Consider the following 47,987-nt stretch of genomic DNA (forward strand, 5'->3'; position numbering starts at 1 on the left):
GGAAGATCTGGAAGGTGTCGGGACTCTGGGCTTTCGTGGTGAAGCCCTTGCTTCGGTCAGCTCGGTTTCACGCTTAACATTAACGTCACATGTTGATGGTCAGGAGTCTGGCTGGCAGGTTCGTACCGAAGGGCGTGACATGGAGGCTATTGTTAATCCGGCACCCCACCCCGTGGGTACAACGATTGAAGTCAAGGATCTGTTTTTTAATACCCCTGCAAGGCGTAAATTCCTGCGGACGGAAAAAACCGAGTTTTCCCATCTTGAAGAAGTCGTGAAGCGTCTGGCACTGTCCCGGTTTGATGTTGGGTTTGGTCTCAGACATAACCAGCGCAGTATTCATCAGCTAAGACCCTGTAACACTCAGGCTGAGAAAGATCGCCGGGTGGCTTCCCTTTGTGGTCCGAAGTTTATTGAAAACTCGGTGATTGTTGATGTTAATGTTTCCGGGCTCAAGCTTTGGGGCTGGGTAGGATTGCCAACGTTTTCCCGTTCCAGTGCTGATCTTCAATACTTCTTCGTCAATGGCCGCGTGATCAGGGATAAACTGGTCGCACACGCTGTTCGTCAGGCCTATCGCGATGTTCTCTATGGCGGCAGGCATCCAACCTTTGTCTTGTATCTTGAGCTTGATCCGGCGCTGGTGGATGTCAACGTTCACCCCACCAAGCATGAGGTTCGATTCAGGGATGGTCGAACCGTCCATAATTTTCTGTTCAGTACCCTGCATCGTGCTCTGGGAGAGGTGTCTCCAGAAGATCAGTTGCCACCAGCCGCTCTCTCTTCACAACCCCAGGCCCGGGCTTCAGGTGTTGAAGGTGGCGAGTTCAAAAGTCAGGAAAGTATGCCGCTGTCGCCAGCTCCAGCAACCGCTTCCCATTCTTATGGTGCGTCTTCCGGGCAGCCATCAGCATCGGCAGGTGCAAGACAGGCAAGAGAAACACCTCAGCCAGATCAGATTCAGAAGCAGATTCAGGTCTACAGTGAACTCTATGCTTCTGGTGCCACTGAGCGAAGCTCTGTCCAGGAAAGTCAGCCACTGGCCGTCAATGATGCGCCAGCTGCTCAGCCTGCATCTGTTAATCTGCCAGAGCAGACAGCAGATATACCCCCCTTGGGTTTTGCCATAGCGCAGTTGAAAGGTATTTATATTCTCTCTGAGAACGAGCAGGGGATGATTCTGGTGGACATGCACGCTGCTCACGAGCGCATTACTTACGAGCGGATGAAAGTTTCCTGGCATGCCGATGGTATTAAAGCCCAGCCCCTGCTGGTGCCAAAATCAATAGCTGTCAGCGATCGTGAGGCGACCTGTGCAGAAGAGAATTATGAGTACTTCAAAAAGCTTGGATTAACACTTGAGCGAATGGGGCCGGAAACGCTACTGGTTCGACAAGTGCCGGTCATGCTTCACAATGCTGATGTTGAAAAGCTGGTTCGTGATGTTTTGTCAGATCTGATGCAGCACGGTGACAGTGATCGTGTGGAAAGTCAGATGAATGAAGTGCTGGCCACCATGGCCTGCCATGGTTCGGTAAGAGCTAACCGTCGTCTTTCCATCGAAGAAATGAACGCTCTGCTCAGGGATATGGAGCAGACGGAACGCAGTGGACAGTGTAATCACGGAAGACCTACCTGGACGTTATTGACACTGGATCAGTTGGACAAACTGTTTTTACGAGGGCGTTAGGAGCCGATACTCACACAGCCGTCATTCCCGAATAAGAGCGTGTCGCAAAACGCTAACAATTCGTTCCCACGCTGGGACCCACAGGGCCTGAAAGCATGGGAACCAGAGGTCTTGCGACAGCCTCAGAAGCGGGAATCCAACATTCGTTGTACTCCTGCTTTCGTGGGGGTGGCGGAATGTGAGTAAGTTAACGATATAAGGCTCAGACGCACTAGATCGACCAGGAAATACCCAGTTGCAAGGCCTGATAATCGGTCTGATGGTCATCAGCCTTGCTGAACTGGTAGCTGCCGTAAACTTCCACGTCGTTTGTCAGGCTGTGCCCTACTCTTAACTTCATTCGCCAGGCATCTTTGCTACTGATATCAGCGGGTAAATAGGCCATCCGGGGAGTTAATTTCTGTCGCAGTTGAATGGTTCTCAAGTCGTCATCATTGAGATCCTTGTTGTAGTCAATCTGAATACCAAGACGTGTTTTGTCGTTTATCGCATCCAGAAAAACACCTGCTGCGGCATTTTTGAAATCCAGCTCCTGATCACCGAATACCATAGAGGACAAGTTATTTTCGGACTCGGTAAAACCGTCGACCGATGATTTATGATAGCTGGCGGAAACAATAGGGCCTGCCTTTAGCTGTCCATTGTCGTAGAGTGCATAGCCTGCGTCCATGCTTAAACCATAGAGTTTGCCCGAGCTGGAGCTGCTTTCTTTGCGTGTCAAGGCACCCAGATGGAAACCACGCTTGTTGTCGTAATCGAGGTCAAGATAGTTCAATGCCGCATTGGAAAAAAACCTTTCCCCCTGATAACTGGTAAAAAGGCTGCCACCAATACTGTTGGTTTTATAGTCGGACTGCTCAGGTTTGTAGTGTGTTTCAGCGCCCTGTAAGGCGACACCCAGCTTGAATTCTTCTGTCAGTTGATAGTGTAGGCCTGCATGGATTACGAAACCCTTATTGTCATTGGCTTTCCTGGCAACAGCGTCATAAATCTGGCTTTCTGCGCCGGCTCCGCCACCAAAGAATGACAGGGTACCCGGCTCTGCGTCTTTCCAGCGATGCAGTGCCAGCTCATTAAAAATACTGCTGTCCAATGTGGTTGAATGAGAGTCTGCGATTCTTGGCAGGCTGCCGACTTCGGTAGCCGCCCTGATGGCTGACAAAATGTAATCGCTCCCTATTTTGTGCATAGCGCTGCTGGGGTGCAGGCCATCCCAGAATATGGACTTCTGTGCAACCCCGGTGATGATGCGATCTCTATCGTCTCCGCCCATAACTGTAGCGGGATCGGGCTTTTCGCAGGGTACGCCTGTGGGAACGCCCGCAACCATACAGGTGATGTCTGCGTTTTCAGGGGAAAGATCAACAAAACCAAAGGCTGCCGGGTTATCGGATACCTCTTTCACCAGACCATACAAATTCAGATAGAAGATATTGGCAGTGGACTTCTGGAGTTCTGTGAGGACGGCATCATCAATCGCTTTGCTGACCATTCTGAGTTGATCACGCGTACCAGCCAGCAAATGTTCTCCTCCCGGCGTTTCTCCAAGGTTGGGAACATTAAGCATAATGATATAACGAGCGCCATAGCTATGGAGTGCATTGGCAGTGCCTACCAGGTCCTGAGCGGCTTTCAGGGGAGTTCGTAAGTTGTTTGTCACGAATTCAACATCATTGCTACCGCCCAGAATCATGTACATGGCTTTTTTATCTGCCTGTCCATGGCTTCTCATGAAGAAACTGTCTTGCGTCTGATTCTTGAAAAAATCCAGATTTAAAGGCACATAAGGGGTATCTGACGTGACGGATAAAAGGATTTCCTCACTGGAGTTGCCACTCACGGAAAAATTATTGCCGCCATCCATAGAGGGGCGAAAATCAAACCCCATTGTGCCGGCAATATTCTGGTTGTATAAAGTTTTGTCTGAGAACTTTAATGGAACCAACCGTCCGGCATAAGGGACTTTCAGATTGCCGGTATCTGAGATACTGTCTCCAAAACTATAAAACTGACTATAAAGTTCATTAGCTTTTACAGGGGATAGCATTAAGGAAAAGGCTGCTACTGAGAGTACTTTTCGGTAAGAGGGTGATAAAAAGGGGACTGCTTTCATGATAAACCCGTGTTTTTGATCAGTTTGTGTCAGTCATTCCATTGTTTGTGTGTTCCAAAAAAATTGAGAAGCCTGTCCGAGAATAGACTGCCCTGGTGTGGCAGCAACAAATTGGTAAAAAAATTTTTAACATCTTCGCTTAGACTTGCGGAACTCTTTGGTAAGTTTTCAGTCCAAAGCTTTTGATCATGGGAAGGCTTCGGGTACACTCAGCTCCCCGTTTTTTCTGATAACGCATTATTTTTCTGTTTATGGCATCCGAACCGCTTTCTTTTGAAGAAAAACAGCCACAGACTCTTTCTTCTGAAGAAATACAGCCACCGGCTATTTTTCTGATGGGGCCCACTGCATCGGGCAAAACGGATCTGGCTATCCAGCTGGCGGAGAGACTGCCCTGTGAGTTGATCAGTGTTGATTCGGCACTGGTCTACAGAGGCATGGATATAGGAACGGCCAAGCCCTCTGCACAGGAACTGGCAAGGGCTCCTCATCGGTTGATTGATATCCGCGACCCTTCCGAGCCATATTCTGCAGCTGACTTCCGTGAGGATGCTCTCAGGGAAATGACGGAAATTACTAATAAGGGAAACATACCTCTCCTTGTGGGAGGTACCATGCTCTATTTCAAGGCGCTTCGAGACGGTCTGGCAACTTTGCCAGCGGCAGATGCCGGGATCAGGGAAGCGTTGATGAGAAGGGCTGAGTCTGAGGGCTGGCAGGCGCTCCATGACGAGCTTCAGACAGTTGATCCTGTAGCCGCTCTTCGTATTAGACCGACGGATACTCAGCGTCTGCAAAGAGCTCTGGAGGTCTATTATGCCACAGGCAAGGTGATTTCCCGTTGGCATCAGGAGCAGGCAACCAGTCGACTGCCTTATAATCTGGTGAATCTGGCCATTGCTCCCGGGGATCGATCAGTGCTCCATCAGCGCATTGAAACCCGCTTCAAACTTATGCTGGAGCACCATTTTGTGGATGAAGTCAGGGCTTTATACGAGCGGGGAGACCTGGATATTTCCCTGCCTTCTATCAGGGCGGTTGGTTATCGTCAGGTTTGGGGGTATCTTCAAGGAGAGATGGACTATTCCACCATGCTGGAAAAAGGGATAATCGCTACCCGACAACTGGCCAAGCGACAGTTGACCTGGCTCAGAAGCTGGCCTGATATTCATTGGCTGGACAGTTTGTCGAAAAACCGGTTGGAAGATGCCTTGAAATGGCTGAAGCCCGTCCTTAAATAAGGAATAATAAGAAAGTGATTTCTGTACAAGTCTCCTGACCTCAGCTTTGTATTGGTTAAAGCATTAACAAAGTGCATTGGAAAAGGCTGGTACGTGAGCACCTGCAATAGTTTCTGCAGGTCCGGTATGAGTAGCTAGTATTACCTATTGATGGCAGTGTGGGGCATCGCTTACTGTTGCCCAGCTAAATTTCTGGGCTGTACACAGATTGAACAATCAGGTACTGGCACTGCCGGTCGAGCGAATAGCCCAACTAGAAGTGAACAATGGCTATTCAAAACCCGAGAATTAATAAGGAGTACAGAAATGTCAAAAGGGCATTCTCTACAAGACCCTTACCTTAATGTGCTGCGTAAAGAGCGCGTGCCGGTTTCTATTTATTTGGTAAACGGCATTAAACTCCAGGGACAGATCGAGTCTTTCGATCAGTTTGTAATCCTTCTGAAAAACACCGTTAGCCAGATGGTTTACAAGCACGCAGTATCAACTGTAGTGCCAAGCCGCCCGGTTCGACTGCCAATGCAGGGTCAGGAAGGTATGGGCGAGCACGACGAGCAAGAATAAGTTTTGCTGATTGATTAAAAGGCGCTTTATAGCGCCTTTTGACGTTTATGAGTTTCATAAACAGGTCGTGTACGATTGAAACATTTTAAGCATGAAAATTGTTTTATGGAAAAAACAGCTGTGTAGAAAAATAACCGGGCAGTATACTATTGGGGCTGGCAGTCTGTTTTAATGGTCAATTCAGACCGTCTCAATATTTCCTGTTCTGTTAATGAATGGTTAATAACCCCTATCGAAAGAAAATAATTTCAGGAGTTTTGTTTGTTTTTTGAGCGCCATGAAGGTGGTGAAAGTGCAATCCTTGTTCATCCGGATATGAGTGAAGACAAGGAACGGGAAGATCCGCAGGAATTCATGGAGCTGGTTCGTTCTGCAGGTGTTGAAACCCTTGCTTTTATCACGGTGAATGTCCGGTCTCCTTCTCCCCGCTATTTTGTCGGTCCCGGTAAAGTTGAAGAAATCCGTCAATCTGTGCTTCAGCACAAAGCCGAAGTCGTTCTGTTTAACCATGCCCTGTCACCCAGTCAGGCCAGAAACCTTGAAAAAGAACTGGAATGCCGTGTCATTGACCGCACCGGACTGATACTGGATATTTTTGCCCAGCGTGCCAGAACCTTTGAGGGTAAGCTGCAGGTTGAATTGGCTCAGCTTGAATATATGAGTACCCGCTTAATCCGCGGCTGGACTCACCTTGAAAGACAGAAAGGGGGGATTGGTCTGCGGGGGCCGGGTGAGACCCAGCTGGAGACCGACCGCAGATTGCTCAGGGCAAGAATCAAAAGCATCACCCGTCGTTTGGAAAAAGTTCGTAAACAGCGTGACCAGGGACGGCGTTCCCGAAAGAGGGCAGAAGTGCCGCAGGTCTCTCTGGTAGGTTATACCAATGCGGGCAAGTCGACATTATTTAATAGCATGACTCAGTCAGACGTTTATGCACAGGATCAGTTGTTCGCAACACTGGAGCCAACGTTGAGAAGGCTGGATCTTGCTGATCTGGGGCCGGTGATCCTGGCAGATACGGTTGGATTTATTCGACACCTGCCTCATAAACTGGTGGAAGCCTTTCGGGCGACACTGGAGGAAACCCGTCAGGCAGATTTGCTGTTGCACGTGATCGATGCCCATGATCCGGAGCGTCTGGAAAATATCAGGGAAGTGCATGAAGTTCTGAAAGAAATTGATGCCAATGAACTACCCATTCTTCAGATTTATAACAAGATTGATCTGCTGGCTGAGGTGGCGCCAAAAATCCAGCGTGATGATAATGGACAACCTGAAAGAGTCTGGGTCTGTGCAAAAGACGGTGCAGGTCTGGAGTTAATCGGTCAGGCCATCACCGAATTGCTGGGCAATGATATGATTCAGGGGCGTCTGATGCTTCAGGCCAATCAGGGAAAAGTGAGGGCACGCTTGTACCAAATGGGTGCTATCCAGACAGAAGAGTATTCTGACAAAGGTGAACTGTTGCTGGATATCCGCATGCCAAGAAGTGACTTCGAACGGGTGGCAAAACAGGAAGGTTTACAGACAGGTTGTCTGATTGAAGGGTAGGATTATTGTTAATGAATAGTCAGCAAGGTGTCAGGAAGTTGCGGCGATTACTAATATGAGCTTGCACTTCCTGCTCTCCAAACTCTACAATCTGGCCTAGGAGCCTGATGGACTTAAGACTGTCCTACTGGGGTTGCTTAAGTCGGACAGGCTCCTGGAGGACTTTGTGACTCAGGGCGGTTTCGTACTCAAAAGTTTTGGTCCGATGGGCTCCCGGAGCGACACAATCAGCCTTGGTCTGTCGCCGAAAGTTGTGGTATCCGGATTTGCTGAATGTACACTGTTTCAGTCAAGCCTTTGGTTCACACGACCGGAAAGACGCCATGCCTGTCCGGGCAAGGTCAGGTTCACATATCTGTCAGGCCGATCGCCTTATGGATTTTACGCACTGCTGTAAAGAGAGTTACCCTGTCGTTGCGACAAAGGTCAGCTTTACAGCGAAATAGTTTGCTCACAGAGCCAGTTTGGACGATGCAAGTCCTGACGCACCAGCTGGGCAAAGAATTCGTTACTGACTCTACGGAGACATATATGGCCTGGAACGAGCCGGGTGGAAACAGCCAGGATCCATGGGGTAGTGGAAATAATAAGGGTGGTGGCAAAAATCAGGGACCACCTGATCTGGATGAAGCATTCCGCAAACTGCAGGACAAACTGAACTCAATGTTTGGTGGTGGCAAGAGTGGGGGTGGTTCAGGTAAAGGGAGCAGTAATTCCGGTTCCTCCTCAGGAATGTTTATCGGAATCATTGTTCTGGCAATTGTTGCCTACCTCTGGAACGCAATTTACACCGTCGATGAAAAAGAGCGCGCCGTTATTCTGCGCTTTGGGGTATATACCGAGACCGTTGGTCCGGGTCTTCACATATACTTCCCGCCCTTTGAAAGCAAGTTTCTGGAAAAGGTGACCGAACTCCGTACCTATAACCTGAGACAGCAGATGCTGACTGAAGACGAAAACATTGTTGAAGTCTCCATGTCTGTCCAATACAACATTGAAGACGTTAAAAATTATGTTCTGAATGTTGCCAAGCCTCTGATGAGTCTTGAGCAGGCCACCCAGAGTGCGCTGCGTCATGTGGTCGGCAGCTCCGAGATGTACCAGGTACTGACCCAGGGACGTGAAGTTCTGGGGCAGGAAGTTCGTGCCCGTTTGCAGGAATACCAGGAAAACTATGGGACGGGTCTGCGCATCGGTAAGGTCAACATTGAAAGTGCCCAGCCTCCAAAAGAAGTTCAGGCTGCTTTTGATGACGTAATTCGTGCACGGGAAGACGAGCAACGTGCCAAGAACAAGGCGGAAGCTTACGCGAACAAGATTATCCCTGAAGCGCGTGGTAAGGCTCAGCGGACCATTGAGGAAGCTAATGCTTACCGTGATGAAGTCATTGCCAGGGCTGAAGGTGAATCAGATCGTTTCTCCAAGCTCTTGACAGAGTACAAGCGTGCACCTGAAGTGACACGTGAGCGTCTCTACATCGAAACCGTTGAAGAAGTCCTGAAGGGCACCAGCAAGGTACTGGTGGACGTCAAGGGTGGCAACAATATGATCTACCTGCCACTGGATAAATTGACCCAGGGCAAGTCATCCATGCCAGCCCAGCCAGCTGAGCTGAGCAGTCAGGATTTGACTGACATCAGTAATCGCGTTGCAGAGGAGTTGAGCAAGCGAGTGAACAGTGCACGAAGCAGTGGGAGGGTTGGTCGATGAGTCAGAAAGGTTTTACAGCTCTGATCGCTGGTCTGGTCATCCTGGTTCTGGCCTGGAGTTGTCTCTTTGTCATCAGCGAGCGTGAGCGTGCAGTGCAACTGCGTTTTGGTCAGCTGGTGAACCCTAACCTGAAACCGGGTCTGCATTTGAAATTCCCGTTTGTAGACAACGTGCGTATTTTCGATGCCCGTCTGCAACATCTCGAAGTGCCATCAGAACGTTTTCTGACACTGGAACAGAAAGCGGTTATTGTGGACTCTTACATCAAGTGGCGAATAGCAGATGTCGCCAAGTTCTACAAGGCGACAGCCGGCGACATTTATCGTGCCAACACGCTGCTTTCCCAGCGTGCTGAATCCAGAATGCGTAACAAGTTTGGTGGTTTGACACTGAATGAAGTGGTATCCGGTCAGCGTGACAAGCTGATGAATGATATCACCAGCAACCTGGATAAAGTGGCCAGAGAAGAGCTGGGTGTGACTGTTGTGGATGTCCGGGTTAAAAAAGTAGACCTGCCACCTCAGGTCAGTGACTCGGTCTTCGAACGTATGTCTTCCGAGCGTGAGAAAGAGGCTCAGGAATACCGCTCCAAAGGTCAGGAAATGGCTGAAGGTATCCGTGCTAATGCGGACCGGGAACAGCGCGTTATTCAGGCAGACGCCTACAAGGACGCAGAGATTGTTCGAGGTGATGGCGATGCCAAGGCGGCAGAAGTTTATGCCGGGGCTTACCGTCAGGACCCTGAATTTTACGCATTCTATCGTAGCCTTCAGGCTTATAAAGAGTCCTTTGACAGTAAAGGCGACATCCTGTTGCTGGAACCGGATAATGATTTCTTCAACTATCTGAACAGTCACTCAGGTAGCAAAAAGTAAGCGGACAGTTTGCCGGGCAGGGCATTGCGGAAGTTCGGATGAACTGAAGCAGTGCCTCTGCCCTTGATGGCTGACCAGAGACCTGTGAGTATGTTGCAACCTCGGCCATAGCCTGCCTATTGCCTTCGGCTTCTTCACGGGGTGAGGGCTCCCCTCTTATCCTGCACAGCGAAACAGGCTACGAATAGAAGCTCTGTAGGGGGCAGTTTCGTAAGGAATCCTGATATAAAAGGGTGAGTGGCTACTCTCCAGCAGATATAGCTGCAAGCTTATTAACTCAAGCTGAATGATTCCCGGCTTCACTCCCGTCATTCCCGCGAAGGGGGCTGTCGCAAAACTCTAACAACTCGTTCCCAAGCTCTGAGGCTGTCGCAAAAGCCCAACAAGCTCTGCGTGGGAACGCATACCTCCCCTGAAAAGCTGACTCTGCAGTGCGAGATGGGTATCGCTTCCCACGCTGCAGCATGCGAACCAGAGTTTTGCAACAGCCTCCCTCGCGGGAATGACGACTTCCTTCGCGAGAATGTCGAACTCCTACTTAGCGACCATCATGATGTTGATTTTGAACTGACCAAAGTCTCAGTTGGTGTGATCCAGACAGACAACCCAGTTTCCTTTGGTCACCATCTTTGCCAGTCAATGGGTGCGTTGCACGAAAGCTGACTGCTTGAGGTAATAGGCTTGCAGAATACTTGCTATCGGTCACCTATTCACCCTTTCATACCAAGCTTTGTCTCGAAATCGTCGCTACAGAGGAATAGGAAGTTAGCAGAATTGTGGTAGATATTTTGGCGCTCGCATACTGGCCAGAAAACTGTCTGTGAGGAAAGTTCCTGAAAGAACATTAGGTGGTTAGACGAGAGCACAACAACCATCTCTTGTCATACGATAATGAGATGGTTGTTTTAGCTGAATATGAGTTAAATAGCGGAGCTATTTTAAAAACTCTATATTTGAGGAAGATTATATCTTTGCTCTATTGAGCTTCTAATATCATTTCGGTCTATTTTTTTAAGGGTACTTAGGAAGTCTCTGAAGGTAATAGGTCGACGAGAGCCTCGCTTCCATTGGTACAGCATTGCCATCACCTTATCGAAGAGTTGTCTGTTATCATGATCTATAGCATCTAATTGGGGTTCTCTAAAACCTCCTTCCGTACGTCTGGCAAACATTTTCCATTTAGTACCTATCTCGTAACCATAATCTATGAATATTTTTTCTGGTAAAGGTGAGTCCAGAGTGTATCCTGTTGTTTGCTCACGCTGGGGTTCTGCCGCTGTTCGCATAGCAGCCAGTCCGCTGACAGGTGTGGATGGCTGTTCCTGAGCCAGTTCATCAGCCAATTCTCTGGGAATCTCGCCAAAGACGAAAAACATACTGTTTAAGAACGCATTTTTTTGCTCTGAACTGGTTGAGTTCAGTAAATTAATAAGTTCTTTTCTGGCAGTCTTGGCAAAATAAAGGAAAAGCTGACGTTGATCCTGAGAAAGTTTGTGCATAAACTCGCCACATTCCACGAGTGTTGTGCTTAAAATAGCCAAGCCGGTGAATATAGCCATAACTTGTTCAGGTGTGGATGGATTATTGTCAGAAATATAAAATCCAACGCCATAAAGTGTTTGAGATTGCAAATTCCTTTCTAATTTATGTACGTTAGATTCAGTAATAAAGGTATGTTGTCCAAAGCCCCAGGGGATAATATCCAGCTGACCATCTCTATAATTCGGAAAGCCAAAACGATAATCTCTAAACAGTTCTCTGGATAACTCGCTTAAATATCTGAATGTGTCATATGTCGAAGGAACCGTTTTCTCTGCCAGTAAATCACTGGTTTGTTTGAATATTTGATAAATAAAATCCATTAATTCTTTTTTCTTTTGGTTATCTACTTGTGAATATACGAGATTATATAACTCGTTATGTGTCGCAAGATTATTGCTTATCAGCTCACTGGCTAATTTGTTTTCTGTGAATTGATTCAAAAAGGCCTGGGTCTCAAATATGTCCCGGTGACGGGCCAGTGTCTTAACAATTCTTGCTATTTCAACATGCTTGTCGATTCCATGATTCTTAGCCAGCACACCGACCTGTAGAATCAAGTTACCAGCAGATATTGAACCTCTGGAAAATTTAACCCAGTACTTGTGAAATTTTTCCAGAGTCTCTTTATGCTGTAAAATATTTTCAGTTAGAAGGTTATAAAGTTCATACTTTTTGTAGAAATGGCTGGAGTGAAAAATATCCGACTCTCGTCTTTCATAGACCAGTTCACCGAGCCATCGTGTTAGTCTGATCGCTGAGGTATCAACCCACTCTGCCACGGCTACCGGTATTTCCTTACTTGTTACAATAGGAGGCGGTTCGCTGAGATCCCGCTCAAATGCAACCATGCCAGCATTAGCGCAGTCGAAGCACATATTGTTAAAGACTACAGGTTTTTGTCTCTGACAATGTTGGCAATACACGTTGTTGGGTGCCCCGCCGGAACCATCGTCTTCCCCATTTCCGCTTTCACCGAAGAGGCGTCGATTATGATGACTGTAGGCCTCCTGAGATTGCCTGTAGGAGGGAGGTTTCAGATCAACTCTGGCATCTTTTGCAGTGGTTTCAGTACCTTTCGGGCAACTTATCCCCGTTGGACAGCTGCCCGGAAATACTGAAACACTAATTAATTGCTTAGGGCTTAAAATGAACTCTTGTTCTGTATAAACACGATAGTCTTCTGTCTGTTCCGGGTTGTTGCTCTGGTAATGATCAAATGCTGCTTCCGGATTATCCGGATTCCTGAGCAATGCCATAAAAAGTCGCGGATTCCGCTCAAGGTTTGCACCCTTTATCTTATTCCACAGATGTTGTGAAATAAGGATGGTCTGCTCATTCCAGCCACGCTTGATTTTGAGAACAATCCGGGTATCCCAAACTCGTTTCTTAACAGCCTGACCGTTAGTGTCGGGGAGACGCACCAGGACTATTCTACTGACCAGTTCACTCATCAGTTCAAAAGAGTAAAGGGGAGCCATACCACCTCCCGGCCTTTTTTTAAATAAATCGTCTGAATCATCGCCGCCACCAAAACCGCCACCGCCGGAGTTTGTGTATAGCTCGCTGTTATCTGCGGTCTCAGGGGTTTGAGGTACTACAGAAGGCCCATTGAAACGGCTGGTATCGTCAGGATTATTGAACCCGTTTTCCGGAACCTGAGGGTTACGGAAAAAAATATCGACAAATGATAGCTTTTTATTGTCGGAAGTATTGTTACCAGAAGTGTTGCCACCGGATGGTGACGGTAGACCGGTGCTTTGTGAAAAAATACCACTACACTCTGGTTGTATACGCCATGCATTATTGTCTTGAACCGACAGGACCAACGACGCTTTACCAGCCGGTAAACGCCATCTGGCTAAATATTCATGTTGCCAGCCACCACTGTCTGGTGTCAGTTCGACCACTCTCATTCCTCCGGCCTGAATATCAGGCATACCCTGCCCTGTTAAAGCCTCTGTAATTACTGGTGGGGAGGGAAAATTTCCTGCGGATAACGAGGGAGGGGTTCTGAAACAAAAATGAAAGATATCGCCTGCTTTGCTATTCAGACGGATATAAAGCTGATTTTTTTCCAGTTCAATTGTCTTGCCTTTATCATCAGCAGTTTTAAGATCGTAAACAAGGTGAAGAGACGGATTGTTCTCTATAAACGACATTTTATTAATAAATTCTGTTGTCTTCGGGGATTTGAAGGAGTCCCCCCATCCCGCCCAGCTCAATAGATCGGAAACAGCAGAACTATGACCGGAGACCGGCAAAATGACCGACAGAGCGAATAACAGAAACAGGCGAGCCATAGTGAGAAATCTTTTTACTTTCATAATTGAATTTGCCCATAGATTTTTATTGTTGAGGCATAACAATAGACCCTAAATCTGAAGCTGTATTATTTATCTCCCATCTGTTCATGTTCAACGTGCCAGCTCAGAAGAATTGCACGGGAAGACATAAACGGTAATTTCACGTTTTTTGTGTTTTTCAAAATCGAAGCTATCCTGTTTCATGGCTTAAGAATTTTGGGAATGAAGAAAAGATACAGAGGCGATCTATTCTGATCGCAGGCGACTGATTATGCTTCTCTTGCGCAGGTACAGTTGTAGTTGCGAGTCCTGTCTGCTGATAGAGCCTGTCGTTCAAAGCTGTCGTTTATCAATTATTGGCAATTTTGTTAACATATTTGTCGGCGTCGGGGATACAAAAATGGCAATGCGCCATCCAGAATCAGCGGTAGAGTGAGGGCCTTGATTGAGTTTCATTATATCCGGATGATCGCTTCCCAACGGACAGGCTCACAAAAAGCGGGTTGCGATCTCTGACGATGAAGAAATGAAACAGTGCTTTTGCTCTTGCCGGTTGATCAGAGACTGATAAATTATCGACTACTGGTCGTGAAGTCTGCTTCAGCCAGTGGTATGATACCGCAAACCGGGTTCTGCCCGGTTTTTTTGTGGACCTGTCCGGACTAAAAGCTTTGGGGAGTCATCCTGTGGATATGTTGCAACATCTGGGCATAGCCTTGAGTCTGATGCTGGTTCTGGAAGGCGTCTTGCCTTTTTTGTATCCCCAGCGCTGGCGCAATATGGTCACAAAGTTGTCAGAGATTGATAACCGGCAGCTGCGCATGGCAGGTTTTGGCAGCATGTTGGTAGGACTCATAATTCTGAGTATGCTCACGTAAAAGCGGAATAGTTTATCGCTCCAGGAGCCTGTCAGACTTGAGTTGTCCGCCTCAGGACAGCCTTTAGTCCAACAGACTTCTGGCACAGTGGTAAAAGCGAAAAAAAGAGGGCTGTTATGACCGTCGCAGATCGCTGGTTATTGCCAGATGGCATTGAGGAAATTCTTGCTCCACGAGCACGTCAGGCAGAAATGCTTCGTCGTGAGATGCTGGATTTATTCGATTGCTGGGGCTACGAGCTGGTGATTCCTCCTCATCTGGAGTTCATGGAGTCACTGACAGCTGGTCTGGGCCGCGATCTGGAGTTGCAGACGTTTAAAGTAACAGATCAACTCACGGGTAGAACGATGGGGTTAAGGGCGGATACCACGCCAGCTGTTGCCAGAATTGACGCCCACACCCTGAAAGCAAAAGGGCCGGTTCGACTTTGCTACGCGAGCAGCGTGTTTCACACTCGTTCAGCGTCGTTGGGAGCCACAAGGTCGCCCATTCAGCTGGGTGCAGAACTTTATGGTCATGGCGGCGTCGAGAGTGATATTGAAGTCATTTCCCTGATGCTGGAAACACTGGCAGCGATCGGTATTGAGTCTGTGAACCTCGATCTGGGTCATGTGCGGATCTATCGTTCACTGGTGGAGTATGCCGGACTGAGTGAACAGCAGGAGCAGAAACTGTTTGATGCTCTGCAAAGAAAAGCGGTGTGTGAAGTATCTGAACTGCTGGCCAGCTGGCAAATCTGTTCGGGCACCGCAAAGATGTTTAAAGCGCTGACATCCCTGACAGGTCATGCCAGTGTCATCAATGATGCCCGTGCGGTACTGAAGGACGCGCCTGAGGCTGTTTTCAAAGCGCTCGACCAGCTGGAAGTGATTGCCGGCAAGGTCGCTGAGCTTTACCCGTCAGCTAACCTCTACCTCGATATGGGTGAGTTGCGCGGTTATAACTATCATACAGGCGTCGTGTTTGCTGCGTATGTTCCCGGAAAGGGACAGGCGATCGCCAAAGGCGGCCGATATGACGGCATTGGGCGGATCTTTGGCAGAGCCCGCCCTGCTACCGGTTTCAGTACAGACCTGAAGACGTTAATTGAGCTGAAGAGCCTTCCGGATCTGAAAACGGATGCCAGTGACGAACGAATGACGATATTTGCCCCTGTTGCTGCAGATCCTGCTGTTGTAAAGAAACTGCGTCGCCAGGGACAACGGGTAGTTTACCAACTGCCTGAACAAGAGACAGACGCTGCAGGCACGGGTTGCGACCGGCAGCTGGTCTGCCGTGACGGAGAGTGGGTTGTAGAATAACCCGGAAGTCTGATCGAAATTGATTTCAGTTAAACTTCTCCGGCCTGTCACAGATGCATGAGAGTCGGTTCAGAAAATGTTTTGAACTGAACTTTGTCATGTCTGTTTATTTTAGAAAGTAAGAGACCGTTTACCATGGGTAAGACTGTTGTCGTACTCGGCACTCAATGGGGTGACGAAGGTAAGGGCAAAATCGTTGACCTGCTGACTGAGCAGGCAAAAGCGGTTGTGCGTTTCCAGGGCGGCCATAATGCCGGCCATACATTGGTGATCGACGGTGAAAAAACCGTTCTGCACCTGATTCCTTCCGGTATTCTGCGCGAAGGCGTTGTATGCTACATCGGTAATGGCGTAGTTCTGTCTCCTGAAGCTCTGCTGAAAGAGATTCACAAGCTGGAAGAAGGTGGCGTTCCTGTTCGTGAACGTCTGCGAATCAGCCCGTCCTGCCCGCTGATTCTTCCTTATCACATTGCCCTGGACCAGGCCCGTGAATTGGCACGAGGCAAGGACAAAATCGGTACCACCGGTCGTGGTATTGGCCCTGCCTACGAAGACAAAGTAGCTCGCCGTGGACTGCGTGTTGCCGATCTTCTGCATCCTGAGCGTTTTGCCCAGAAACTGAAAGAAGTCATGGAGTACCATAACTTTGCTCTGGAGCACTACTACAAGGCTGATACAGTAGATTTTCAGAAGACTCTGGATGAAGCACTGGCCATGGGTGAACAGATCAAACCTATGATTGAGCGTGTGACCGACAAGGTTCATGAGCACCATGGCAAGGGTGACAACATTCTGTTTGAGGGGGCTCAGGGCTCTCTGTTGGATATTGATCACGGTACCTACCCATTCGTCACTTCGTCCAACACCACAGCCGGTGGTGTTTCTACCGGCAGTGGTTTTGGCCCTCTCTATCTGGACTACGTTCTGGGTATTACCAAGGCTTACACGACTCGTGTCGGTTCTGGTCCTTTCCCGACCGAGCTGTTTGACGATGTGGGTATGCACCTGGCCAGGAAAGGCAATGAGTTTGGTGCGACCACTGGCCGTCCCCGTCGTTGTGGCTGGTTTGACGCTGTGGCTCTGCGTCAGTCTGTTCAGATCAACTCCGTATCCGGTCTCTGTCTGACCAAGCTGGATGTTCTGGATGGCCTGCAAACTATCAAGATCTGCACCGGTTACAAGAATGCCCGGGGTGAGTCCATTACGACCCCTGTGGATGCAGAAGAGTACGAAGCAATTCAACCGGTTTATGAAGAAGTGCCCGGCTGGTGTGAGTCTACATTTGGTGCCAGGAGCCTGAATGATCTGCCGGAAAATGCCCGCGCCTACATCCGCCGTCTGGAAGAAGTGGTGGGAACACCTATCCATATCGTTTCTACCGGCCCGGATCGTGTAGAAACCATTATTCTGGAACAGCCTTTCGGCTGATCCGGTCCCCCGCCGGATTTACTGGCGGCGGGGGCTTCTTCGCCATCAGAACCTGTAAGAAACACCGGCCATGTAAACCAGTGGGTCCAGTTCTGCGTCCAGCTTGTAGCGGTGTCCAGAGTCGTCCCTGAACTTCGCTGTGGTATTGATGTCCATATACCATACAGCAGCATTCACGGCCCAATGCTCGTTCAGTTGATAGTCAAAGCCCAGTTGTCCACTCAGGCCCAATGAACTGTCCAGTTCCAGATCGCTGAAGGTATCACTGGCGGAGCCTTTGAAATCTTCACTGAAGAAAACGGTGTAGTTCAAACCAAGTCCCAGGTAAGGCTGGAACCTGGCGTTTTTGTCCATCGGGTAGTATTGCAGGCTCAAAGTCGGTGGTAAGTGTTTAACTTCGGCAAAATCTCCCAATCCTGCCAGATCACCTTTTCCTTTCAGAGTGTGTTTGAACGGTGTCGCTGCCAGCAGCTCAACACCAAACTTATCCGACAGCATGTAGGTAAAGGAGAGTCCCAGCTGAGTGTCATTATTGACGTCAACTGTTTTGTTTTTTTCCTCAAACCCGTTGGTTTTTAATCCCCCACTGTCAACATTGGTCTGAACGCTGGCTACTCCGCCCCGGAAAATAAAATCTCCGGCCTCATAAGCCTGAGCAGAGGTAGCAGAAACAGCAATTGCTGCAGCAATAGTGAGTGAGAGAACGTTTCTGTTCATGGTGGTCCCTTGTAGGTGTGTGTAGAAAGTTTCTTTGTTAACTATTAACATTTTAATTAGTTGTTCGTGGTGCAATATTGATCTGAATCAATGCATCGTCGTGTCTGCCAACGCATATGCGGTAGGAATTAAGTTGAAAGTGTGGGCATACTAAGCAAAGATGCGCGCTAGTTACCCGGAGTAGGGTTACACTGCATACAGACATTATGTGATCACAGAGAGGTTAATAAACCCTATGCCCAAAAAAGGGTGGAAAGAACTGGACTCCCAGGCTGCTGATGAAGCAGCTCGCTACGACAACCCGATTCCCAGTCGTCTTTTTATTATGGAGACTCTGGAAAAGAGAGGGGCTCCGGCAAGCCATAAGTTACTGTGCCGTGAGTTGGGTGTAACTCTGCCTGAGCAGCAGGAAGCTTTGTTATTCCGCCTTAAAGCTATGATTCGTGATGGTCAGCTACTGGAAACCCGCAAGGGAACCTACGGTCTGTTGAGTAAAATGGATCTGATCAAAGGGCGTATTCAGGGTAATAAGGACGGCTATGGATTCCTGATTCCTGATGAGGGCGGCGAAGATTACTACCTCTCATGGCGTGAAATGCGCAAGGCTTTTGATGGTGATCGTGCGGTCATTCGTGAAACCGGAGTGGACCGCAGAGGACGACTTGAAGGTCAGATTGTTGAAGTCATAGAGCGTAATACCACCCAGTTGGTGGGTCGCTTTTACATAGAAAACGACAATGTTTTTGTCGTACCGGAAAACTCCAGAATTGATCGCGAAATTCTCATCAAGCCGGGCCCTTTGATGCCCAGCCATGGGCAATATGTTCTGGTTGAAATCCTTGAGCAGCCTGGCCGACGTGTTCAGCCGATGGGCCTGATCAAAGAAGTGTTGGGTGAACGACAAGATGCCGGAATGGAAGTGGACGTTGCATTACGCACCCATGACATTCCTCATGAGTGGCCTCCTGAAGTGGAAGAGCAGGTGGCCCGGTTCAAGCCGGAAGTGGCTGAGCGGGACAAAAAGCACCGTGTTGATCTGAGAGAGACGCCTTTCGTTACCATTGATGGCGAAGATGCCCGTGACTTTGATGATGCAGTCTACTGTGAACCCAAAAAAAGCGGCGGCTGGCGTTTATTTGTAGCCATTGCTGATGTTTCCCATTACGTGAAGCCCGGAACAGCACTGGACAAAGAAGCCTATAACAGGGGCACTTCTGTCTACTTCCCGGGACATGTTATTCCCATGTTGCCGGAAGTATTGTCAAACGGGCTCTGCTCTCTGAATCCTGAAGTGGATCGTCTGGCCATGCTGTGCGAAATGACCATCAGTGGCAATGGAAAAATTTCCGGTTACAAGTTCTACGAGGGTCTGATCCGCTCCCATGCCCGTCTGACTTATACCCAGGTTTGGGAAATGCTATCAAAGCCACTCAGTGATGAGGGCAAGGCTTTACGTCGCGAACGAAAAGCGGTTCTTCCCCATGTAGAAGAACTCTATAACCTGTTCAAGGTTCTGAAAAGTATTCGTTCTGACCGTGGCACTATTGATTTTGAAACGGTAGAAACACAGATCGTTTTCGGTCGTAACCGAAAAATCGAAAAGATTGTCCCTGCTGTCCGCAATGACGCGCACAAACTGATTGAAGAATGCATGCTTTGCGCCAATGTCTGTGCGGCCAAATTCCTTCAGAAACACAAGATTCCCGGGCTCTATCGCGTGCATGAAGGGCCTTCTATGGAGAAGCGGCTCAATCTGAACAGCTTTATTGCCAGTCTTGGCTTATCGCTGCCTGCTGGCAAGCTGAAGCCCGCTCACTTTCAGGCTTTGTTGGCATCGGTTAAAGATCGCCCCGATTACAATGTGATCCAGACAGTGGTCCTGCGTTCTATGAGTCAGGCCGTGTACACTTCGGATAATCAGGGGCACTTCGGACTGGCTTTTGACGAATATGCGCACTTCACTTCGCCGATTCGTCGTTATCCTGATCTGCTGGTGCACAGGGCTATCCGTCATATTATTCGTTCTTCTGTTGAAACCCGGCATGTTGTTCGCGTGGGTGCCAGAGAGATGAATAAAAAGACCATTTATCCCTATGATGGCAGTGAAGTGCTGGCCATGGGAGAGCACTGTTCTGCGACAGAACGCCGGGCAGACGAAGCTACACGGGATGCTATGGATTGGCTGAAGTGCGAGTACATGCAGCAGCATATCGGACAGACGTATTCCGGTGTCATTTCGTCCGTTACAGGCTTTGGCCTGTTTGTCGCCCTGGATGATATTTATGTAGAAGGTCTGGTACACGTCACTAGCCTTCCGGATGATTATTATCATTACGACGCTGTTCATCATCGTATGGTGGGTGAAAGAACCGGCAGAAGCTATCGATTAGGTGATGATATCGAAGTCATGGTGGCCAGCGTCAATCTGGATGACCAGAAAATTGATTTCGAATTATCCACAGGTACTGCGCAGAGACCTTCACGTTCCCGCAAATCGCGAAAAAGCCCCTCAAAAGGTGGCAAGCCATTAACCAGTGTGGCCAAGAGTCGGGCCGCAAAAAGAGCTTTACTGGATGCAGCAAAGTCTGAAGAATCGGGCAAGAAAACTACAGGTAAAAAGAAAAAAACCACTCGCAAGCAAAAAGCCAAGGCTAAAAGTACCGGCAAGAAGTCCGGTAAATCCTCAGCCGGTAAAAAGCCAGAAACGAATAAAAAGTCGTCTGCAAAACCGGCCGACAGACAGCCGAGAAAGAGAAAGGCTAAGTGATTTGAAAGCGGTCAGGCGGCAATTTCCAATTTGACGCCTAATGATTTCAGCAATCGGTGAACAGCAAGTTGATCTTTCTTTGTAATCTGCTCTGACATTAACCAGAATCTTGAGTATTATCCGGGCTCAATAGCCTATTCCGAGTGTTAAGATGTCAGTCAACACCGACACAGGAAACAACCTCATGGCCAGATATAGCCTGGCTGAAGAGATTGCAAACAGTATCACCCACGGTCTGGGCGCTCTGCTCAGTGTGGCCGGTTTGACCCTTTTGGTAACCTATGCTGCCGAACAGCATGATGTCTGGCGCATTGTCAGCTTCAGTATCTATGGGGCAACGCTAATACTGCTCTTTCTATCTTCCACGCTCTATCACAGTATCCAGCATGAGAACACCAAGAGGGTCTTCAAGCTGCTGGATCATTGTTCCATCTACCTTCTGATCGCCGGAACCTATACCCCGTTCTTACTGGTCAGCATGAGGGGAACATTGGGCTGGATCATGTTTGCCATTATCTGGCTGTTGGCTATTGCGGGCATTGTTTTTAAAGTCTGGTTTGGTCCACGCTTTAAAAAACTTTCGGTAGCCACTTATATTTTGATGGGCTGGCTGGTTCTTTTTGCGTCAAAAGAGTTGGCCAGCAAGGTATCGCTGGAGGGTATCTGCTGGCTGTTAGCGGGTGGCCTCTCTTATACTCTTGGGGCGGTTTTTTACCTGTGGAAAAAGCTGCCCTTTAACCATGCTATCTGGCATGTTTTTGTTCTGGGCGGTAGTGTCTGTCATTTCTTTGCTGTTTTTTTTCACGTACTGCCTGCCGGTTAGTTCCAGATCAGGCTATGGGGCAGAACTGTTGTCAGTGCTCGTGTTAGTGTGAGGTGGCAGGCAGCCATTCATCGCTTTTTGTAGTCATGGGGTGTTACCAGTTTCGCCGTAAAGCCTCGCCCAATGCGGGCGGGGATATAAGGCGGGAACGCGTAGAGCGTTCCGGTTGAGTGTTTGTAGGTAAACTGCTACCTTTTGTCCTGTCTCTTGTAGACCTACCGTCGGGCAGACGGGATGTTAAGTCTGTGGAGTTTGTGTGAGACTTGGGGAGCATGGGGCTAGGCGCCCCCGTTGATTCGCCATCGTAAAAGCTCCCACTGCGGAACTTTTATGCGATAACCAAGCCTGTTCCCTGAGCAACGAACTATGAAACAGAAACGTTCTTGAGCGATCAAGAACCCTCGCCCGATTGAGGCTGTCGCAAAACTCTGGTTCCCATGCTCCAGCGTGGGAATCCATACTTATCTCGAGCTGCAGAGTCCGCTTTTCAGGGGAGGTATGCATTCCCACGCAGAGCGTGGGAACGAGTTGTTGGGCTTTTGCGACAGCCTCGATAGGGCGGGGAGTGTCAGGACCTTGACCTGTACCAGATGACCCTCAATGGTGTAGATCACAGGGTATTGTTTATTCAAGCGTGAAGAACGGTATCCATTCCACTGAAGCCTTCGGCTCTGCTAATATGCATTCCAATCCTGATTCCAACCCTGCATGCGAATTCCCGTAATGAGTGATGATGTTGTTTTTGGCCTGCACGCTGTGCAGAGCCTGTTTGAGCATTCTCCTGAAAAAGTTTTGGAACTTTTGATCCAGAAAGGTCGCACTGATAAGCGCATTAATGCGCTGGTGGAGGAAGCCCGCAACCAGGGCGTGACGGTGCGTTTTGTCGAGCGCGCCCGATTGGACTCGAAAGTTGAAGGGGTGCACCAGGGTATATTGGCCCGTGTTGCGCAGGCGAAAGTTTACCGGGAGGGCGATCTGGAAGATCTTCTGAACACGCTGGATGAGCCGCCTTTCCTCTTGATACTGGATGGCGTGACCGATCCTCATAACCTGGGTGCCTGTCTAAGAACCGCTGATGCCGCCGGTGTTCACGCCATGATTACGCCCAAAGACAAATCTGCCACCCTGAATGCGACGGCTCGAAAAGTGGCCTGTGGCGCAGCAGAGAATGTCCCGCTGGTACAGGTGACCAATCTTTCCAGAACCATGGATTGGCTGAAAGATCGTGGCATCTGGATGATTGGCACCGCCGGTGAAAGCGCTTGTGATCTTTACAAGACAGACCTCAAGGGGCCCCTGACCCTGGTGATGGGTGCTGAGGGTAAGGGAATGAGAAGACTGACCCGTGACAAGTGTGATTCTTTAATCTTTATCCCCATGACAGGGTCAGTCAGCAGTTTGAATGTTTCTGTAGCGACAGGTGTCTGCCTGTTTGAGGCGGTTCGCCAAAGACAGTCATAGAACTCCGAAATTCTCAGGATGGTTTTTCTCTCAACAGAGCGTCCAGATGTTCAATGACTACAACCCAGTCAGCGTCTTCATTGTATGCCTGTTGAATAAAAGCCTGCTGGCTGTCTGAAAAGAAGTCGGCATGCTCAATTTTTACCCGATGGGGCATTTTTTTATGCTCTTCGATGAAGGCATTGATTTCTTGGTCGCTGCTGGGCAATCCAAGCTGATCAAACAAATCGTTCATGGTGTGATGAGCAGGTTCCATTGAGACCTCCTGATGGAATCTGTTTTCGTAACGTCATGATAGCAGGCCACTGTCTTTTGAAAAGATAAAACCGAATTCCAAAGGTAAAAAATGTGAGTACAAAAAAGAATGTCGTTTTATTGGATCGGGTTACTCTGGGTGACGGCGTATCACTGGAAGCGTTTCAACAGCTTTCATTACCGCTGGAAATATACGATCAGAGTCAACCAGAAGATATAGTTGAACGTTGTCGTGATGCGGTAGCGATTTTCACCAATAAAGTGGTGATTGATGAGTCGACACTCTCTTCACTCCCCAACCTTCGATATATCGGAGTAATGGCAACGGGAACAAATAATATTGATCTTGCTGCGTGTGATCTGCGAGGAATTAAAGTCCAGAACGTAGAAAGTTACAGCACCGCATCTGTTGCCCAACATACCATGGCTTTGATTCTGTCTCTGGCGGGCTCTGTTCCTGCTTACACCCAAGATGCTACCAACGGCAGCTGGGAAAAAAGCGACAGATTCTGTCTACTGAATCATCCGATCATGGAACTGGAGGGTAAAACACTGCTCATTGTCGGTTATGGTGACTTGGGTAAGGCCACTGCCAGGCTGGCAGAAGCTTTCGGTATGAATGTGTTGAAGGCTAAAGTGCCAGGTTCGCCGACAACCTCTGAAGACAGGTTGGAGTTAGACGAAGGATTGAAACAGTCAGATGTCGTCAGTTTGCATTGTCCTTTGAGTGAAAGCACTGCCAACCTGATGGATCAGAGAAGACTGTCACTGATGAAATCCGGGGCTATTCTGATCAACACCGCCAGAGGCGGGCTGGTAGACGAGAGTGCTCTGGTTTCGGCACTGGAAGCAGGACGACTGGGAGGCGCCGGGTTTGATGTGTTGACAGAGGAGCCCCCCAGACACGGAAATATCCTGCTCAGCACGTCTCTGCCAAATTTGATGGTCACTCCCCATTGCGCCTGGGGAAGTCTCGAGTCGAGACAACGTCTGGTCAATTTTGCGGCAGAGCACTATATACGTTTTCTTCAGGAGTAGGAGTCAGTTTCCTTTACGAAACTGGAAAGCCATCGGGTATCCAGACCATGCACGCGAGAAGAGTCAAGGCTCAGCTACAAGCCATCGACACTGCAAACGTAATTGATGATATTGACCTTCCGGGCTACGGCCTTCATCCACTGGTAGGAGACAGCAAAGGAGTATGGTCAATAACAGTTAAAAAAAACTGGCGCATCACATTCGAATTTACTGATGGCAATGCATACATATTGAACTACGAGGATTATCACTGATGAGAATGCACGATCCACTCCACCCGGGAGAGTTTATAAAGCAAACCTACATGGAACCAGCCAAAGTTAGCTGCAGGCAACTGTCTGAGGCTCTGGAGGTCTCACCCTCAACTTTGAACAGGATTTTGCAGGGAAAAAGCGCTATATCCACTGAGATGGCCAGAAGACTTTCCATGGTTATTGGCAGAACTACGGAAAGCTGGCTGGTTATGCAGAACAACTACGACATCTGGCAATCAGAGCAGTCAGTAAAGCTCAATACTCTGAAGCCTTTCAAATTTTCTTTTGCGTGATCACTCAGGCCCTTTTTTGGAATCAGGGGTATAGGTAAAGCGATAGAAAATATCCACAGCCTGAGCCAGACCACTGACGACCTGAAGATAGAGTCTGGGCATGAGTTCATAGCGAACTTTCACTTCGCTGACTGAGTCAAAAACCCCTGCACCGTATTGCAGGCGGAGACCGGGGGCTATGTAGCCACCAATGGTGATTCGGGTATCATCGCCACTGCCTTCAGTATCCAGAGAGACATCGCTGAAACCAAAGGATTCACCAAGCGATGTGGCGATACCACCAAATCGGGAAACACCAAGCCCTACCAGCATCGCCTGGACACCGGAACTGTCATCTCCTTCCAGACCCCGGCCTCGCAGCAGATAGGAGAGCTGCTCCTGTTGCGGCATTTCCGGGCTGGAATAAACGGTCCACTCAGGTTTTTTTACAGAGCCACTGACCTTGATGCCGACCTCAACATTATCTTCGATGGTTTCCGGATTTCGAATGGCATTGACCAATAGATAGGGGGAATCGATAGGCCCCTGAAAAATGATTTTTCCTTCCTTGATCAGTAAATCCTGGCCCAGCTGGTGGTAACGACCTTCAATTAAATTAATGGTGCCGCTTCCTTCCAGGGGTTTGTCAGGAAGCTGTAGAAGATCCAGATGCCCTGCCAGTCTGGCTTTGAGACCGAAAGCATTGAGCCGGATATCGTCTCCCAGTATGACTCGTACCTTCATCGAAAACAGCTGTAAGGCCTGTTCGTGGAGCTCAGAAGTTTGTCCTTCCTGCACTATTACTACATCATCTGAGACTGAAACTGCACTCTCCGGAAGACTGTTGATGGTAATGCGACTCCAGGGAATTCGGATAATACCCGTCAGTGTTATCTTTTCAGACAGTGTCAGCTTAAGGTCGGGAGAAACTTTGATCTCCCCCATGCCAGGGTATTTAACATCCAGGTTTTGCCCTTTCAGGGTGATGATACCGGCAGGCTGCCGAAAATCTTTCCAGCTTAGCTGACCTCCCAGATCCAGTGAGCCCTTACCTACCTGCATTTTGCCTTCTACTGTGCCTGAGTCACCGTTCACATTGAGGTAAGTATTAAGTTCAGAAACGCTGACAATGTCTCGTGTGGTATTGGCATAACCATTTTCAATGGCCAGTCGGCCATAAAAAAGAGGTTTGGCAAGAGAGCCTTCCAGTCGGCCCCGGGCAGAAAAAGTACCTTTCAAATCGCTAACTTCAGGCAAGAAAGGCGCAAATATTTCCAGCAATAATTGCTCAATATTCAGCTGGCCACTGAGGGTTTTCCGGTTTTTCAGATCATTGACGGCTATGGTCAGGTGGCTGCGTCCCAACGTGTCTGAGAGGAAGTTTAGGGAGCTTTGCAACTGATTGTTGACGATTCTGGCTTCCATGTTGAGCTGGCTGTAATCGCCGGACAGATCATAAGCCTGAAGTTTTCCGGGGCTTGAAGAAAGCTTTAACGACAGTTTCGGCTGGTTATCCTGCCAGCTTGCTTCCCCTTTTGAGTTAAGCATCGCCTGCCAGCCAAAATCGGTGGGAAAAAAGGCTTTGAATCTTTCAGGTGCGAGTTGCTCAATGTGAAAGGAGAGAAGTCCTGAATCTTTGCCCAAGTGGCTGGATTGAGCACAAATACTGGAAGGGGATGATTCCAGACAGAATTCAGAGAATGAAGCGCTGGCTGCCGAGGCTTTGATATCAACAGGCTTTTTCAGTGACCAATCTCCGAATTCTGTGTTCAGGTCACTGCGGGTGAGCTGTCCCTGCCATTGTTCGTTGTGGTAGCTGCCAGCCAGGGTGATGATGCTCTTGAGCTCTTTACCCTGGGTTGAGAGCCGAACCTGATGTTGTTTTTCATTGCCTCTGGCTTCAAGCAAGATCTGGTTAAGCGTGTGTGTGCCCTGTTTCAGTGCCTCTATGCTGATGCGAGCCTGCCCCAGAATCTGTTCTTTCTTTACAATTTGACCTTTTGCCGAGAGGTCTTTGACGACTGTGTCCAGATAACGAACTGAAGAGCTGTCCAGTTGAAAGTTCAATCTGGGTTGCTTTTTGCTCCCGGATACATGGATTAAACCTTTCACCTCACCCTTAAGGCCGGGATAAAGTTCTGCCAGTTTTGAAGCATTGAGTTCTGCTTCTATGTCCCATTGTTTATCAATAAGACCATGAGCGTTTAACTGGTTTTCACCGACTTTGGCATTGAGGTGATCTACCTTCCAGTTAAAAAGATGATTGATGTCCAGTGTGCCGGAGAGCGAGACGGGTTTGTCCCTGAGTTCTCCGGTGATATCCATTTCAGAAATCACCAGGTGCCAGATTTTACCGTCCAGATTAAAACGGCTTTTCATAACGCCATCCAGTCTCGCAGGATACTGAGGTAAGAGGCTGGCTGTGTTCAGACTGTTGAGATTCACCTTCCCATTCCAGGCAATCCCCTTTGTCCAGTTCAGTCGGCCTGAAAGATCTGCATCACCTTCAGGGGTTGAGAGATTGAGACGATGGATCGCAATATGCTCAAGGTCTCCCCGTGCCTGGAGTAAGACCTTTACCCGGATTTCTTTATGAGTCCCGGAAGTGGCCAGGACATTGGATTTGGCCGTGGCGCTGGCATCCAGTTGATAGTCGGCCAGAGAACCTTGAAGGCTGGCCTTCAGATTTTCTGGTTGGAGCTTTTTATCGAAGGAGGCTGGTTGAATTTCAACGGTTGCTGACAGTGGATAATCGCCGCTCAGTGTTATTTTCCCGTGCAGGCTGGCTTTGCCCAAAGCATGTTCAACCTTGAACTCTTGGATATTGATTTGCGATTGCCGGGCATCAGACGACAAAAGTATATTACTGACTTCTTCCTTAATCTCACCCTGTTCATAAGTGCCTTTATCCAGAGTCAGCTTTTTGACAGTGATGGGCAGAGGTAGCTCTATCTCTGGCAATATCAGTCCGTCGCTGGCAGGTGTTTGTGCTTTATCAGGCGCTGGTAGTTTAATTAAAAGATTTTCCAGTCCCAGTTCATCAATGACCAGTCTTCCTTCGAGCAGCATTTGTGGTTGCCACTGCAAAGAGAGTCGGTTAGCTGTGAACGCCATATCCTGATCCACCCAGCCTGGATTCTGGAAGACAAGGCCGTTGGAAATTGATCCCTGAACCAATTCACCGTGAAGTTCAGGTAATTGTGAGCGAGCCAGGTTCCACAGCCAGAGGTTGCCGGTATGAGTCAGCAGCAAAAACAGCATCAGGCAGAGGAGAGTGACAAGAGAGGTTAAGATACCCAGAGCCGTCTTCATATTTCTGGCCCCATAGAAAAGTGCAGTCTATAAGGGGTGCCAGGTTCACTGACAGCGAAGGCCAGATCCAATCTCAGCGCGCCCAGTGGGGTTATCCAGCGGATGCCGAAGCCGACTCCGGTTTTCCAGTCGTCCCTGTAGTCATTGGTGGCAGTCCCGTAGTCAACAAAAACAGCGGCTCGCCAGTGTTCCAGAAACTGGTAATTGTATTCCACACCGAGCGCAGTCATATATTTTGCCCCCGTCAATTTATCGTTGTCGTCTTTGGGGGCAATGCTTTCATAGTCATAGCCTCTTACCGTCTGGTCACCTCCAGTGAAGAAACGAATAGAAGGGGGTATTTTGCTGACGTCGTTTATCCAGATAGCACCTTGTTCAATTCTACCAATGAAACGGTGTTTTTCTGCCAGTGTTGTTAAACCTTTAGTACGGCCCCATAGCTTCACAAAGTTCTGATCAGAGGCAAAGAGCTTATCCGAAAATTCTGCCGTGGACATGATCAGGTAGCCGCTCCGGGGGTCGAGCTTCCCGCCTCTGGCGTGGCGTCGGGTCATGGAAATGCCCGGGATGACCAGAAAGCTTTCGCCACTCTGAAGGCCCTGTTTGTAGCTTTCGTATTGAATTCTTAAAAACAGGTCTCGGTCCCAGCCATGTGGGTTTTTTTTCCATTTATGGATGGACGTCGATCCAAGGTTACTGATGGTGTCTTCCTGTCGCTTATATTGATAACCCACCTGAAGGTCATAGAATTCAGTTAATGGGTTGCCGTAGGGGATTTTATAGCTGGAAGTCAGTTCGGCTCTTGGGGCTGAGAGCAGAGCCTCATTGGTCAGGCTGTGCCCTTTGTCATTGATCATGGGGATATCCCAGGTCAAAGAAAGCCTGGGGCCTTCGTCAGTAGAATAACCGACACCGGTTTCAATCTCATGATACCTCTTGGGAATGACACCGATATAAACAGGGACATGGTAGTCTTCGGTTTTATCCCGCATGGGGAGGATATCGATTTGCTGGAAATAGCCTGTTGAGGCCAGCTCTTTGTTCAGGTTGCCCAGCTGAACCGATTGATAGTTTGAGCCGGGCTTGAAGGTCAACATTTTCTCGATCAGGGCTTGGGTATTTTCAGGGATTTCTCTATAAACAATGTTCCCAAAGCGGTAACGCCTGCCAGAGTCAAAAACCAGTTCGACATCCGCCGCATTTTCTTGTGGATAAACTTTGACTCTGTGGGTTTGCATCTGAGCGTCGAAAAAACCGAGAGACTGGGCCTGGGTGTTAAGCTCCGTTTTAAGTTCTTCATATTCTCCGCTATTGAAGACAGTACCTTTTTTAAGGGGGGAGCGTTTGACGATCCTCTTGAACGACCGGTTTTTTCGGGCCTCTCCTTTCAGTTCTATTTTGATGGTGCGGATAAGTACGGGTTGTCCCGGATCAACATGAATCTTGAGCTGGTCAGTATCTTTGCCATCCATCTTCATGGAAATGGTTGGGTTGAAATAGCCCAGGGCTTGCAGAGATTTCTGAACGGCCTCAAGAATACTGCTTTGATAGCCAGGCAATTCTCCGGGCTCAATAGCAGGCAAAGTTTGCAGAAAGCGTTCGGCATTCCGCTTCAGCCCGTCTTCCAGACCCTTAATCTCATAGGTCAGATGGGATCGGGCCTGGCAAACAGAAGGAAGGGCTGAAAGCAAAAGTACGATAATCGATAGAAATTTATTCAGTTTACCCACTGGCGACCATTTGTTGAGAGTAAAGTTGTTGAGAGAAAGTGGCGGGACTGACCGATATCGTAGAAGGTCTGTCGATCTATCTCAATAAAAAGCAGCGTCAGGCAGTAGATTCCCGGATTCTCATGCGTTTTAACGTCGGCCGCCATCGGTTTATAATTCTTGCAACCATGGTCACACTTCTCTAAAATCCTCCGCTCTTTGTAAGCTGGGCGTGGTGTGCAGGCATCTTTCAGGTGACTGTCATCTCCGATCCATCTCCTTGCCTTACTGCTCTGTGAATGGAACCTGTGTTTCACTCAGTGTGGGAGGCTGTTTAACCCGTAAGGAGCAAATAATGCGTCATTACGAGATTGTTTTTCTGGTACATCCTGACCAGAGCGAGCAAGTACCAGGCATGATAGAGCGTTATACACGCGCTATCAGCGAAAACGGCGGTCAGGTACACCGTCTTGAAGATTGGGGCCGTCGTCAGCTGGCTTATCCAATCAACAAGATCCACAAGGCTCACTACGTTCTGATGAATATCGAGTGCAGCAATGAGATCCTGGACGAACTGACAGATAACTTCCGTTATAACGACGCAGTTATCCGTAACATGGTGATCCGTCGTGATGAGGCCGTTTCCGAGCCATCCATCATGATGCAGGCTGAAGAGAAACGTGAACGCCGTGACGATCGTCGTGAAGATCGTCGTGAAGAGCGTCGTGAAGAAGCTGCTGAAGCTCCGGAAGCTGCTGAAGAAGCTGCCGAGTAAGTCGTCCTTGATACTGCTTTAGCTCAAGGCTGTTTCAGCCCAGGCTGGCAGGATTAAGAACATCACCATTTGTTGAATTCAAGGAGACGTTGCAATGGCACGTTTTTTCCGCCGCAGAAAGTTCTGCCGTTTCACCGCTGAGGGCGTGAAAGAGATTGATTACAAAGATCTGAACACCCTGAAAGCTTATGTTTCTGAAACTGGCAAGATTGTACCAAGCCGTATCACCGGTACCAAAGCCCGTTATCAGCGTCAGCTGGCGACAGCTATCAAGCGTGCGCGTTACATCGCACTGCTGCCATATACTGATCGTCACTGATCAGTCGGCAAACTCTGGAACTGAAGGTATTGCTTGATGCGTAAACTGGCGGAACTGGCAATGAAAAGCCCGAAACATTCCTTGTTTCTGGCGGTCATATTTGCCTGTATTCCCATGCTTTTCTGGTTGAGTGCGGCTATTGTATCTCTGGTGATACTGCGTCGCGGCATTGACCACGGACTGAAAGTCCTGATTTGGGCTTTGTTACCCGGAATAGCCTGGGCCGCCTTTGGTCAGTACAGCGTATTGATCGGGTTGGCAACCACAGCGTTGCTGGCTTGCGTCCTGCGCCAGACTGTCTCATGGCCGAAAACCCTGTTGGCTGTTGTGCCGCTGGGAGGCCTCGTGGCTTTTGCCATGTACCAGATATCACCGCAGATGATCAGCGTCATGGCTGGCACTGTGATGGAGTTTCTGAAAAAGAGTCTCCAGGGCAGTAGCAGTCTAGAGGCTCTGCAACCGGGTGAACGTCTGAGACAGGTCCTGGAGTACGGCGTAGCGGGTGCTCTGGCCTGGGTGCACATACTGTTTTGTGTCCTGGCTTTGATGCTGGCGCGCTCCTGGCAGGCCGATCTCTATAACCCCGGAGGATTCGGTGAAGAATTCCGCAAGGTGCGGTTACCCGCAGCTGTCGGGGTAGGTCTACTGACCATCACTTTGATGGGGTCGGCACTGTCACCTGTGATGACTGCCCTGGTACCCATCGCATCGTTGCCACTGTTTATTGCAGGTCTGGCGCTGGTCCATGGGCTGGTAAAACTGCGTCAACGGGGCAGCTTCTGGTTGATTGGACTGTATATGCTGTTGATCACCCTTACGCAACTGGCATACCCGGTTATTGTTTTGACTGCTTGTCTTGACAGTCTGTTTGATTTTCGCAACCGCGTGAGTAAGCAGATTCAGGGCTGACAGGCACTAGGTATAAGGTAAGAGGCTAGCGATGGACGTTATCCTGCTTGAGAGAGTTGCCAACCTTGGCAACCTGGGCGACAAGGTAACCGTTAAAGCCGGTTACGGTCGTAACTTTCTGATTCCTTTCAGCAAGGCTGTGCCTGCTACCAAGGAAAATGTTGAAGCTTTTGAAGCTCGTCGCGCCGAGCTGGAAAAGGCTGCTAACGAAAAGCTGGCTGCTGCCCAAAAGCGCGCAGCTGAAATGGCTGAAATCGAACTGACCCTGACCGCCAAAGCGGGCGACGAAGGCAAGCTGTTCGGTTCTATCGGCTCACGTGATCTGGCTGAAGCCATCACTGGTGCTGGCGTTGAAGTAGCCAAGAGCGAAATTCGCATGGGCGAAGGTCCCATTCGCGCTACTGGCGAATACGACATCGCCATCCAGCTGCACACCGACGTTGCAGCGACTATCAAGGTATTCGTTGAAGCTGAATAAGTTCGGTTGTAACCACGCCTGATAGAAAAATACCCGTGGGCTTAGGTCCACGGGTATTTTTTTATGTGCCTTTTGTCCTGCCTCTTCATTCGCCGTCATTTCAGTCAAAAGATTGTTTTATACCAATCGAACTTTCTAACTCCCTATTGCGCTGAAGATTTGAGCCTTAATTCTGCGTTGGCGATCGTCGCCATAGCTAAGGCTATGACTCCTCACGCCGCCTTGTCTTAAGGCTCAAATCTCCATGCTCATCACGGGAGTTAGAAAGCACGATTGGTATTAAATCTGTCATCTTAAATACATTTCACTGTAATTCTTGTGTCGTTTAATGAGCCTGCTTTAGAGGATATTACACAACAAATAAAGCTGGCTTGAACGAGTAGATATTACATGAGCAAATATACTTTTGATCCGACGGTGTATAACTCCAGTGATAACAGGCCGATCTCGGCAGTGCTGGAAAAAGAACTCTCCCGCCGCGGTGTTCTGAAACGTGGGGGTGCGCTGGCAGCATTTAGTGCACTGGCCAGCTTTGGTTTAACGGGCTGTAACGATGACGACTCTGACGATGTTTTTTCATCAGAGCTCTCTCTTGGCTTTGACTCTATTTCCGGCTCCAAGACCGATGCTGTGTCTGTACCTGCTGGCTACTCCGCTCAGGTTCTGGCGCCGTGGGGAACGCCACTGAATGATTTAGCGGCAGAGTGGAAAGATGATGGCACCAACAGTTCCACCGATCAGGCGAATGCTACTGGCATGATGCATGATGGGATGCATTTCTTCCCCCTTGAAGGCAGCAGTACTGAAGGTCTGTTGTGTATAAACCATGAGTTTATTGATCAGACGCGACTGCATCCGAATGGGGCAACTGACAATAATGGTGTACGTCCTGCTGAGGAAGTTCGCAAAGAAATTAACGCTCATGGTGTTTCAGTGGTTCACATCAAACTGACTGATGGCGTCTGGGATGTGGTTAAAAACAGCAACTACAACAAGCGTTACACTGCAGGCTCTGAAATGGATCTGACCGGGCCGGTGGCAGACAGTGATCTGCTGATTACCAAATACACGGATGAAAAAGGGAATAAAGCCCTTGCCCGGGGCACCAACAATAACTGTGGTAATGGTCACACTCCCTGGGGGACTTATCTGACCTGTGAAGAAAACTGGCCTGGCTATTTTACCCGTTCCGATGACCCGTCTAACTGGACTGAAGAACAAATACGTCTGGGTATCAGTTCCAGGGGGACCCGTTATGATTGGGATACTGTTCTATCTTCTGACGAAAACGAAACCGGCGAGTTTGCCCGTTTTGATGTAACTCCGGGCTCCGGAGATGAGACTGAGGATTTCCGTAACGAAGCTAATGGTCACGGATACATTGTAGAAATAGACCCCTATAATCCACAGGCTAAAGCGATTAAACGGACGGCTCTGGGTCGCTTCCGTCACGAAGACTGCTCATTTGGCAAACTGGAAGAAGGTCAGCCCGTTGTTTTCTATTCTGGCCATGACAGCCGGTTTGAGTACATCTACAAGTTTGTTTCCAAAGAGCTCTGGGACGCGGCAGATGCTGACTCTGAAGATCGTCTCGCCACCGGTGCAAAGTACATGGATGAAGGTACTTTGTATGCCGCTCGCTTTGATGAGGAAGGTCAGGGTGTGTGGTTGCCCCTGACTCCCGATGCCACCACTAAAGACGGTGGAAGGTTAGGTGATATCTCAGGATTCACGACTCAGGCTGAAATTATCCTGAACACGCCGGGTGCAGCTGATCTGGTAGGCGCTACCCCCATGGACCGCCCCGAATGGACTGCGGTAGATCCGAAAACCGGCTCTGTTTATGTGACACTGACAAACAACACTGATCGTGATAACCAGGACGGCAATTCTGATACCGACACCAACGTGGCCAACCCTCGTGAAGGAAATGAGTATGGCCATATTATTCGCTGGAATGAAGGGGCTGATCCAAGCCAGTTTACCTGGGAGTTCTTCCTGTTCGGCTCTTTTGCATCTGAAAGTGCCCTGGTGAATCTCTCTGGATTGAATGAAGCCAATGAATTTGGCAGCCCGGATGGTCTGGCCTTTGATGACCGTGGTTTGTTGTGGATTCAGACAGACGGTGGTGTCAATGAAAACACCAATGACCAGATGCTGGCCATTATTCCATCTGAGCTAAGCAGTACTAGTACTGAGGACTTGTTAGCCGTTAACGCCGACAACCAGCAGCAACTGAAGCGTTTCTTTGTCGGGCCAAATGGTTGTGAGGTGACTGGTCTGGCGTTTACACCGGATCACCAGAGCTTCTTCCTGAATATTCAGCATCCATCGAACTGGCCTGCCGCCGGGTCAACCGATGCAAAGGATGAAAGTGGTGCGAACAGGGCGCGTTCTGCCACGGTGGTTGTTATGAAAGACGGTGGTGGTGAAGTGGGGGTTTAATAGCCGTCACCTGACTGCCAATTTGACAAAGCCGATGATTGGAATGCTCATCGGCTTTTTTTTGTGAAAAACATTTTGTTATGTCGTTTTCCATTGGCTGGTGGCGGAACAAAACCAGCTGATCAGGTACTTATATATCATTGCGCCAGAGCCAATCCAGTGGCACCGCCATGCAGTTTTTTGTCTTGAGTGGCAGTGCATTGTTACCACAATAAATCAATACGCCACCTTTAAAGTGTTTGTCGGCCTGGTCAGCAAGTCGCCTTAAGCCTTCTCCGTCTTTTTCCTGAATACTGATAGCTTTTTTAATTTCTATACCGTAGATATCACGATTGTGTTCGATGACCAGGTCTACCTCCACCTGATCTTTATCCCGGTAATAACTGAGGTGGACAGGGTCATCCAGCCATTCGGTCAGAGCTCTTATCTGCTGTATTACAAAACTCTCCAGAATGGGACCGAAGGGGGTCGAATAGTGCTGCCATTCTTCAGCTTTCAGTCGATTCAGCCTGCTTGCCAACCCACTGTCTGCGATATGAATTTTAGGTGCTTTTATCAGGCGTTTGGCAGCATTATTATGCCATGCTGGCAAACGGTAGAAGAGAAACAGGTGTTCCAGAATACCGATGTATTTATCGGTGGTCTCGCGTCGTATTTTCAGGTCAGTGGCGATACTACTGGTATTGAGCAGATTGCCAGTACGAAGAGATAGCAGCTCAGCCAGCTTCAGCATTTCATCTTCGTCACGGATGTTGGCAATATCCCGAATATCATTTTGAATAATGGTCTGAAGATACTGATTAAACCATTGTCCTGCACGATGGGGTGTGCGGGTGTTGGGCTCAGGAAAGCCGCCCCGACAAACCCGTTCAGCGATACCATGAATTTCTTTTTGCTCACCTTTGATAGAGGCAGACAGGGCTTGTGTGAAGAGTCGTTGTAAAAAGACGGGAGGAGTTGATTCTTTTTCCGCTTCTGTCAGTGGATGCAGATGCAAAATTTCAATACGCCCAGCAAGCGATTCTTTGACTCTGGGCAATAACATCAAGTTGGCTGAGCCTGTCAGCAGAAAGCGGCCAGGTTTGCGATTGCGATCAACTTCAGCCTTGATGGCAAAGAGCAGCTCTGGAACCCGTTGGACTTCATCCAATGTCACGTATTCAGGCAGGTTCTGTACAAATCCAGCTGGGTCGTCTTTGGCGGCTTGCAATACAGAAGCATCATCAAAGGTCAGGTAAACTCGCTCAGAGTAAAGCTTCCGACAAAGAGTTGATTTGCCCACCTGACGAGCCCCGAGCAGGCAGACTACAGGAGTATCCTGCAAGGCCTCTTCTATTTTTGGTTGTAAGTAGCGTGGGAAATTTGGCATCAGAAGGTGTTTCAAGTTTCGGCTAATTGTCTATTACTCTAGCGTCTATTTGACGGTTTATAAAGCGTCTAATTGCCTATTTAGCTTCCGGCCAAATGTCGGTTTATTTCTTTTTCTACTTTTTTATATATTAAAAACAAGTAGTTATATCGGTCTTTTGGTAGCTTAAGTATATGGCTTTTTGCAGGCCGAAAATGGCCTGCTATCGCTTTAAATCTTGCCAGGCTTTCCCGATAAATACGGACCTTGGCGCAGGGTCGTTCTCAAGAAGACTTTTTCATAAAAGGCGTCATCCTGGCAAACAAAAGTCCAAGTTCAAACAACATCCACATAGGTCCAGCCAGCAGGCTCTGGGAGATAACGTCGGGTGGTGTCAGAAGCATACCGATCACAAAACAGCCCACCACGATATAAGGACGTTTCCTGGAGAGGGATTCAACGGTGCTCATGCCAGACCAGATCAGTAACAGCGTTGCGACAGGGATTTCGAAGGCCAGCCCGAAGGCAAAAAACAGTTTAAGAATAAAGTTCAGGTAGCTGCTGATGTCGGTCATCATGGTGACCGTTTCAGGCCCGGTCGTGGTAAAGAAACCAAAGATCAGTGGGAACACCACAAAATAGGCAAAAGCGACACCGGTATAAAAGAGTATGACGCTGGTTATGAGTAATGGAATGGCCAGATGCTTTTCATTCTTGTACAGGCCGGGAGCAATAAATCCCCAGACCTGATGGAGAATAAAGGGAATGGCCATAAACAGGGAGAGCACAAGACTGAGTTTAAACGGAGCAAAGAAAGGGGAGGCTACATCGGTGGCTATCATACTGGTGCCTTCGGGCATTAGCAGGCGCAGAGGCTCGGAAACCAGCTCGTAAATGTCATTGGAAAAGTAAAACAGCCCGACAAAGAACAGCAGGGTAATCACCATACTTTTCAGCACACGAGTACGTAACTCAAGCAGATGCTGAATCAGGGGTTGTTCCGATTGAACCGTTGGGGTTTCAGTCTTCATAAATGTCTCGGCAGGCATCAAATAGAGGCAGTGTTCAGGCTGCCTTTATTTTGGAATCGGATGGTTTGGAGAGGTTTTCAGTAGCTACGGTTGCTTCCTGTTTTAGAGATCGAACCTGTTGATTCAGCTCCTCCAGCTGAAGATCCTGCTTGATCTCATCGACCTTTAGCTCTCTATTGACCGTTTCTCTTATAGTGCTGGCGCTGCTGCGCAGATAGTTGATCCACTGCAGACTGGTTTTTATCGCGTAAGGCAAGCGCTCAGGCCCCAGAATCACCAGGGCGAGCACTGAGATAACCAGCAGTTCGGCAAAGCCAATATCAAACACGCTGAAGTCCTCAGGCTTTGTTATGACTCAGTTCCCTGCTCTTTTCGGTGTCCTGGCTATTGCCCGCAGGGATTTCTGCTGAACTTGAGTCATCGCTGATGCTCTTCTTGAAGCCCTTGATCGCTCCACCCAGGTCACTGCCAAGACCCTTAAGTCGTTTGGTGCCAAACAGCATGACAAGGATCAAAAGTACGATTAACAGTTGCCAGATACTGATACCGCCAAGGCCCATAGTGATTCTTCCTTTATGATTCTTTGAAAATGGTCACTATAGCGTTTCATTATGGAGAAATTATGACAAGTCCCTGACTGTTCTGGACACTTGGGATTCACCCTCAATCAAATCGAATGCTTCAGCAGTCAAATAAAATTGCAACAATCGCAAAATCAATTACGCTAGCAGCCTGTCGGACTTAAGCGTCCGTAGCGAGGATTGCAAGAAATTGAGGATAAAAATCTCTGTTTCTGAGGAGAATAGCGAGCTATTTGACGAAGAAACAGGGATTTTTAGACCAATTTATTGCAACCGCAGTAGGACAGTCTTAAGTCCGACAGGCTGCTAGACACAAGATAAGTCATTAAAAAGTGAATTTATCTTGTGGGTTTCAGCTACAAAGCTCGCCAAGATTGAAGGCGTAACCAGCCAAACTATAAGGCGCAAGATCGAAAGCGGTCACTACGAAAAAGTGAAGCAAACCAGTGGTGGTCACTTCCGCATATTCATTAGCCAGTAAAGGAAGATATGCTATGCAAGAGTCAGTTCTGGAAAGCAAAAATCCAGCATCGACACGCAAAAGCATATCTTACTCCAAAAACATCCTGACGCAGAATTTATCAGCGACATTGCCAGTGCTTTCAACTTTAAGCGAAAAGGACTGCAAACCATTCTGGAATCACCGGTGTGCGGAAATCCAACCCATATTGTGGTTGCCACAAAAGATCGCCCCACAAAAGATCGCCTTGCCCGATCAGGGTTTGGACTCATCAAATGGCTTGTTGAATTATCGGGAGGACACATCGAGGTTTTGGATGACCCGGATAACGCCAGTGAGTCATTCGACACCCAAGAGCTTATCGGTTTCATTACCTCATTCTGCAATAGCCACTACGGGAAGCGATCTGCTAAAAGACGCAAAGGACGCAAAGATAGTAGCGTCAAAAAAGATCAGGTTTTACCCAGAGAATGAGCAAGCCTATCACGATGCCCTGATACTCTATCGCAGGTCGTACAACCTTGCTGTTGAGCGTTTCCGCAACGATGACTATAAAGATGCCAGCGGAAAATTCATCAACATGCGACCTGCCATTAAAGCTCAAGTGAAGCAAGAGCAAAAAGAAAGTGGCAGGGCTTATAACTCGCTTGTTTCTGATAATGGAACACTGGCGGCAGCGGCTACATTCAAAGCGGTCTGCAAGCACAACAAGAAGCTCAAGGGAGCTAAAGAGGGCTTTGCAGAAATCAGTTTCAAAAGCCGCAAAGGTAGCAGGCACTCATTCTCTATTGACCGTTTGCCAAAGGGATTAAATCCCTGCGTACAGGCTCTTGGCAAGATTCACCTGACAGAAGATGTGCCAGCAGAAGCGATTGGCAAGTCTTGTGTCATAACCTACGACAAAGGTCGCTGGTTCATTCAGGTTCAACAACATATTGAACTAAATCCCGAAATCCAAGGGAAGGTTAGATGCGTTGGAGTTGACCCCGGAGTTCGCACCTTTGCCACTTGCTACAGCGAAAAAGAGGCGTTGATAGCGGGTAATAACGTTGCAAAAACAAAGCTGTTCCCACTGATGAAGCAAGTGGACAGCTTGATCAGTCAAAAGCAAAAAATCCTGAACACGCAGAAGGGCGTTGAGTTCCCCGATATGCCCCAGTGGGCAAGAGATCGGATTATTCATTTCAACAGGGAAATTGACCGGCTGAAATGCAAAAAGGATGACATTGTTCTTGATCTGCATAACCGGCTGGCGTTCGAGTTGGTGTCGAAGTACGACGTTGTATTTTTGCCAACCTTTGAGACAAGAGGTATGGTCACACGCAAAGATAAGAAGGTTCGCACCATTCGCCGTAACACCTGCCGCCAGATGCTTGACCTCAATCACTACCCATTCAAAAAGCGGCTTAAGTGGTACGCAAAAAAGTATGGAAAGCATGTGGTTGATTGCAACGAAGCCTATACATCCAAGACTCGATCATGGAACGGTACCATTGACGAAAAATTAGGTTCTTCCAAAATTATTAAGGGTGAGGGCTTCACCGTTGATCGTGATATCAACGGTGCCAGAAATGTCTTTCTTAAGTGTTTGACAAGGTAGCTTGAACCTTAGCCATAACAGCGAGCGTTGCGCTCGTTGCGGTTTTAATCAAGAGTTTAGTCACCCATCAAGTTGCTGTATTCTGTAAGCTCCGATTTTGGTATTCATGAATCATGCTGGAAGCACTGCCCCAAGAAAGCGAACTGCCCATTGATGAAGCAACCGTAAGCCTGAAGACCCCTCCTCATTCCATTGAGGCGGAGCAGTCTGTGCTCGGTGGCCTGCTGCTGGATAATGAAGCCTGGGATAAAGTGGCCGACAAGATCACGGCTGACGACTTTTATCATCCCCGTCACAAAATTATTTTCTCGTCGATGGCTAAATCGGCGAATGAGACGCTTCCCTTTGACCCCCTGACACTGGCCGCCACCCTGGAGAATCAGGACGAACTGGAACAGGCCGGTGGTATGGTGTACATCACCGAGCTGGTGGCCAATGTTGCCGGTATTGCCAATATTGAGGCTTACGCCGGCATCATTCAGGAGCGTTCTGTTTTCAGAAAGGTGATCAATGCCAGTCAGAAGATGGCTGAAAGCGCCTACAATCCGGAAGGTCGGGACAGCCAGACAGTACTGGATGAAGCTGAACGACTGGTTTTCAACATCGCTGAAGAGCGCCCCAAAACCGGTGGCCCGGTGGGTGTTCGGGAAATCCTGGACAACACGGTTCAGAAAATTGATGAGCTTTTTAACGCTGGTGATGCCATCACCGGTATCACCACAGGCTTTAGTGATCTGGACAATATGACCTCGGGTATGCAGCCGTCGGATATGATTATTGTTGCTGCCAGGCCGTCGATGGGAAAAACGACGTTCGCGATGAACCTGGTCGAAAACGCCCTGCTAAATACCGAAAAAGTCGTCATGGTCTTCAGCCTCGAAATGCCCTCTGAGCAGCTGATGATGCGTATGTTGTCCTCTCTGGGCCGAATCAATCAGGGCAAAGTGCGTTCCGGTAAGCTGGAAGAAGACGACTGGCCGAAGCTGGTGTCAGCGGTGGAGAAAATCAAGGACAAAAAACTGTTTATTGATGACACCGCAGGCATCAGTCCTTCAGAAATGCGTTCCCGTATCCGTCGTGTAGTTCGTGAACATGGTGACATGGCCATGATTATGATTGACTATCTGCAGCTGATGCAGATTCCCGGTTTCAGCGAAGGTCGTACCAACGAAATTTCGGAAATTTCCCGATCCCTGAAAGCCATCGCCAAGGAGTTTAACGTACCGGTGATTGCGCTGTCTCAGCTTAACCGGTCTTTGGAGCAACGCCCCAACAAGCGTCCGGTCAACTCCGACCTCCGTGAATCCGGAGCGATTGAGCAGGATGCCGACGTCATCATGTTTATCTACCGTGACGAGGTCTATAACCCGGATACCGAGTTTAAGGGTATTGGTGAGATCATCATTGGTAAGCAGCGTAACGGCCCTATCGGTTCAGTAAGATTGGCCTTTATTGGTCAGTACACCCGGTTTGAGAATCTTGCCCCCGATGCTTATGTCAACTTTGATGATGAATAAGCAGGAAGTTATAGGTGTCGAACCTGTTCAGAAATTTGCGACTGATATTCTCGAAGGAGGAAAGGTTGCCTTTAATCAACGTCGTAAAAAGTACGGATTTAATTGAATATGCGCAAATCAGAGCTACTGGAAATTATTGCCAATGGCGAAAACTCAGGCGTTGAATTCAAGCGAGATGATATTCGTCCTGAGCAGCTTGCTGAAGAAGTAGTAGCGATGGCTAACCTCAAAGGAGGTATGCTGCTACTGGGTGTGGAAGATGACGGCTCCATTAGCGGTATAGCACGAGACAGACTAGAAGAATGGGTGATGAACGCTATTGCAGATAAAGTTCATCCCATGTTACTGCCTTACTACGAAGAAGTTCAGCTTGATTCTGATAACCGTGTTGCTGTGGTCAGCTTTACGGAAGGGGTATCAAAACCCTATGTGTTAAGGCATAAAGGCCGTGAAGATGTCTTTATTCGGGTTGGTTCAACATCCAGAAGAGCCACAAGAGAGCAACAGGCAAGATTGTTTGCCAGCGGCGGAATGCTCCATACCGAAGCTTTGCCTGTAGCAGGCTCCAGCTATAACTCTCTGGATCATGAACGACTGTCTGATTATCTGAAAAATGTTCTCGCAGACCCTGATATTCCCCAGAATAAGTCTTCATGGGTTAATCGGTTAATTGGATTAGGGTTTATGGCTGAGGGTATCAGCTCTCCAGTTTGTACTGTTGCGGGTATGGTATTGTTTGGTACTTCCCCCAGACGTTATTTGAGGCAGTCCGGAATCAGGGTAGTTGCGTTTGATGGAGAAGATAAAACCTATCAATCGAAGATTGACAAGATATTGGATTTTCCATTGGTTGGACTCTGGAAAGAAGATGAAGCGGGTGAGCGTCGTTTGTCAGAGATGCACTTTGGGCTTATTGAGAGGCTCGTTGATCTGATTGAACCCTATATCAGCGAAGAGTCTGGAGAAATAGACAGTCACTTTCGCAGGGAAAGGCGCTGGTACTACCCTAAAGCAGCTGTAAGGGAACTGGTTATTAACGCTCTTGCGCACAGGGACTGGACCCGGTCTGTCGATATTGAAATAGGTATCTATAATGACCGTCTGGAATTAATCAGCCCCGGCACTTTACAGAATTCTATGACCATCGAAAAAATGTTGGCGGGTCAGCGCTCTCCGAGAAATCCTATTGTAGTTGAGGTTCTCAGGGATTACGGCTATGTCGATGCCAGGGGAATGGGTGTGCGAACTAAAATCGTACCTCTCCTGAAACAATATAACGGGAACGAGCCGCACTTTGAACTAACGGAAGACTACCTCAAGACAACCTTCTACAAGAAAAAGTAGGAAAAAGTAAGAGGAAGGAAAATCTGCGACATATTGTTGGGCAGTAAGCGCTCATTTGAGGACGCTGCCCGTTTTTGGCAGGGAAAAGCTTTCTGAACACGAAATTAAGACTCTGGCTCACAGCTGTTTTATTGATGACACCGCAGGCATCAGTCCTTCAGAAATGCGTTCCCGTATCCGTCGTGTGGTTCGTGAGCATGGTGACATGGCCATGATTATGATCGACTATCTGCAGCTGATGCAGATTCCCGGTTTCAGCGAAGGTCGTACCAACGAAATTTCGGAAATTTCCCGATCCCTGAAAGCCATCGCCAAGGAGTTCAACGTACCGGTGATTGCGCTGTCTCAGCTTAACCGGTCTCTGGAGCAACGCCCCAACAAGCGTCCGGTCAACTCCGACCTCCGTGAATCCGGAGCGATTGAGCAGGATGCCGACGTCATCATGTTTATCTACCGTGACGAGGTCTATAACCCGGATACCGAGTTTAAGGGTATTGGTGAGATCATCATTGGTAAGCAGCGTAACGGCCCTATCGGTTCAGTAAGATTGGCCTTTATTGGCCAGTACACCCGGTTTGAGAATCTTGCCCCCGATGCTTATGTCAATTTTGATGATGAATAAGCAGGAAGTTATTAACGCTCTTGCGTGCAGAGACTGGACCCGGTCTGTCGATATTGAAAAAGGCATCTGTGCTTTGGTAATTCATTTTGATTCCCTTCTGTTAATTGCCTACAGTGTTAGGGCAATGGAGGTATTTATGGAAAACTTGTATGACAAAGATTATCACCAATGGCTTACCCTACAGCGGGAGCTACTTGCTCAGCGACAGTTTGACCAGCTTGACATAGAGAATTTGATGGGGGAGCTGGAGTTGGGCATTAAGGACCATATTCGTGAGTTAAAAAATCGTTTAGCTACTTTGATAACTCATCTTCTGAAATGTGATTATCAAACAAGTGTATTAATAGGCACTGTAGCAACTGAAAGAGTACCAAGGGTATGGTTAATTACTATCAACAGATCAAGAAACAACATTAACAAACTTATTGCGGATAATCCTTGTCTAAAACCACAAATAGAAGATGTACTAAACAGTACATATCCTGACGGTAAAAAAGATGCGATTAAAGAAATGAATATTTATGTTAATAAAAATCAAAAGTTAAATGAAAATAGTTTCCCGGATCAGTGCCCGTGGTCTTACGAGCAAATAATGACTGAAGACTGGTATCCGCTAAATGGCGTCAATATCGACGACTGAAGGTTGGCTGCCGGAGGCTGACAATGACTGATTTATACAAAACCGACTACACCCAATGGCTGAGTCAATAGCGTGAACCTTCTACAAGAAAAAGTAGGAAAAAGTAAGAGGAAGGAAAATCTGCGACAAATTCTTGGGCATGTCGGTGAGGATATAAGGGGTTGGCTCACTGTGTATGCCACCCTTGCTACAAGCGTGAGGCATTTATATACCACATAATGGGCAGCTTCGAGGATGTTCTGCTCTCGCTTTACTTAAACACAGTGTGCAAAACCAGTGGTACACACAAGCTGATGCTCCCGGGTATTGGACTTGGTTTAAACAAATTGCACAACTTTCAGCCAAAAGATAAAAGCTTGCGTAGTCAACAAAATATGAAAACACGTAAGTAACAATTCCATAGCCAAAAGAATGACCTAAAATGTACAATGTATTCAACCAGCTCTTTTCTCTCTCGTTATCAGCTTCCAGAAAATGTAAGTTCAAGATGTAATCTTGCAACGCTGATTTAATATCAGGCTCATTGCTATGGTAAAGTTCAAAGTACCCATGCTGTAAATTACAAATATTTAACAGCTGGGTTTTTGCTCGTTTGTTACCCATATTGATAGTCATAAACTTACTGAGCCCTTCTCCCGTCACTACGTTTAGACTGTATTTTGATAAAATTTCAATTTGCAATAATTTCTCGGGATTCTTTAGCTCAATGCAAACATTTGTTAAAACAAACCTGTTAAGAACACTAACTGCTTTTTCTGCTTTTTCCTCTTTTTCTAAATTTTTATCTTTATTTGACATGCATGAAGTTTCAAACCACCAATCCCCTTTTTGGCCATATGTTGAATCTAAATGCATGAGGTTATGCTCTGATGATATGTTTTTTAAATCTATGCTTAACTTTAATTTTCCGTCAATAGAAACAGGGTAAATAATTGAATTGTTCAATATCTGAATACAGTCTGAATTATTTTCACTTTGCAATAATGTTTTATTCAGTAATTCAAATTCTAAAATGATGCCATAAGCATAATTACTTTTAATAATTTTTGGTTTCAGTGATCTGGAATTACGATCAAGATGTCTTGAAGCAAATATTCTATCAATCAGGTAGTCTTTCGTAAGAATTGTTGAAATTACTGACAACGTCGTAAGGTGAAAAGGCCTGATATTCTGATCGAATCCCAGATTATAGTGCTCCTTAAGCTGTAAGTAATTAATGGTTGTTATAACTGGGAGCAATACAGAATTAATTCTCACAATATTCTCTATGTGAATTTCTTCGAAATAAGCAAACAAAGTGCTTGAGTAAAAACATAGGCAAAAGGTAAGTAAACGCATTTTTATTTACTAAATCAAAAGTGTTCAGAGTATATAGCAAAGCCTAAAAAAAAATCCAGTCGACTGCCTTTGGCATTAGTCGGAAGAAGTGTGAAAGTTTTTTCTATTTTTCCAGTGGATGATTCACGAGCCAAAATCCACGCTAGCCTTGGCTGTGATCGGAGATAGCACTATTTTAGTTGCTCTATTCTCGTTCGAAATTCTATCAACATTGTCGCTGACGGCGGGGCTGCCAGGATAACAAATACAGGCAAAGGGTTGGCATGTTGTGTTCGCCACCCTTACTGCAAAGGTTACAGGTTCTAAAAAACAAGCTCGCTCCTGGGTGAAATTTTGTCTCGCATTTTTATAACTTGTTTTTGCTTAGACTCTTCATTAATGAAACTTCTGCTTAATAATTGTCGTGTTTCTAAAGGAAGCTGATCATGCCAGATATCAGGATCCTCAGATAAAGCTTTTGCATCAGACTCGTTGAAATCATCTGAGAAGCAAGCATCGTTAAACTTATAAGTTAACTCGTAATATTTATCGTTTAGAGCGCCACATTTTATTTTCAACTGTATTTTTGATAAAAATAGTGCAGCATTGATAAGGCGTGATGATGGAGGCTCATAAAAACGTGTTCCTTTTTTATGGACGCTATCAAAATCGATTAATTTTATTTTATTTTTCAGACAAATCATATTTTCAGGTTTGAAATCCCTTTGCGTAACACTTATCGACTCAAGATGATTTAAAATCTCAAGAACTTGGAAAATAATTTCATGAAATTGTGAAACTGATAATTTTGAGAAGTTTTCATCTAAAAATTGATAGAGGTTGCTTTTCCCTAATTCCATCACAATGTACATTTTGTCATCTTCTTCCAGAACGCCAAAGTATTCAACAATATTAGGGTGGGGATTGGCTATTAAGGTTTGTATCGTCTTTTTCTCATCAATAGCATTCTCCGCTTTCCAACCTATCAAAGGAATAACTTTTATGGCTATATCACATTTACGTTCAGTTACGCACTTTGACCGATACACATCACCGCATGCGCCACCATCAATTTTATCTTTAAACTCGAACATATGAGCTTTTGGTATACATCCCTGTGCAAAGCCATGAAAACACTTATCTTCACTTTTACTTTGTACATCAATTTTCATCCTTTTAGAGGCTAAGCCTGAAATATCCATATTAACTCCCTGATTTAATTCATCCCTGTGGCACAGACTCTGAAACTGGCGTCATGTTGCAATCAATAACGAATGCTACTAAAACATGAAAAACCATTTGAACCCAATAAACATATTGGATTCAAATGGCTGCGTAATAACAGGCGATTTGATAGGATTTCTAATGTCAGAACTCATCTTTTTTGGATGGTTTTAATGCGCAAGCTACCTTTTCTGCTGCATTTTCTCCATTATCCCTGTTGTATAAACGTGTTTTCATAACATCAGAACTAATATCAATTTTCATTACACGCCCAGCGAGATAATCAAAATATAATTCATGAGAAGCTCGCTTGCTTAATAGCTCTTTGGCTTGATCTACAGTCATTGGAGCAGGATCATAGTGGAGCATTCCCAATCCTTGAGGTTTAGCTCTATTATAAAGAGCTGCCAGTAGTTCAGCTTTATCAAGAGTGCTTATATTCACTCTATTATGAGCAAAAACTATATCGCAAGTTTCAGATACAGCCTCCGCACTAATTGCCAGTGTTGCCATCAATATCATTAGCGTAAATTTATTTTTCATGGACTCTAGACCCTTTTTGTGAAACCTTAAAAAAATTAGACAACACCCAGCCCAGAAGGTTCCAAATAAAAATGACCATCATCAAAGCAACCAAAGAAACAAGTCCATAGATCATGGTTGGAAGCTGGTTAAAGTTTCTGTCGCCAGATACGGCGGGTTTTCGATATAACAGGAGGTCTTTTGGTATTGCATGTTGGTTGTTTATGTCATTCTTGTTTAAAACCAGACAGAAACCATCAACATCATAGAATACACTCATCATAGGCGCAGGAGCCCTGTCAGCTATCTATAGTCTGCAACCGAAAGATGGTTAAATCGCCGGGGCTCTTGTCTTTTTTAAATCGAACTCAAGTTCAATGAGCGCATTGCTGAGAAAGGCCCGATAACATGAAGCAAGGTATTCGGTTAGTGTTAGTCCTGGTTACCATGATGCTTCCTTGTACAGGCTATTCCGGAGATGACAGATACGACGCTTACCTGCCTTTGACAGAATTAGCGCTCATGCAAATGTTCAAAACCTTTATAGGGGGGAGCTCCTCCAGAAGCCTTTTCAATCTTGAAGAGTTTTCATTATGGTCATTTAACAGGGATCACCATTCATCTGACGGATTTCTGGGAATTGACGAGCAGACTGTTGATGGTCAGCTGAGAGTGACCGCCAGGTTCCAAATTACTGCAGTGAATACTCCCCCTGATATGAGACTCCGACCATCAAATTTCATTGAAATGGGGGCCAGGAGTAAGGCTTACTTTACGTCTGTTTTGCAATTGTTGACTGAATATTTTCGGACGCACTTCAACACTGATAAAGTTTATTATCTGGGCCGAGCCAATCTTGGTCGTAATCAAGGATCAGCAGTAGTCGAAGGCCCTGATTATCATAATTATGATAGTGACTATGCTTTGGGTGGATTTAGTGACAGCAGTGATGATGAAGGAAAAGCTTCTGAAGAAGATACTGAAGCTGGAGCAAGCAAAAAAAAGTATAAATGTTATGACCATTCACATATTGATGTCTGTAGTTTACGGA

42 protein-coding genes (1 of these 42 only partly in view) are annotated in these 47,987 nt (G+C 47.5%); 28 read left to right on the forward strand and 14 right to left on the reverse strand.

The genetic code is table 11. The features are described from left to right. Positions 1 to 1,690: the 3' portion of a DNA mismatch repair endonuclease MutL gene (gene mutL, locus ACOMHB_RS25535; protein ID WP_422135705.1), read on the forward strand. 251 nt of this gene lie to the left of the window's left edge; 1,690 of the gene's 1,941 nt are visible here — the last part of the coding sequence; its start codon lies off the left edge, out of view; the stop codon is at positions 1,688 to 1,690. Positions 1,691 to 1,901: 211 nt separating this feature from the next. Here the strand turns inward: mutL and ACOMHB_RS25540 are convergent, their stop codons facing one another. Next, positions 1,902 to 3,737 carry an autotransporter domain-containing protein gene (locus tag ACOMHB_RS25540; RefSeq protein ID WP_448218866.1) on the reverse strand — a complete coding sequence of 612 codons (1,836 nt, stop codon included), beginning with the start codon at positions 3,735 to 3,737 and terminating at the stop codon, positions 1,902 to 1,904. 317 nt (positions 3,738 to 4,054) lie between these two features. Between ACOMHB_RS25540 and miaA the strand changes: the two genes are divergently transcribed. The 5 genes from miaA to hflC all read left to right on the forward strand — a co-directional run bounded on the left by miaA (position 4,055) and on the right by hflC (position 9,744). Beyond that, positions 4,055 to 5,044, forward strand: coding sequence for a tRNA (adenosine(37)-N6)-dimethylallyltransferase MiaA (miaA, locus tag ACOMHB_RS25545; RefSeq protein WP_448218867.1), 990 nt, complete (start codon positions 4,055 to 4,057; stop codon positions 5,042 to 5,044). Positions 5,045 to 5,350: 306 nt separating this feature from the next. Then, entirely contained in the window at positions 5,351 to 5,608 is a 258-nt protein-coding gene (gene hfq / locus ACOMHB_RS25550; RefSeq protein WP_317144701.1) for an RNA chaperone Hfq, read from the forward strand. Between the two features lie 261 nt (positions 5,609 to 5,869). Further along, entirely contained in the window at positions 5,870 to 7,159 is a 1,290-nt protein-coding gene (gene hflX, locus ACOMHB_RS25555) for a ribosome rescue GTPase HflX (RefSeq protein WP_448218868.1), read from the forward strand. Between the two features lie 531 nt (positions 7,160 to 7,690). Further along, complete coding sequence (gene hflK / locus ACOMHB_RS25560; RefSeq protein ID WP_422135701.1) at positions 7,691 to 8,869, forward strand: FtsH protease activity modulator HflK; 1,179 nt, start codon at positions 7,691 to 7,693, stop codon at positions 8,867 to 8,869. Next, on the forward strand, positions 8,866 to 9,744 hold the full coding sequence (gene hflC / locus ACOMHB_RS25565; RefSeq protein ID WP_422135700.1) for a protease modulator HflC: 879 nt from the start codon (positions 8,866 to 8,868) through the stop codon (positions 9,742 to 9,744). The genes hflK and hflC overlap by 4 nt, the downstream gene beginning before the upstream one ends. Before the next feature lie 947 nt (positions 9,745 to 10,691). Here the strand turns inward: hflC and ACOMHB_RS25570 are convergent. Then, positions 10,692 to 13,652 (reverse strand): death domain-containing protein, encoded by a 2,961-nt coding sequence (locus ACOMHB_RS25570; protein ID WP_448218869.1) that lies wholly within the window; start codon positions 13,650 to 13,652, stop codon positions 10,692 to 10,694. A gap of 629 nt (positions 13,653 to 14,281) precedes the next feature. Here ACOMHB_RS25570 and ACOMHB_RS25575 point away from each other — a divergent pair. The 3 genes from ACOMHB_RS25575 (at position 14,282) to ACOMHB_RS25585 (ending at position 17,196) form a co-directional block, all read left to right on the forward strand. Then, positions 14,282 to 14,467 carry a DUF2065 domain-containing protein gene (locus ACOMHB_RS25575; RefSeq protein ID WP_317146501.1) on the forward strand — a complete coding sequence of 62 codons (186 nt, stop codon included), beginning with the start codon at positions 14,282 to 14,284 and terminating at the stop codon, positions 14,465 to 14,467. A 116-nt stretch (positions 14,468 to 14,583) separates the two neighbouring features. After that, the gene (locus ACOMHB_RS25580; protein WP_448218870.1) at positions 14,584 to 15,768 is read left to right on the forward strand and encodes an ATP phosphoribosyltransferase regulatory subunit; all 1,185 of its coding nucleotides are present in this window, start codon (positions 14,584 to 14,586) and stop codon (positions 15,766 to 15,768) included. Positions 15,769 to 15,903: 135 nt separating this feature from the next. After that, positions 15,904 to 17,196: an adenylosuccinate synthase gene (locus tag ACOMHB_RS25585; protein WP_448218871.1), complete on the forward strand. Its 1,293-nt coding sequence runs from the start codon at positions 15,904 to 15,906 to the stop codon at positions 17,194 to 17,196. Positions 17,197 to 17,241: 45 nt separating this feature from the next. Here ACOMHB_RS25585 and ACOMHB_RS25590 read toward each other — a convergent pair whose 3' ends face one another. Continuing rightward, positions 17,242 to 17,913, reverse strand: a complete 672-nt coding sequence (locus tag ACOMHB_RS25590) for an OmpW/AlkL family protein (RefSeq protein ID WP_448218872.1) — start codon at positions 17,911 to 17,913, stop codon at positions 17,242 to 17,244. A 235-nt stretch (positions 17,914 to 18,148) separates the two neighbouring features. Between ACOMHB_RS25590 and rnr the strand changes: the two genes are divergently transcribed. The 3 genes from rnr to rlmB all read left to right on the forward strand — a co-directional run bounded on the left by rnr (position 18,149) and on the right by rlmB (position 22,964). Then, positions 18,149 to 20,680 (forward strand): ribonuclease R, encoded by a 2,532-nt coding sequence (gene rnr / locus ACOMHB_RS25595; RefSeq protein WP_448218873.1) that lies wholly within the window; start codon positions 18,149 to 18,151, stop codon positions 20,678 to 20,680. 184 nt (positions 20,681 to 20,864) lie between these two features. After that, entirely contained in the window at positions 20,865 to 21,503 is a 639-nt protein-coding gene (gene trhA / locus ACOMHB_RS25600; protein ID WP_448218874.1) for a PAQR family membrane homeostasis protein TrhA, read from the forward strand. A 723-nt stretch (positions 21,504 to 22,226) separates the two neighbouring features. Further along, entirely contained in the window at positions 22,227 to 22,964 is a 738-nt protein-coding gene (rlmB, locus tag ACOMHB_RS25605; protein ID WP_448218875.1) for a 23S rRNA (guanosine(2251)-2'-O)-methyltransferase RlmB, read from the forward strand. 13 nt (positions 22,965 to 22,977) lie between these two features. On the opposite strand, the gene ACOMHB_RS25610 is transcribed toward rlmB, so the two are convergent. Then, positions 22,978 to 23,220, reverse strand: coding sequence for a DUF2789 family protein (locus ACOMHB_RS25610; RefSeq protein ID WP_422135689.1), 243 nt, complete (start codon positions 23,218 to 23,220; stop codon positions 22,978 to 22,980). A 92-nt stretch (positions 23,221 to 23,312) separates the two neighbouring features. On the opposite strand from ACOMHB_RS25610, the gene ACOMHB_RS25615 reads away from it, so the two are divergent. The 3 genes from ACOMHB_RS25615 to ACOMHB_RS25625 are packed head-to-tail and all read left to right on the forward strand — an operon-like array spanning position 23,313 to position 24,804. Continuing rightward, on the forward strand, positions 23,313 to 24,257 hold the full coding sequence (locus ACOMHB_RS25615; RefSeq protein WP_448218876.1) for a D-2-hydroxyacid dehydrogenase: 945 nt from the start codon (positions 23,313 to 23,315) through the stop codon (positions 24,255 to 24,257). Beyond that, entirely contained in the window at positions 24,176 to 24,511 is a 336-nt protein-coding gene (locus tag ACOMHB_RS25620; protein ID WP_448218582.1) for a type II toxin-antitoxin system RelE/ParE family toxin, read from the forward strand. The genes ACOMHB_RS25615 and ACOMHB_RS25620 overlap by 82 nt, the downstream gene beginning before the upstream one ends. Then, positions 24,511 to 24,804, forward strand: coding sequence for a HigA family addiction module antitoxin (locus ACOMHB_RS25625; RefSeq protein WP_422135687.1), 294 nt, complete (start codon positions 24,511 to 24,513; stop codon positions 24,802 to 24,804). The genes ACOMHB_RS25620 and ACOMHB_RS25625 overlap by 1 nt, the downstream gene beginning before the upstream one ends. Here ACOMHB_RS25625 and tamB read toward each other — a convergent pair whose 3' ends face one another. Continuing rightward, positions 24,805 to 28,095, reverse strand: a complete 3,291-nt coding sequence (tamB, locus tag ACOMHB_RS25630) for an autotransporter assembly complex protein TamB (protein ID WP_448218581.1) — start codon at positions 28,093 to 28,095, stop codon at positions 24,805 to 24,807. It abuts the gene before it with no gap. Then, a complete protein-coding gene (gene tamA, locus ACOMHB_RS25635) occupies positions 28,092 to 29,825 on the reverse strand; it encodes an autotransporter assembly complex protein TamA (RefSeq protein ID WP_448218580.1) in 1,734 nt (577 codons plus the stop codon). Before tamA ends, tamB begins: the two co-directional genes overlap by 4 nt. A gap of 38 nt (positions 29,826 to 29,863) precedes the next feature. Here tamA and ACOMHB_RS25640 point away from each other — a divergent pair, with 38 nt between their 5' ends. From ACOMHB_RS25640 to ACOMHB_RS25665, 6 genes are all read left to right on the forward strand, one after another. Next, on the forward strand, positions 29,864 to 30,010 hold the full coding sequence (locus ACOMHB_RS25640; protein ID WP_422135684.1) for a hypothetical protein: 147 nt from the start codon (positions 29,864 to 29,866) through the stop codon (positions 30,008 to 30,010). A 149-nt stretch (positions 30,011 to 30,159) separates the two neighbouring features. Beyond that, on the forward strand, positions 30,160 to 30,579 hold the full coding sequence (gene rpsF / locus ACOMHB_RS25645) for a 30S ribosomal protein S6 (RefSeq protein ID WP_422135683.1): 420 nt from the start codon (positions 30,160 to 30,162) through the stop codon (positions 30,577 to 30,579). A 94-nt stretch (positions 30,580 to 30,673) separates the two neighbouring features. Beyond that, positions 30,674 to 30,898, forward strand: coding sequence for a 30S ribosomal protein S18 (rpsR, locus tag ACOMHB_RS25650; RefSeq protein ID WP_034835335.1), 225 nt, complete (start codon positions 30,674 to 30,676; stop codon positions 30,896 to 30,898). 36 nt (positions 30,899 to 30,934) lie between these two features. Then, positions 30,935 to 31,807, forward strand: a complete 873-nt coding sequence (locus ACOMHB_RS25655; RefSeq protein ID WP_422139152.1) for a YybS family protein — start codon at positions 30,935 to 30,937, stop codon at positions 31,805 to 31,807. Between the two features lie 31 nt (positions 31,808 to 31,838). Then, positions 31,839 to 32,285 carry a 50S ribosomal protein L9 gene (gene rplI, locus ACOMHB_RS25660; RefSeq protein ID WP_317144724.1) on the forward strand — a complete coding sequence of 149 codons (447 nt, stop codon included), beginning with the start codon at positions 31,839 to 31,841 and terminating at the stop codon, positions 32,283 to 32,285. A 390-nt stretch (positions 32,286 to 32,675) separates the two neighbouring features. After that, positions 32,676 to 34,730, forward strand: coding sequence for a PhoX family protein (locus ACOMHB_RS25665; RefSeq protein ID WP_448218579.1), 2,055 nt, complete (start codon positions 32,676 to 32,678; stop codon positions 34,728 to 34,730). Between the two features lie 130 nt (positions 34,731 to 34,860). Here ACOMHB_RS25665 and ACOMHB_RS25670 read toward each other — a convergent pair whose 3' ends face one another. The 5 genes from ACOMHB_RS25670 to ACOMHB_RS25690 form a co-directional block, all read right to left on the reverse strand. Then, the gene (locus ACOMHB_RS25670) at positions 34,861 to 36,099 is read right to left on the reverse strand and encodes an ATP-binding protein (RefSeq protein WP_448218578.1); all 1,239 of its coding nucleotides are present in this window, start codon (positions 36,097 to 36,099) and stop codon (positions 34,861 to 34,863) included. Between the two features lie 263 nt (positions 36,100 to 36,362). Further along, positions 36,363 to 37,109: a twin-arginine translocase subunit TatC gene (tatC, locus tag ACOMHB_RS25675; protein WP_422135679.1), complete on the reverse strand. Its 747-nt coding sequence runs from the start codon at positions 37,107 to 37,109 to the stop codon at positions 36,363 to 36,365. Between the two features lie 34 nt (positions 37,110 to 37,143). Further along, a complete protein-coding gene (gene tatB / locus ACOMHB_RS25680) occupies positions 37,144 to 37,437 on the reverse strand; it encodes a Sec-independent protein translocase protein TatB (protein WP_422139151.1) in 294 nt (97 codons plus the stop codon). 10 nt (positions 37,438 to 37,447) lie between these two features. Further along, complete coding sequence (gene tatA / locus ACOMHB_RS25685; RefSeq protein WP_422135677.1) at positions 37,448 to 37,669, reverse strand: twin-arginine translocase TatA/TatE family subunit; 222 nt, start codon at positions 37,667 to 37,669, stop codon at positions 37,448 to 37,450. A 373-nt stretch (positions 37,670 to 38,042) separates the two neighbouring features. Then, entirely contained in the window at positions 38,043 to 38,237 is a 195-nt protein-coding gene (locus ACOMHB_RS25690) for a hypothetical protein (RefSeq protein ID WP_448218577.1), read from the reverse strand. On the opposite strand from ACOMHB_RS25690, the gene ACOMHB_RS25695 reads away from it, so the two are divergent. The 6 genes from ACOMHB_RS25695 (at position 38,238) to ACOMHB_RS25720 (ending at position 43,873) form a co-directional block, all read left to right on the forward strand. Continuing rightward, positions 38,238 to 38,624 carry an IS607 family transposase gene (locus ACOMHB_RS25695; RefSeq protein ID WP_448218881.1) on the forward strand — a complete coding sequence of 129 codons (387 nt, stop codon included), beginning with the start codon at positions 38,238 to 38,240 and terminating at the stop codon, positions 38,622 to 38,624. Continuing rightward, positions 38,602 to 39,750, forward strand: coding sequence for an RNA-guided endonuclease InsQ/TnpB family protein (locus tag ACOMHB_RS25700; RefSeq protein ID WP_448218882.1), 1,149 nt, complete (start codon positions 38,602 to 38,604; stop codon positions 39,748 to 39,750). Before ACOMHB_RS25695 ends, ACOMHB_RS25700 begins: the two co-directional genes overlap by 23 nt. Positions 39,751 to 39,863: 113 nt before the next feature. Further along, on the forward strand, positions 39,864 to 41,267 hold the full coding sequence (dnaB, locus tag ACOMHB_RS25705) for a replicative DNA helicase (protein WP_317144729.1): 1,404 nt from the start codon (positions 39,864 to 39,866) through the stop codon (positions 41,265 to 41,267). A 108-nt stretch (positions 41,268 to 41,375) separates the two neighbouring features. After that, complete coding sequence (locus ACOMHB_RS25710) at positions 41,376 to 42,611, forward strand: RNA-binding domain-containing protein (protein ID WP_448218576.1); 1,236 nt, start codon at positions 41,376 to 41,378, stop codon at positions 42,609 to 42,611. A gap of 55 nt (positions 42,612 to 42,666) precedes the next feature. Then, positions 42,667 to 43,233 carry a DnaB-like helicase C-terminal domain-containing protein gene (locus tag ACOMHB_RS25715; protein ID WP_448218575.1) on the forward strand — a complete coding sequence of 189 codons (567 nt, stop codon included), beginning with the start codon at positions 42,667 to 42,669 and terminating at the stop codon, positions 43,231 to 43,233. Further along, complete coding sequence (locus ACOMHB_RS25720) at positions 43,223 to 43,873, forward strand: DUF29 domain-containing protein (RefSeq protein WP_448218574.1); 651 nt, start codon at positions 43,223 to 43,225, stop codon at positions 43,871 to 43,873. Before ACOMHB_RS25715 ends, ACOMHB_RS25720 begins: the two co-directional genes overlap by 11 nt. A gap of 204 nt (positions 43,874 to 44,077) precedes the next feature. On the opposite strand, the gene ACOMHB_RS25725 is transcribed toward ACOMHB_RS25720, so the two are convergent. From ACOMHB_RS25725 to ACOMHB_RS25735, 3 genes are all read right to left on the reverse strand, one after another. After that, a complete protein-coding gene (locus ACOMHB_RS25725) occupies positions 44,078 to 45,130 on the reverse strand; it encodes an RING finger protein (RefSeq protein WP_448218573.1) in 1,053 nt (350 codons plus the stop codon). A 383-nt stretch (positions 45,131 to 45,513) separates the two neighbouring features. Continuing rightward, the gene (locus ACOMHB_RS25730) at positions 45,514 to 46,392 is read right to left on the reverse strand and encodes a protein kinase family protein (protein ID WP_448218572.1); all 879 of its coding nucleotides are present in this window, start codon (positions 46,390 to 46,392) and stop codon (positions 45,514 to 45,516) included. Between the two features lie 166 nt (positions 46,393 to 46,558). Beyond that, complete coding sequence (locus tag ACOMHB_RS25735; protein WP_422139147.1) at positions 46,559 to 46,957, reverse strand: hypothetical protein; 399 nt, start codon at positions 46,955 to 46,957, stop codon at positions 46,559 to 46,561. Positions 46,958 to 47,608: 651 nt separating this feature from the next. Between ACOMHB_RS25735 and ACOMHB_RS25740 the strand changes: the two genes are divergently transcribed. Further along, a partial coding sequence (locus ACOMHB_RS25740; protein ID WP_448218877.1) for a hypothetical protein occupies positions 47,609 to 47,987 on the forward strand: 379 nt, incomplete at its 3' end.

This window comes from Endozoicomonas sp. 2B-B (genome assembly GCF_053470045.1).

Coding starts and splice junctions, on each gene's coding strand:
- ACOMHB_RS25540 (WP_448218866.1), bottom strand. CDS start 3,737: ATGCTATCCCCTGTAAAAGCTAATGAACTTTATAGTCAGTTTTATAGT.
- miaA (WP_448218867.1), top strand. CDS start 4,055: ATGGCATCCGAACCGCTTTCTTTTGAAGAAAAACAGCCACAGACTCTT.
- hfq (WP_317144701.1), top strand. CDS start 5,351: ATGTCAAAAGGGCATTCTCTACAAGACCCTTACCTTAATGTGCTGCGT.
- hflK (WP_422135701.1), top strand. CDS start 7,691: ATGGCCTGGAACGAGCCGGGTGGAAACAGCCAGGATCCATGGGGTAGT.
- hflC (WP_422135700.1), top strand. CDS start 8,866: ATGAGTCAGAAAGGTTTTACAGCTCTGATCGCTGGTCTGGTCATCCTG.
- ACOMHB_RS25575 (WP_317146501.1), top strand. CDS start 14,282: ATGTTGCAACATCTGGGCATAGCCTTGAGTCTGATGCTGGTTCTGGAA.
- ACOMHB_RS25580 (WP_448218870.1), top strand. CDS start 14,584: ATGACCGTCGCAGATCGCTGGTTATTGCCAGATGGCATTGAGGAAATT.
- ACOMHB_RS25585 (WP_448218871.1), top strand. CDS start 15,904: ATGGGTAAGACTGTTGTCGTACTCGGCACTCAATGGGGTGACGAAGGT.
- ACOMHB_RS25590 (WP_448218872.1), bottom strand. CDS start 17,913: ATGAACAGAAACGTTCTCTCACTCACTATTGCTGCAGCAATTGCTGTT.
- rnr (WP_448218873.1), top strand. CDS start 18,149: ATGCCCAAAAAAGGGTGGAAAGAACTGGACTCCCAGGCTGCTGATGAA.
- trhA (WP_448218874.1), top strand. CDS start 20,865: ATGGCCAGATATAGCCTGGCTGAAGAGATTGCAAACAGTATCACCCAC.
- rlmB (WP_448218875.1), top strand. CDS start 22,227: ATGAGTGATGATGTTGTTTTTGGCCTGCACGCTGTGCAGAGCCTGTTT.
- ACOMHB_RS25610 (WP_422135689.1), bottom strand. CDS start 23,220: ATGGAACCTGCTCATCACACCATGAACGATTTGTTTGATCAGCTTGGA.
- ACOMHB_RS25625 (WP_422135687.1), top strand. CDS start 24,511: ATGAGAATGCACGATCCACTCCACCCGGGAGAGTTTATAAAGCAAACC.
- tamB (WP_448218581.1), bottom strand. CDS start 28,095: ATGAAGACGGCTCTGGGTATCTTAACCTCTCTTGTCACTCTCCTCTGC.
- rpsF (WP_422135683.1), top strand. CDS start 30,160: ATGCGTCATTACGAGATTGTTTTTCTGGTACATCCTGACCAGAGCGAG.
- rpsR (WP_034835335.1), top strand. CDS start 30,674: ATGGCACGTTTTTTCCGCCGCAGAAAGTTCTGCCGTTTCACCGCTGAG.
- ACOMHB_RS25655 (WP_422139152.1), top strand. CDS start 30,935: ATGCGTAAACTGGCGGAACTGGCAATGAAAAGCCCGAAACATTCCTTG.
- rplI (WP_317144724.1), top strand. CDS start 31,839: ATGGACGTTATCCTGCTTGAGAGAGTTGCCAACCTTGGCAACCTGGGC.
- ACOMHB_RS25665 (WP_448218579.1), top strand. CDS start 32,676: ATGAGCAAATATACTTTTGATCCGACGGTGTATAACTCCAGTGATAAC.
- ACOMHB_RS25670 (WP_448218578.1), bottom strand. CDS start 36,099: ATGCCAAATTTCCCACGCTACTTACAACCAAAAATAGAAGAGGCCTTG.
- tatC (WP_422135679.1), bottom strand. CDS start 37,109: ATGAAGACTGAAACCCCAACGGTTCAATCGGAACAACCCCTGATTCAG.
- tatA (WP_422135677.1), bottom strand. CDS start 37,669: ATGGGCCTTGGCGGTATCAGTATCTGGCAACTGTTAATCGTACTTTTG.
- ACOMHB_RS25690 (WP_448218577.1), bottom strand. CDS start 38,237: ATGCTTTTGCGTGTCGATGCTGGATTTTTGCTTTCCAGAACTGACTCT.
- dnaB (WP_317144729.1), top strand. CDS start 39,864: ATGCTGGAAGCACTGCCCCAAGAAAGCGAACTGCCCATTGATGAAGCA.
- ACOMHB_RS25710 (WP_448218576.1), top strand. CDS start 41,376: ATGCGCAAATCAGAGCTACTGGAAATTATTGCCAATGGCGAAAACTCA.
- ACOMHB_RS25720 (WP_448218574.1), top strand. CDS start 43,223: ATGATGAATAAGCAGGAAGTTATTAACGCTCTTGCGTGCAGAGACTGG.
- ACOMHB_RS25730 (WP_448218572.1), bottom strand. CDS start 46,392: ATGGATATTTCAGGCTTAGCCTCTAAAAGGATGAAAATTGATGTACAA.
- ACOMHB_RS25735 (WP_422139147.1), bottom strand. CDS start 46,957: ATGAAAAATAAATTTACGCTAATGATATTGATGGCAACACTGGCAATT.